Origin of the sequence: Paenibacillus algorifonticola, assembly GCF_050481745.1 — a bacterium.
Taxonomy (GTDB): Bacteria; Bacillota; Bacilli; order Paenibacillales; family Paenibacillaceae; genus Pristimantibacillus; species Pristimantibacillus algorifonticola_A.
In genome coordinates, this window is the sequence record NZ_JBCNGR010000011.1 from 1 (window position 1) to 57,671 (window position 57,671).

Below are 57,671 nucleotides of genomic sequence, written 5' to 3' on the forward strand. Positions count from 1 at the left end.
TCGCATTCCATATGGAATGCAAAGGCTTGTTTTTTTCTAGCTTGCTATAAATCTATTACGCTGCTACTGCTTCAAAATTCCCGGCAGCACTTCAATCAGCTTTTCTTTTGTTCACTTGCAATCCTATTGGACCTTAGAGCTTATGCCAGCATCTTACCATTAGGCTCTATGCAGCTTAGTTAGCCTGCTCATGAAGCCTGCTTGGCAGCGGATTGTGCATTAGGAATGCTTTGCCTGCCTGGCCCTGCAACGAATGCCGCCACTATGCCAAGAACAGCGAAGACAATGCTTAGCTTAAATCCATGATTAATCGCGGTTCCCAAAGAATCACGCACGAAAGCCACAATATCTTGCGGAACATTGCCAGCCCCTCGCACGAGCTGTTCTGGATTCGCCAGCGTTGCGATCTGATCCTGCGGAATATGGTGCTCAGCTGCTCCATCCGACAGCAGCGTCTTCAAGTTGTTGTTGACTATAGTCGCCATGATCGATGCGCCGAGAACGCCGCCAATGCTGCGCCAGAAACCAACGATGGACGAGCTAATACCGATGTATTTGCGTTCCACGCTTGCCGCCATAGCTGTCTGCGACATGCTCATTAAAGGGCCGATAGCTCCGAGTCCAAGCAGTATCATCAGACCAATCATATACCACTTGGAAGCATCATGGCTAACCGTACTGAGCAAGTAACTGACGATAACTCCGGCTGCCATTGTGAAAGCAATAAGCGTCCGATAAGCAAATTTGGATTGCAAAAAGCCAAACAAAACCGCTCCGGATATTAACGAAACCATCATCGGAGTCAACAAAGCGTTGGAATTTTCCTGCCCTAATACGGCAGTTGAGAAAATCGGCAAATAAGCAATGGCCGAAAACATAATCGCTCCCTGACAGAGACAGGCGAGACATAGCCCGACGACCATTCGATTTTTGAACAAAACTAAGGGCAATATCGGCTCCTCTGCACGCAGCTCAACGGATATGAACAGCAAGCCCACGATAACCGACACCGCGAACAGCGATAAAATCTGCCAAGACGTCCACGCGTAGTCCTTGCCACCCCACTCCAAAGCGAGCATCAAGGAGATGGTGCAAATGATGAGGAATGCCGTTCCTAAATAATCGATTTTTGGCTTCCGCTCCGAACGGGATTCCTTGAGGGCAAAGAGCAACACAAGAAAGGATACGATGCCAATCGGAACATTGACGTAAAAGCACCATCTCCAGCCCCAAGCCTCTGATAACAGCGTCCCGATTTGCGGTCCTGCAACGGAAGACAAGCCGAAGATCCCGGCAAAAACGCCAGCCATTTTAGAGGCTTGCTTTGGATCAGCGAACACCGTATATATGATCGTAAAGCTGATCGGCAGCAGCGCTCCCGCACCAATTCCTTGAATAGCCCGGAACACGATTAATTGTGTGATATCCTGCGCCATGCCGCATAAGGCTGAACCAAGGAGGAAAATCGATATGCCAATGAGATAAAATAGCTTGCGGCCGAATAAATCGGACATTTTGCCAAAAACGAGCATCATGCTCGTTGACGCGAGCATATAAGCGGTAAAAACCCAACTGACCTGCTCAAATCCGCCAATATCTTTAATAATATGGCTCAGTGCCGCAGAGGTGATCGTGTTGTCGAGAGACGACATTAGCAGGCCGAGTGCCATTGCCAATACGATCAGCCCTGTTTTTTCCTTGGTCATGTTGAACCCCTTCTCCTTATAATTGAGCTTTCAGCTTCTGCAATCCTTCTACCAAAATGCGATGGGAGCTCTCCTGATTGGCAATACCGATTGTGATACACAGCTCTTGGGTAGCATTCATGTTCGGTTTCCAATTTGCATAATCAGCCGTTAATTGGGCAATCTCCTCCTCCTGCTTGGCAATCGTTTTCTCCAGCCATTGAATCACTTGCTCCTGATCTGCCCATTTTCCAAAAACGAGCCTCACCATAAAATCGGATTTCGTTTCCACAGCCTGGATATCGCTCTTTAAATAAAGCATAAACTGTTCCCGGCCTGCTTCCGTAATCGTATATACATTTTTATTTGGCTTGCCATCCTGCAAAATGCTCTCCTTCGTAATTAATCCCTGCTTCTCCATCTTGCCGAGCGTCGGATAAATCGTTCCATAGCTGGCATTGTAAAAATACGAAAACAGCGTTTCAAATTTGTGTTTGATTTCGTAACCCGAACAATTTTCATCCATTAAAATTCCTAAAATCACATCTTGGCTGTTCAAAAAATTCCCCACCTTCTTTGTAAATATCATTGCGCAAAATTATATTAACACAAAGCATATATCAGTTCAATATATAAATATTAAGCATATCCAGGTAAACGATATGAACAGTAGTCAACCAGCTTCATGGCTAAATTCGTTATGCATTCAGCAGCCAGCCTTAAAGTACAAAGCAGGAATCAGAGAGCCCATTCAGGATCGCTCATCCTTCCATTTGTTTCTTTTGCGCTAACCCCCTATAATCGAAAGAACGATATGGAAGAGGAAAGGAGGAAGAAACAGATGAATCTGTCATCATTGCTCCCGGCTATCGAGCCGCTGGACTTAAGGAGCTGCCTTGTGTCTTATAATGGCAAGCTTATCATCGAGCATTACCGAAATGATCGTACGAGAGAAGAAGTTGCAAAAGTGAATTCCTGTACAAAAAGCGTCGTTTCTGCGCTAATTTGTATTGCGATGGACAAGCAGCTTCTGCCAGAGGCATCGACGCCAGCCGCTTTATTTTTCCCCCAGCTTGCTGAAGATTCCGATCCGCGAAAACAAGCGATTACGCTGGAGCATCTATTGACGATGTCTGCCGGCTTCAGCTGGACGGAGTTCGGCGGACAAAACTCCTTCCCCCGCATGACGCAAACGTCAAACTGGTTACAATTTGCCTTGGAACAGCCGTTATCGGATGAGCCTGGCTCGCGTATGGAATACAACTCCGGCATCTCACAAATGCTGTCTGCCATGCTCGTACAAGCAAGCGGCATGACCACTGCAGCATTTGCCGAACGATACCTGTTCCAGCCACTAGGCATTTCCCAATATGAATGGGAGCATGATCCACAGGGCATTCATACAGGCGGCTTTGGACTGCGGCTGCTTCCAGCCGATATGCTGAAGCTGGGCCAGCTGTATTTGCAGCAGGGTGTATGGAAGGGGCAGCAGCTTATCCCCCAAGCTTTAATACAGCGCTCCGTCTATCCTGCGATAGCCGCTGAGTCTCCACGCCCTGGCCAGTACGGCTGGCATTGGTGGGTCGATTCTTTTTCATCAGGCTCGGAATCCGCATCATCTTCTGCTTTCGATTTTTATTATGCTTTAGGGTTTGGCGGACAGACAATTACCGTTGTTCCCAGCCTCAATATCGTCGCAGTCGTCACCAATGACAGGCTAAAAAGAGGCAAGCCTCCCGCAGATGTTTTCCGTCACCATATTGCCCCGCTGCTCGCGCAGCAATAATTTTAAAACCAAGACAACTCCCCTGCGGACGTTGTCTTTTTATGTCGTATAGTTTTCCAGGCGGCAAGCCATACTGGTAAATGTAAGAAACCAGGACATGGAAACTAGGTGAACGCACATGACAACCGAGAATGGCCATACGGGGACAAGCACCCAGGAAACGATGCCGACCGTACCACAAAGTGGTCAATCAGGCAGTGGCGATGGGAAGCATCCGCTCACCTCCATACTGGAGGATAATCTTCGTTATCTGGAATCTGTCTTTGAGCGCAGCTCCGACATCATCTTTATGCATTGGCATTACGGCCCCGATATGTTGCATAAAGCATGCTCGATTTATTACAGCTCGCTCATTCAAGACGATACCATTAACTATATGAAAATATCGCTGCAGGATCTTGTAACGCATGAGGTCGGACCTGGGATGGAAGCCGGCATTGAGGACGTCCGCTTTTTTTTCGAGAACCATGGCCCTTCCGGTAAAAAAGTACAGCTCGTAAACGATTTAGATGCTGTCGTAGGCGGCATTTCCAGCGGTCAGCTGCTGATTTTATTCGACGGCTGGAATCAGGCACTCAGCTTTAAAGCCCAGTCCGTAGAGACGAGACAGGTCAATGAGCCCGTCAATGAATCGGTCGTGCAGGGCCCCCGTGAAAGCACCGTTGAAAATTTACAGAAAAACTTGGGGCTGCTGCGGCTGCGACTGAAAACGCCGAAATTCAAAATTGAGCTGATGAGCGGTGGCGGCGATACCAACACAACCGTCGCCTTCGGTTATTTGGAAGGCAAAGTGGATACCGAGATGCTTGCCGAGTTTAAGAAGCGAATGGAGCTCATTAAGACGGTAGATGTTTTGGAAACGTCCTATATCGAGCAGCTTATTGAAGATTCCAGCTACTCCCCCTTTCCTCAGCATCGTTATACAGAAAGAACCGATATGGCTGTAGCCGGTTTGCTGAAGGGAAAAATCGTCGTGCTGGTGCAAGGAACAGGCGGCATGCTGCTTTGTCCCGGGTTGTTCACCGAGTTTTTCCAATCGAGCGAGGATTATTACCAACGGACGATCATCTCTACGATGATTCGCTGGCTGCGCATTCTTGCTTTTATTATCGCCTTATCGCTGCCAAGCATCTATATTGCGCTATCTACCTTTCATCCTGAGCTGATTCCTACCGTGCTTCTATTAGCAGTATTGAATGCACGCGAGGGTCTGCCGCTGCCAGCTTTTTTCGAAGCGCTGCTGATGGAGTTCTTTTTTGAGCTTATGCGTGAGGCAGGCGTTCGCTTGCCCCGGACTGTCGGCTCCGCTGTGAGCATCGTTGGAGCCCTTGTCATTGGTGACGCGGCGATTAGTGCAGGTATCGCATCGCCGATTATGGTTATCGTGGTGGCGCTGACGGGTATCGCCTCCTTCTCTATTCCGCAGTACGGAATCGCGATTGCGCTCCGTATTTTGCGGTTTCCGCTCATGCTTTGCGCTGCGCTGCTCGGAGGCTTCGGCATGATGATCTGCTTCTTGTTTATTTTGCTGCATCTGTGCAAGCTTAGATCGCTTGGTCAGCCTTATATGGCTCCGCTCGCTCCTTTTCGGCTGGTCGAGCTTCGAGATGTCATTATGAGAATCTCGCTCAAAAAACTGCTGCGCAAGCCGCAAAATTTGCATAAGCATTAAGAAGCTCACAAAATCAAAGAGATGGGATCTACATGAAAAAACAAACCGGCATTTTACTGATTGCCTCTCTATTCATGATTTTCATGCTGCTAACGGGCTGCTGGAGCAAATACGAGCTGACCGAGCGCGGTTTTGTGATGGGCGTTGCCCTCGACGAAACGAAGGACGGAAAAATCGAAATGCTCACCCAAATTTATCGTCCCGCCTCCGTAGAAACTGGCAAATCCGCAACTACGCAATCGTCCAGCGTAAACATTCATACCCAAGATGATACCGTAATGGAGGCGGTGCGCGATATTCCGATCCATTTGGGCCGCAAAGCCCAGTGGAGCCATACGCGAGTCATTATTGTCGGAGAGAAGCTGGCGAGAAATCAGGATCTCGGAAAAATACTCGATATTTTTTATCGTGACCATGAGCCGCGCAGCAGCGTCAAGCTGCTCATATCCAAAGGTCCTGCTCACAAAATGCTGGAGAAGCAGCCGCTCATTGAGCAAACTACAGCGCAGCAAATTCTTCGCACAGAAGAATTCTCCTATCTCAATGCGGCGAAAACAATGGACACCTCCCTACTCGATTTGCTTCTTCAACAGGAAAGCGCGCATCCGGATACGGTACTATCCTATGTGTACAGAAATTCTAATCCTGAACAGACGTTATCCACTGCCGGGCTAGCCTTAATCAAGAATGGAAAAATGAAGACAGTGCTGCCTCCCGATAAAGTTGAGGGGCTGCTTGCTTTACGAAATGAATACCAATCAGGTGTGCTGGAAATTCCTTGCGCGGGCATGAAAGGCGACAAAGAAACAGCGGAAGTGCTGTCTCTGCGTACAGCAAGAAAAGTAACGATGAAGGATGGAAATCCGATAGTCAGCTACCGTATTAAAGGGGAGCTAGCCATTACAGAGCTAAAATGCACAGCTATAGCTTCCATAAAGGATGAGCAAGCCTTCCTTGAAAAGTTTAGCGCGGCTCTATTGAGACAAACTTCAGCGACGATAAAATTTTTGCAAAAAAATAAGCTGGAGGTTATCGGCATCGGCAACCAGATTTACCGCCAGAGCCCGGGGGCGTGGCATAAGCTGCAGCCAGACTGGGATGAGCGCTTTGCGGATCTGCCGATTGATGTGTTGGTAGAGTTTAAACTCGTTACGGGCGGGACGATGAACAGCAAGCCTGCATCTTAGCAAGACGGGAAGGAAGATGCTGATGTGGGAGCGGGTACTGATTGCTACGGTTTTATTCGGGGGCATGCTGCTGTATGACAGCCTCACGCTGCGCGGGAAGATGAAAGGCCCTGCAGTTTGGCTCTATTCATTTATAACAGCGGCATGCTTGTATATGAGTATAGATTATGTTTTGAACAAAGACTGGTTCGATTATTTCGACGTCGTTGAGCAAATATTGGGCGGGCCTGCCAAACAGATTAGCAGCATGCTGGGGGTGAAAGGCTAGGTTGGGCGAAGAAAGGAGCAGAAGCAGCTTGAATAAACAAAAGGTCAGTTCTTTTCAAATGGGCGTGCTTTTATTCGTATTCTTGACCGGCTCCTCGATTATTTTTGTGCCTGGCCCGCTGATTGGAAAAGCAGGTGCCGCTGCTTGGCTATCTCTGCTGCTGTCTGGAGCAATCGGGTTTGGCATCCTAATGATGCTGCTGTATTTAAATCGCCGATTTCCCGGACAAGATTACATTGATTACAGCCGCAAGATGATTGGCAACGTACTGACGGTGCTGTTGGGGCTGCTGACTATCTCGTATTTATTGCAAATGCAGGCAGCTATTGTCGTAGGCGTAGGCCAGTTCATGATTGGGGCGATGATGAGGGAAACTCCGATGTACGCCTTTACTTCCCTTATTTTTATGGTTTCTGCTTTGACGGCCCGCGCTGGGATAGAAGTTATCGCACGAATGTTCACTCTGATTATGCTATTAACATCCTTTTTCATTTTCATCGTGCTGCTGTTTGCGATCCCTGAATACCGTCCTGAGCAGTTGCTTCCGCTGCTGCCCAAAGGACTGACGCCTGTAGTGGCTGGAGCCTACTATACGTTTGGCTTCCCTTTCTCCGAAGTATTTTTATTCGGCATGCTGCTTCCCTTCGCCGCAGGGCACAAGCTGAACAAGAAGCTGATGACAACCATGTCCATCTCCTTCGCAGCCAGCTTGCTTGTACTCTGCGCTGTGACGGTGTGTGCATTAATGGTATTCGGTCCGGCTGCAGGGGCTGGGCCCTATATGCTGTATTCCGTAGCCCGGCTCATTGAATTTCAGGAAATATTCCAACGCATTGAGTCCGTTATCGGCATGTCGCTCATACTCGGCTCTTATATGAAAGCTACGCTTTCCCTCTATGTGCTCAGTCTCTTTATGGCCAAGCTTTGCGGCATGAATGACAACCATGTCATCATTATGCCGCTGGCATTGGCGGGTTTTCTGATGGGTCTCGTCACCTATGACAGCAACACCCAGTGGGCTCGCATTGTCACAGAAATTCATCCGATATGGACGGGGCTGGTGCTGTTCGTTCCGCTGCTTGTGGTATTGACTGTAGCGATGCTTCGGCCAACTAAGGCGTAGAAGAATGTAAAACTTCTTTGATATAACCCGTCAGCTCACCGGCTGCTTTCGCATGGGCTAATTTGCCGGGATGCTGTCTTGCACCTAATGTGTTTTCAGTCGTATTGGGAAGCTGAAAAACGGATACCTGCTTATCCCCTGTTTGCATCCGATAAGCATTTACAGCACGGTAGATCGCTGACATCATCGGTAGACCCAGCATGCCGTAGGCCCATATAATAGGTGCATTTGGGTTATATTTTCTAATTTTGATTAGAAAGCGCACAGCTGCCTCCTCAAATGCCGCTACATCCTCATCATCAAACGTGCCATCGGCCTTTAATCGCTGTTTGTAAGCTTTGCCAGTAGCTGTATCTACCCATTCGGGAGAATGAAAAGCGCCGTCATCATTCGTTCCCAAATTCACGACGACGATATCCGGCTGCCAGGAGTCAAAATCATTTTTTTCATGTGCGCCTAAAGCTTTATTGTTCTCCCCGGTAAGAAGACCGCAAACCTGTTCGTAATAATCAGGAAGATTGGCATGCGGGTTGTTGTCCCAGCTCGTAAGTACGCCCCATCCGCTTTGTGAAAGGACACGGTAGTCAGCATTCAGCGCTTCCGCTGTCATCGCCGTATAATTGTCAATGGCGCTAAACCACATGGGAATCCAGTCCGTCTCCGCTTTCGCTCCGATGGTCCCTTCCCCAGAAGTAATGCTGTCGCCTATAAATTCGATGCGATAGGGTTTGGCTGCAATCGGTGTAAATTCACCGTCGCACTTCACGGCGTGTATCTGCAGGAGGCAGCCAGGATCTGCGCTCATCGCCTGTACATCCTTGACGATACGGACGTTTTTAATAGCCGCCTTATTCATGCCTCTAAAAATACAAACCCAGTACCTGCCTGCCGTTAACATTTGCCTGCCGATCGGCACACCGTTGATCAGAATGCTGATCCAAGGCTCATACTGATCGTAATTCACCTCGACTTCTATCCAAAGCTCAGACCCTTGCGCATTTAATTCCACCGAGCTTCCCGTCCAAAATAACGTTAACGGATCAAGTTGGCCAGTCGTCCTGCCATGAACCTTAAGATGAGCTATTTCGGATAACGGATGTACCTTTAAGCGATCCTCTTGTGCCATCACACGCTCCTCCTCATTTTATAAATTTTTTCGTAAATATCAATTATTCCTCCGCTTAAAATGGAGCATGTTCTCACGCTAGATTTTCCCATTTCGCCCACATCTCAGGCGGGTTCAATTCGTAAATTTCGTTTTCTCTGAACATGAATTGGTGCATGATAAATTCCCTGCGTATGGTGGCGAAATCTTCATGATAACTTTTAATGAATGCATTGATTTCCTTTTCGCTGTATTTGCGCCCTGTCTCTAGTTGAGACACTAGGTGCTCCAATACGATCAGCTTTTTCTTAAGCTGCGCGGGTACATGCTTTAATTTATTGTCTAATGTGAAAAAGTTTTTAACGACAGACTGCTGAAGCCGCTTGTTTTTGTCATCCTCCAAAATACCCACACCACCTTTTGCATTTGTGTTTTTGTATATTAACTCGGTAGCTGCTGTGGCACTATTTTGGATGAAATAATGATTTAAAGTAAAGAAGATCGTATTTTTATCTCTTCTCTCATTAATCAAGCTTGCTTCGCGCAGCTTTGCCGCATGATGGGTAATCGTAGCTGGGGAGACACCTAGCTTCTCGGCTAAAACCTGGCCATTAAGCTCTCCTTCCGACAGCAAAATTAATATTTTGATCCTGGTTGGATCTGCAAGCGCTTTATGGTAAGCGACTACTTTGTCCAATTGCATCTTCTTCCACCTCCAGACCGAATGCCAGACTCGTCTTATTTAGCTCACATCTAATTTAATAAATATTTAATTAGATAATATCCTAATTAGATTCTCAAAGTCAATAGGCCAGGGAATTTATGTGGATTTGCAACAGTATAATGAAACCCCGCTATCTTAAAGAGACAGCAGGGTAAAGCCGCATATGGAGCTTTGCAGACAGCTAGTTGCGTATCCAGCTAAGCCAGCCCCCTTCGTTCAGCGGCAAAAGCGGCGACCTTCGCCTCCATCTGCTCTCTCGCATCAGCGAACTGCTTGTGTCGGTGGCCGTTAGCTCCCGAAGGATGGGGAAATCCCCATAAGCAGCGCTTATCCTCCATCGTCTCCCCCAATTCCTCGCTGCTAACAAGCTGTTTGAGCATCGTTTCTACCGTTTTGCCCAAAGGAATAATGAGCGGCTTATGCAGCAGCTTCAGCTCAGCCTTAATAAATTTCAGCGCATAAGCATGCAGAAAAGCATTGCCAGCAAGCGGGGGCTTATGCCCCGTGTAATTTTTCCCAGCTAAAAATACCGGATATTTGAGCAGTGAAGTCGTATGCAGGAGCGGATTATTTTCAGCAAACAAAGCCTCGCTGTCTGGAAGGCCAAAATACGCCGGCAGCTTCAGGCTGTCCAGCATTTGCATTAGGTTGCGGCGCATCGCACCGGAAAATCTGGCGGCGATTTTGGCCGCTTTGCACACCTCATCCGCCGATTTATTTTGCTCCAAAGCGAGCTTTGCCGTTCGGTAGGCCAGTTCCATTTGGGTCCAGCCGGGCGTGATACCAACAATTAATAAGCTCGCCGAGCTGTTCCGGTATTCGTTGTGAGGAGCGTAGAACATTTCAAGCTCTCCCTCACGATCTATAAGCAAATCCGGAACGAGCAAATCAGCAGGCTCATATCGCGGCTTCAGCGGCAGCGAGCTTATAAACGGCTCATAATGCAAATATTCAGTGGAAACCGACAATAGCTTACCTCCCCTCTCTGCTATAATTCCCTTGATTGTGCGCATAACATGTTCAAATGCTGGTCTAAAATTTCCTCCAAACGCTGCGCTGACAGCCGCCCTGGCTGCATGAACTGATGTATGGCTAGTCCATCCACCAGCGCATATAATTTTTCTGCTTCCAACTCGCTATTTAGTTCTGGCTTTGCCAGTTTATGATCAAGCAGCGACTGGATAACAAACTCAGATACCCGGTGCAAGCTTGCCTGCATCTCCTCACTTAACGGGCGTAGCTCAGGATGAATCCGTGCTTTGGCGTTAAAGGAATACCATACCTCCATTTCAACCGTTCTTTCCTCATCCATCGGCATTAGGTGCAGGAGCAGCCTCTTCAAATCGTGCAAAATGGCCCCCTCAAATCGAAAAGCCTGAACCCTCTCCTCCACCCGCTGGACAAAAATATTCATGCAAAACGCATACAGCTCCACCTGTGAATGAAAATAGTGGCGCAGAGAACCGGCAGACAATCCCGCTTCCACTGCCACGTTGCGAACGGTCGCCTGCTCAAGTCCTGCTTGCTGTATAAGCCGCAAAGCGGCTTCGGCGACGAGTTGTTTTTGCTTATCGTGATCTACTATTTTTGGCATAGTCCTATTATAGCTTGTTTTCTTTTATAATACACCGTGCTATAATCTTTTTAATACAGTGTATTAAATAAAAAAGGAGCATCCCACTTATGAATCTCACACCTCTTACGACCACAAGCAAGAAAGCAATCGGGCGGAAACGGTGGAAAAAGCTAGCCCTCCTCACATCCGCTGCCTTCCTCCTGTTAATTGGTTCGGGCTTTATCTATGAATGGATAGCTTCTGAGCAAGCTGGCAAAAAATATGCTCCGCCTGGTCAACTGGTTGATGTCGGTGGCCATAAGCTGCATATCAACATGGCCGGCAGTGGATCACCCACTATTCTTCTGGAAGCCGGGAGCGGTGAAACCAGCCTGTCTTGGCGAGATATTCCCGAGCAGCTTGCCTCTTTCGCAACTGTTGTCAGCTATGATCGGGCTGGCTATGCATGGAGTGAAACCGCAACGAAGGTACGGACCGGGGAACAGATTGTGGAGGAGCTGCATACTGCGCTTGATGAAGCAGGCATTAGCGGACCCTATCTCATGGTAGGGCATTCGTTAGGCGGCATGTATGCCCGCTTGTTCGCCGAGACCTATGCAGACGAGGTTTCTGGTCTAGTGCTTATTGATGCAAGGCCGGAAAATGATGAGCGGGAGACATTGCCTATTTTAGAACAGGAGAATTTTGGCGGCAATCCGCCCGTATGGATGCTGAAGCTGCTCAAAAGCTCGGGGGCTTTTCGGTTATTTGGCGATTTCCTGCTGGAGGGCTTGGTCGCTCCAGAGGATCGGCAGCTTTTTATTAACGTCATTGCAACTCCCCGTTATTTTGAGGCAAAGGAAGCGGAGGCCGAATTGGCCTATTTAACGGAAGATGCCATTCGTGGACAACAATTAGGAAATTTACCTGTGAAAATTATCGCCCGCGGCGTTCCGCAGGACTATGCCAGCTTCGGCATTTCAGAGGATGGCGGCAAAAAGCTGGAGGACATTTGGCAAGCGGGGCAGCGTGAAATGCTGAATATTTCTTCGGACAGCGAGCTAATTATAGCCGAAAAAAGCGGCCATATGGTCATTCACGACGAGCCAGAGCTCATCGTTCAGACCATCCGCAGCATGCTCAGCCGTTGATGGCTGGAGTTTGCTAGCTAATAGATGATGAAGCCGCCATTCGGCAAGCGCTGCGCAGCATTCCGAATGCAACATGCAACATGCAACATGCAACATGCAACATGCAACATGCAACATGCAACTTGCAACTTGCGAATCGCAAAATACGGAATGCTTGCCGAGTGGCGATACCGTTCATTTAATGGATCCTTACATCTGGAAGCCGCTTTTCATAAATGCTCCATCCACCCGCTTCGCCTTTGTAGGTATAACCGCATTGCTTATAGAAGCGGTTAAGCTTTTCATTGTTTGCGATGCAATCCAGCTTCATTCGGTCTTTACCGGCAAATTGGATACCCCGTTCTGCCCAAGCCATTATGTCGCCGCCGAGTCCTTTGCCGGAAAACTGACGATTAACGACTAACCGATGCAAAAAGACCGCGCTTCCCTTGCCAGCCTCCTCTTCGCCCCAAAGCTTACGATCCCACTCGCTTGGCTCCTGCTGCAAAATAACAGCGCCCGCAAGCTCCTCTTCCCCTGCTTTGCGAAATGCAAAAACCTCGCCACGAGCAATCGCTCCCTTAAGGTCATGGCTATCCTCACCTTGAAGCAGGCCGCCCCACTGAATGGAGCCCATGCTGTTCAGCCAACGAGCCGTTTCTAAAATCAGCTCGCTTACCGCGTCTTCGTCCTCGGGACCAGCTTGAACCGCATATATGTCGTCGTTAACGGACGGATTGATTATTTTGATATTTGCCATCATGCACCTCGTTAGCAGAAATTTTTGGATTTATACTTTTTTTATTAGGCTAGGATTTAAATATAACATAAGGGAATCGACGAATAAATTATTTATCCTTATCGCCCGGTATATCGCCTTGCTTTTCCTGTGGCTTACCTGAACGAAAATAAAACGCTAGCAAGGGAAGAAACGTTTCCGTTCCTTCTACCGGCTAGCGTTAGAGACTATATATATGATGGTATGGATTACATAAGCTATACGATCGTTCTATACTCGGTATTTACAGTAAACGTGTTCACGCCGGTATATTTGCCTGAAGCCGTTTCGGTTATTTTCCCAGTCGGGTATTCCACTTCAAACGTCACCGTATAGGGCACATCGATAACGCCCTGCAATAAAATAGCGGAAACCTCGATAGATGCACCTGCTGGCAAAACGACTGGAACCTGCAGCGAAACCTCCTGGGACTCGTCTTGAGTCTTGGATTCCGAATAGCTGCGCGAGCCCTCTACCGAGATTTTCACACCCGTATCGCCTACAAGCGGCAGCCCTGCTTTAAACTCAAGCGTTTCCGATACCTTGAGCCCTCTCTCCCATTTGAAATTGTACGTTTGGCTTTTGGAAAATTTCAATGTAACTTGCTGCGTTTGCTGGATATTCGAATGATTGGTCACAATCTGTTTGGCTGCTACAATCGGTACACTATTGATCACAATTTTGCTGTCCATTTGAAATTCCATTTTCTTGATCGTAATCTTCTTGCGATCGGGTACGAAAACCCATAGTTCATTGATCTGACCGTGGCACCATTCCCACGTCACAAGCGAGTCGCCGCTTTTAAATGGGCCGTTGCCAGGAATATTGAGCTTCTGCTCCCAATCCACATAGCTGTTAATCGCATTGTGCGTTCCGGCAACATTGTCGTCACGCCATACCATGAGACCATTGACGTCCGCTTCTGTAACGGGTGCCTGATAAATCTTTGAGCCCTGCGTGGAATCCTTTCTTCCGATGCACTTGCCCGTCGCTTTGTTAACGAGCGCATAGGCATTGTCATCTCCAGCGCGCACCTTTCTTTTTTCCCACAATTGATGTTCATTTCCGTACACCTGTGGCAAAATCGTTATGCCTTCCCCACTCTCAGCCGCTGTAATAACAAGCAGCTTATTATCCGAAGTCCTCGCCTTAGAAACAATTACCTGATATTCAATTACATCCGCCATAATCCTTCATCCACCTTCCGCTCGATTTAATAAAGAATCCTCTTCGTGCTACATCTTGGAGTAGATCACTCAGAGAATCTAACTCTTACAGAATAATGGTAGAATGTGTCAGGCGTATGGCAAAAAAATAGAAGGGATTAATTTTCACGATTGGTATAAAACTGATACCCCGTTCTCCGCAAGGTGCGAATTTCTCCTTCTTCTGTAGGCAAATGGAGCAGCGCCTGTCGCAAGCGTTTAATGGCATGATCCACAGCCCGGTCACTCCCGTCATAGCCGATTCCCCATACCTGCTCGATCATTTGCTCCCGATTAAAAATTTGATTAGGATGCTCCATTAAAAAATGCAGCAGTGCAAAGTCTTTCGGCGTTATGGATAAACATACTTCATTCAAATAAACGCTTCTGTCGTTTAAATTGATTTTCAGACTGCCGTACTGGATCTGATTTTCCGCAATTAAAGCATGTGTGCCTCTGCGCAATACAGCTTGAATCCGCGCAACGACCTCCTGCGGCTCGAAAGGCTTAGTAATGTAATCATCCGCCCCTCTGTTCAGCCCTGCCAGACGGTCAGCAATCTCCCCTTTCGCTGTGAGCATAATGACCGGACAGACGCTCCTCCTCCGCACTTCGTGAAGCACCTCCCAGCCGTCCATTTCCGGCAGCATGACATCAAGCAAAATAAGTGCGGGCTGAAGCACGGCCAGCTTCCCCACCGCCTCTTTCCCTCGGTCAAAAATAATGCTCGCAAAGCCTGCCTTTCGTATATACGCCGCCAAAACGCGGGAAATAGCCGGCTCGTCTTCGACGATCATAATCGTTTGCAAGTTCAGGCCTCCTAGGGGGAGCAAGATTTCTTTTGGAAACAATGGCAGGGTTGGCGTTAGTTGCCCATTTCGTACCCTTCAACAAATAGGGAGCAGCTGCCTGAAGCAGCTTGCCCCCTGGTATACTAAATTTTCCAATCGCTGCTTACTGGAATGTTTCAGCCCTTTGTGTTGCGTGAAAAATAGGCAGCCAATATACTAAGACTTTCCTCCCGTAATATCCCAGCTGTAATATCAGGCTTATGGTGAGAATTTTCAAATACAATTTGAGAGCAAGGACTTCCCTGCTCGCCCAATATACTGCACAACTCTATGTTGCTGGCGCTATAAACCAGTCGTCCCACATTTGTCCAAACCATCGCACCGCTGCACATATAACAAGGCTCACAGCTCGAATATAAGGTGTATTCATGTAAATCCGTTATGTGGGTTTCTTCGCAAAATCGCCGCAGCAGCCCAGCCTCTGCATGGAAAGTTGGGTCGGTTGACGAATAAATTTGATTTTCATTTGTAAAAACAATTTCGCCGTCTTTAACGAGTATTGCTCCAAAAGGTTCGTTTCCGTGCTCAACCGCAAGCTTAGAAAGCTTGATTGCTTCTCTCATAAAAAACTCGTCTTGACTCATATTCATTTTCCCCTTTGATGTAGAATTAATCTGATAATTTCATCACATATTTCTTATCATATTCTCATAGGTGAAGTTTACCATGTCTTAGCATGAGTTTATAGTATGAAGCCGCCACATGACCTGATGACGCAATTGCCAAGCTTGCTCTTTCTCAAAGATTCGAATTTCCAAATGAAATCAAAAAAATAAGGGGCCTTCTTGGCCCCCACGTCATGCTTAAGTTATATGCTAGTCCTCTTATCCAACAATTTCAAGGATTTTAATATCTTCAAACTTGCTAAGATCAATAAACTGATTATTTTCAAGCGCTATAAATGGTCGAGTCGGGTAGTTATAGTTGTTCAGCAATATAGTTCCTCGTCTATTGTCCGATAAAACAACCTCACAACCGATTTGGGTGGAGAGAAGCATATCCAGAAACGTGAGACCAATTACTGAATCAAAGCGATTTAAAATAATTTGTTGATGGATCTCTTCGATGGCTTCAAAAAATTGAAGCGCAGCCCTATAAGGTCTTTCGGAGATGATAGCCATATAAAAATCTGTCAAACCTACAATTTTGCTTAAACGATCCCGTTCATCCCCCTTCCGACCACTTGGGTAACCGCTGCCGTCCTCTCGTTCATGATGCTGAAGAGCAACCATAGCAACCCGAGGCTCAACGCCCGATTGGAGTAATAGCTCGTGTCCGAGAATGGTGTGCTGCTTTAAAATCGCGTATTCATGCGTGTCTAACCTGGACTGTTTGGAAACGATTGCAGTTGGCAGCTTGACCAGTCCAATATCGTAAAGACTCGCCGCAGTTGTAAGCAAATCCAATTCGTCTTCTTTCAATCCAAGCCGCTTGCCTAAAGATGTCGCAATAACGGCCGTTCCTATACATTGCCTGTACCTGTAATCGTCCTGTTCCTTAAGCTCGGAAAATAACTGAAATAGATTATAGCGCTTCGCTATTTCCTTTATAAAGGGAAGAACTTCTCGTTCAAGCTCCTCGACAGGAACAATACCGTTTTGACGAACGAACTGATCCATATCGTTAAAATGCTGCTTAGCCCTTTCATATGATTCTCGGATGGATGGCTTTTGTTTAGGTGTATGATCAGAAACGTCCGGATTCAGCTCAGAGGCATTCGCATCAATAGTTGTGACTTCCCCGATTTGGATCTTAAATTTAGCAAGTCTCTCGGTGTGACTTTTTAGAAGAATAGTTCCCTTTCTGATTAAAAGCGTTCCCTTTGTATCGCGGATGCTTTTTGTTAGTATTTTACCGATTAATGGTTCATAATCTTTCACTAACAATGATAGTTCCTCCCTAAGTGGATTACCTATTCTCTAATATGGATTCCTGAACACTGGATAAAAAAATATTCGGAATAATGTCTGGAATACATTAGAAAAATTATGAAAATGATCTTTAAGGATTATTTTTGTAGAATTAATCATTCGTTAGATCATGACTTTGTAATCATACCCGCGTCTATTATTTCAGGCATTAAGACCCAATTCATAAATTAGAAAGCCTCTTAGTAAGTATAATTTCCAAAGGCTCATCCTCAAGTATTAAGCACCCTGAATCTCGATAACCTAATTTTCGATAAAAATGCTGAGCCCCTTCATTAGCTAAAGTAGAGGTCATAACCAATTTAAAACCGAGCTTCTTCATTTCATCTTCCCAAAAAAGAACGGCTTTCTTACCTAATCCTTTACTTCGATAGGTATCATCGATCCAAATCATATTCATAAAAGGTGTGTTATCCCAAAAATAGCTGTGCCGCATCCACCCAACGCTGCTATATTCTTCATTCTGCAGAATGTAGATTTCATTCCCCCTAATTTTCGGTAAGATTAAGTTTTCTAAGATGTGATGGTCATGTTTTCTAATATATTCGTAGTGCGAATCATTAGCAGCAATAATCCTCATTATAATTACTCCTCTGCATTATCTAATTACATTATTATACACCTGTTCACTTCCCTAGAGGACATGCCCATGCAATTTATAGAAATAAAAAAGCACTTGCAGGCAAACGGTAGCCGCTTCTGAACTTACCCGCACCAAGAGTATGCAGACGGATGTCAGCCAGCTCAATAGGTATGTGTTTCCAAACCTTGTACTCTTCTTGCCGCCTCATCCTATGATTAATACTTCTTTCGTAATCGCTTTATTAACTTGGATGGCTTAGGCTTGCATACCTGCCATGAGTATATCAGTTTCGCCAAGTCTTTCAATGACTGTGCTCATATACTTTTATTCGACTACATTATTTAATAAAAATCTTCATTAATTTATTATAGATTGGATGAATCATATAACCGGTTGGCTTAATCGAATACCTTTTGCCTATATTCAGCTGTTTAATTTGTTCCATTTCACCACTAGTAAGCTCAAAATCAAATATCTCGCTATTTTCTTTCATTCTTTTTGGACTCGATGATTTTGGAATAACGATGATGCCTCGTTCCAAGTGCCAACGTAAAATGACCTGAGCCACTGTTTTATGGTGCTGATCAGCCATTTTTTTCAATTGCGGATGCTCCAATAACGCCTCGTTCCCTTGCCCTAGCGGCCCCCATGCCTCATGCAAAATCTGATGTTCATTGAGATAATGATGCAGGTCATTTTGTGCAAACTCGGGATGCGTCTCAATCTAATTGATCATCGGCGGGATTGTGGCATGCTTCATTAAATGCTCCAGATGCTGAATCTCAAAATTTGCAACGCCAATCACTTTGATTTTCCCTACGGAGTACAGCTCTTCCATCGCTCGCCACGCCTCCAAATAATTTGGTGCAGCAAAATGAATCAAGTACATATCCAGGTAATCTACCTTCAGCTTCTTGCAAGTTTGTTCAAAAGCCTTCTTGGTCGCCGCAAACCCAAGATCCGTATTCCACACTTTAGACGTGATAAAAAAAGCCTCGCGCGGCAGCCCGCTTTTCTGAATCTCTCTTCCTAAAGCTTGCTCATTGCCATAAATTTTAGCGGTATCAAAATGCCGATATCCGATTCGAATAGCCTCGCTGATCGCCCTCTCAAATTCTCGTTCTTTCGTTATTTTGTATACCCCAAACCCCAATTGCGGAATTTCAACGCCATTGCTCGCTTTTACTGCTCTATTTTCAAAAGTCATGTTATTGCTCCTTTCAGTTGTGTAAAATAAAAAGAGAGGAATGTAATATATTAAATATTCATTATATCTAGTTATCTCAAAAAAAGAGAAGGCAACCGTCGTTTAGTTCAAAAAGTCGGTTAACCTCACTTCTTTCAAATTTTTGTGCATAGAACCCTCAACGGTTTGTAGACTAGAGGCTATCTTCTGTTTGACTGCGTCGACTTCTTTTCCTTGCAGTGTGGTATCGGTATGGAGCTTGAACAGCGCTTTGCCAGGTTCGACTGCTAGAAAAACATCCAATAACGTAATTTCTGCCAAAGGCCTTGCCAGCAGTATGCCTCCCTTCGCTCCTTCTTTAGCAAGCGTCAGCTTAGCATTGTTCAGATTCCTGATGACCTTAACCGTTGTCGGAACCGGAATATTTAATTGCTCAGAAATCACTTTAGTCGATAGAAAATTAGAGCAATTCTCCTCCGCAATGCTGTGAATATAGAGCAATATGGCAATTCCTTGTGATAGAGCTGTTGAGTATGACATTTTTTACTCATCCTAACTATTCGGCGATCTGATCATACTATATATCATTTATATTTAGTTTTCAATAAAGCTTTTTAAGCAAATGAATTTAAAGACGCGAAAGCAGCGGGCTATCGAGAAAATATCCTTACACAGACCACGGCTTGGGCTGTCTTATATTCAGCCCCTTACTCCTCATTAATCCCTGTTATCACAATACTAGGCTGCGTCTCTATCGAGACATTGCCTGCCACTGCTCTGGAGATCATACAGGACTCTTCTGCCTTATGTGCCAGACGCTCTGCCTTTGCCCGTTCGACCTCTGATGCATCCGCTTTGAGCACAATTCGCGGCTTATGTATTATTCGTTCGTACGTAAACACATTATTCGTTACATCTACAATCGCTTCAGACTCCAGAGTCAGCACCTGCGGTGTAATAGCCGAACGCTCGAGCATCGCTGCCAGTGTAATCAAATAACAGGTCGCTGCTGCCCCCAGAAGCATTTCGTCAGGATTCGTACCTGTTCCTGGCCCACCCATCTCTTGCGGGATCGAAATGATTGTTTTTAATCCGCCGGCATCGATATGTCCTTCACTGTTACGCCCGCCATTCCATACCGCTTTCAGCTGAAAAGGGTGTTTCATCTCCCTCATTCCTTTCAATATCTTCAATTCAAGCTCGGATACATAGGTTAGATTGTTCATTCCATTCCATCCTATCATAACGCTCCCGGAGGGAGAATTTCAAAATAGCGCAAAAAAGGCCGCCTCTATGAGGGCAGCCCTGTATTCCTGTTATACCATTTAAAACACTTTCGTCGTCCAATTTTCGCAGTTCCACGTATCCGTCACGATATCGCGGTAAAATTCAGGTTCATGGGAAATCAGCAAAATGCTTCCCTTATACGCTTTAAGCGCACGCTGCAGCTCATCCTTGGCATCCACGTCGAGATGGTTCGTCGGCTCATCGAGCACGAGCAAATTCGTCTCGTGGTTGATCAGCTTGCACAAACGAACTTTGGCTTTCTCTCCGCCGCTTAGCACCACGATTTTGCTCTCAATATGCTTCGTTGTCAGACCGCATTTGGCAAGAGCCGCCCGAATTTCAAACTGCGTAAAGGATGGGAACTCGCTCCAAACCTCTTCAATACAGGTGTTGTTGTTCGTTTCCTTCATTTCCTGCTCGAAATAGCCGATTTCCAGCAGATCCCCCAGCCTTGCTGAGCCTGAAATTGCCGGTATTTGGCCGAGGATGCTGCGCAGCAGCGTTGTTTTACCGATCCCGTTCGAACCGACCAACGCTATTTTTTGTCCTCGCTCCATGCTTAAATTCAAAGGCTTCGACAGTGGTGAATCGTAGCCGATGACGAGATCCTTCGTTTCAAAAATCACCTTGCCGGAAGTTCGAGCCGGCTTGAAGTTGAACTGCGGCTTCGGCTTTTCTCTGGCGAGTTCAATAACATCCATCTTATCCAGCTTCTTCTGACGGGACATCGCCATATTACGCGTAGCCACGCTGGCCTTGTTGCGTGCAACGAAGTCCTTCAATTCCGAAATTTCCTGCTGCTGCCGCTTAAAGGCGGATTCAAGCTGCTGCTTTTTCGCCTCGTACACCTGCTGGAAATACTCATAATCCCCCACATAGCGCGACAGCGACTGATTTTCCATATGGTAGATCAGGTTAATGACGCTGTTCAAGAACGGAATATCATGCGAGATTAAAATAAAGGCATTTTCGTACTCCTGTAAATATCGGGTAAGCCATACGATATGCTGTTCATCGAGATAGTTCGTAGGCTCGTCAAGCAGAAGGATATCCGGTTTCTCAAGCAGCAATTTGGCGAGCAGCACCTTGGTACGCTGACCTCCGCTGAGATCATGAACATCCTTGTCCAAACCGATGTCCGTAAGTCCAAGCCCGCGAGCCGTTTCATCGATTTTGGCGTCAATCATATAAAAATCCTGATTCGTTAGCGTGTCCTGAATCGTTCCGACATCCTCCAGCAGCTGTTCCAGCTCCTCCGGAGAGACATCACCCATTCTGCCATACATGTCGTTCATTTCCTGCTCCATATCGAACAGATATTGGAACGCACCGCGCAAAACATCGCGCATCGACTGCCCCTTTGTCAGCACCGCATGCTGATCCAGATAGCCCGTCCGCACGCGTCTTGCCCACTCCACTTTACCATCGTCTGGCTGAAGCTTGCCTGTGATGATGTTCATGAAGGTAGACTTCCCTTCACCGTTGGCGCCTATTAGACCGATATGCTCGCCCTTTAGAAGGCGGAATGATACATCGCTGAAAATGGCCCGGTCTCCAAAACCGTGACTCAGCCGCTCTACATTTAATATGCTCATCAATAACACCTATTCCTTTATTAAAGTATTCTCGTCAAATTATAAAGGTTATAGCGCCACAACTCCATACCGATTTTAAAAATAATAAAAATTTAGACCAAGGTGAATTCATTGAAATGGACAGAGCTTTACGAAAAATTTTATCATATGCCGCTCGATTATGAGTAGTATTGTTGAAAGTGATGAAACTTATATTTTAGAAAGCGAAAAGGGTAAGAAAGGCGGAACTGCACACCGCAAATCACGAAACCGCGGTAGTTCCGTCAAAAAACGTGGCATTAGCAGTGAACAAGTGTCCATTGTCGTTGCGAATGATCGAAATGGCGTTATATCCTCTCAAATGGGAGGACGTAGACGAATAACATCTGCTCAAATCACTCAGGTCATTGGCAACCTCATTCATAAAGATGCTGTACTATGTACTGATTCTGCAACAAATTACAAAAGTAGTATCTTTTAAACACGTTAGTGGAATGATTTTTCTCTATACGGTGTAACACTAGCATAATAATTCTATTAACTCGTTTGCGTATGCAGCCCACTCCTTATTATCAGTATTTATTTCTATAGTTGGCAGGATAGATAAAGATGATTGTTTACGAAGTTCTGATTGGGTATGTAAAAAATCATCGGCTGATTTTCTGATTTCTTCTTTTGTTTTGTTCCTCCATTCGTGAGGTGTTCGGCTTTGCATTCTTTGCTCAATGTTCTCAGATGAAACGGTTAGTAATACACATTTAGCCCCAAGTAGGAGCAATTCATTTTCAATTTTTTCAATTTCATGTAAAGAGTCTACGGGGAATGCCACCCTGTGATTCAAATGGAACCTTTCCAGTATGAAAAATATTCCTCTAGATGCCTTAGATGCATCTGGACCTAAATATGTTGCCCATTCATTTAGTTGTCTTAACATGTTAACCCGTTCCTTCAATACATTAAGATGTTCATCACGATTTAAACATTTAAATTCTCCATGAACATTATTTAATATTTGGGAGTAATGTTCGCTAAGAACAATGATACTACGCTCTGATGATTCATCCTGTGCTTGAAGTAGCTTCAGAGCTTTTAAAACAGACGTCTTTCCTGCATGTGAATACCCCTCTAAGATAATGCCTCTAATGTGGCTCATAAAAACCTCCAACTAACAATATTTGAGAATAAGTATACCAAAGATTATTGCTTATAAGTTCAATATCAAATAGTAATTAAGACATACCCTTCTAGAGAAACAATATTTTAGAAAAAAGCCAGAACCGCATACTCACGGTTCTGGCTTCTACCCGTCAAACACCAATCATTTCCCAATAAAGCTCTTCACAACAAACTCGAGCTGAGCGTCCAAAGACACAGGGTCGCTGAACATAAAGCCTCTTCCTTCTTCGCGGAAAACGCGATTGTTTTTGACTGCGTCCAACTGCTCCCACAGGCTGCCTTCAAAAATAGCCTCTGGATTGTCATTGCCGGTCCACTCGCTTATAAAAATATAATCTCCTGCATATTCGGGCAGCAGCTCCAAAGAGAGCTTTGCCCAGCCAGTACCGCTGTCGATCGCTTCCTTCTGAATAATCGGCGGCGCCTTCAACTGGAATTCGCCATAAATAATCTCACCGCCTCTTCCCAGCTTATTGCCGTAAGCATAAAACTCTTTAGCGCTGCCAGAGTCAAAGATAGCAACGGTTTTGTCACCCACAGCCGCTTGCACCTTCGGTTTGTATTCCGCTATCTTTTTATCCCAAGCTGTAATCCAGGCATTAGCCTGCTCCTCACGGCCCGTCATTTTCCCGAATTCCAACAGCTGCTGCCTTACAGGCATGCCATAATCGACAACTACCGTCGGAGCAATCTGGTTCAGCTTGTCCAGAACAGCTGGGTCGTTCCATACGATAATGAGATCCGGCTGCAGCTCCAATATCCTTTCATACGCAATCCCATCGCCTATACTTTCGACCCCATCCAGCTTTCCTTCCGTATAGCTGTTGAAAGCTTCTTCCGCTTCCGTTGGAAAAATATCCAGACAGGTTCCTTTTCCACCATGCCATAGATGGAAGCGGTTCGCGGTATGCTCGATCCCGTCCAGCAGCACCTGAGCCTCGCCGCGAATGGCATATAGGAAGACACTTGACGGAAAGAGGTACGAACGCAACTCCTCGCCATGCATCATGCTGAAGTGCCTTACGTCAATCACCTTGATGGCAGCAGCATTCCATAGCTGGATATGCTCTTCCGCATTGATCATGACAGTCAAGTGATAAGCCCCTTTTTATGTAAAATCTTATGTCGCATTTATAATTATTGAGAATTATTATCAATAACAAAAATTATAATACATTTACTTGCAAACCTCAATGGGTTTGGCTGGGTGCAAACGAAAAAAGACCTCCTATCGCAGCCGCAATGGCCCAATCAGGCCTTGTCATTTCGTTATCTTGCTGTTACATTCCAGATTGCACACAAATACCCCCGCTCACGGTTATACTAATCATAGAGGTGAACGAGCATGTCCGATGAATGGAAAGCGAATCTGAATCAGATTCCTCGCAGTCTGCGTGATAAGGACGAGCCAATCCTTCCTGCACCTGTGTCTGATGAACAATGGCGAGCCATTGTAGGCAATGACCCTTCATATGACGGTCAATTTTATTACGCGGTCAAAACGACGGGCATCTTTTGCCGTCCATCCTGCAAATCTAGACCGCCCAATCGAGAGAATATTGGATTTTTCCGAACCGCTGAGCAAGCGTTGGCTGCCCAATTTCGTCCCTGCAAACGTTGTAAACCAACTGGGCAACGATTGCCTGATGAAGAATGGATTGCGATGGTGACCCAATATATAGATCGAAACTACAAGGAGAAGCTAACGCTGGCAACCCTAGCAGCCATTTGTCATGGCACGCCGTATCATCTGCACCGAACATTCAAAAAAGTAATGGGCAAAACACCCGTCGACTATATCCAGCAAATCAGAATCGAAAAGGCTAAGGCGATGCTTCTATCTTCTCCTGTATCCATTGCAGAAGTAGGCGAATGTGTCGGCTTGTCCAATACGCCATATTTTATTACCCTGTTCAAGCGGAAAACCGGATATACACCAGAGAGCTATCGACAGCAGCATAGCAAAGATGGCATAACAAAAATAAAGGAGATCATCCAAAATGACGAATTCAATTAGCGGAGCCATATACTGGTCGCTGTTTAGTTATGAAGATTGGAATATGCACGTCGCTGCTACCGACGAAGGGCTTTGCTTTGTCGGTTCACAAAACCAGCCATTTGAAGAGCTGGCGAAATGGGCTGCATCGCGTTTTCCGCGTAGCCCTTTGATCCATGATGATGAAAAGCTGCTTTCGTATAAGGCTGAACTAGTCCAATATTTGCAAGGAACGCTTGAAAACTTTACGGTCCCTACCGTATTTCAAGGAACGCCTTTTCAAGAGGCCGTATGGCAGGCTCTTTGCAGCATTCCGTATGGGCATACCTGGTCCTATTCGGATATTGCCAACCATATTCAGAAGCCTGCAGCGGTTCGAGCAGTTGGTGCGGCCATTGGCGCAAATCCAGTGCTCATTACCATTCCATGCCATCGCGTAATCGGCAAAAACGGGTCACTCACTGGCTACCGAGGTGGATTAGATATGAAAACAAAGTTACTGCAGCTGGAGGGTCTCCGCACCGGTATGAGAGGGAACATTCAACATGTCTAATGAAATTGTATCATCCATCGGCGAACTGGACTGGGAAGCACTGCAACAATCGCTTGATGAGCTGGGATATGCCAAGCTCCCGCGTTTGCTAAGCTCCGCAGCCTGCACGAGCTTCATCAGCAGCTATGGGGATGAAGCTCTCTTCCGCAAAACAATCGACATGGCACGATACCGTTTCGGTATGGGTCAATACAAATATTTTGCTGCCCCATTCCCAAATCAGATTAAGCAACTGCGTGAAGGGCTGTACCCTGAACTGGCCAAAGCTGCTAATCGTTGGTCAAAGCTATTAAACAAAGCTCCTGCATATCCTGCTTCGCTCGAAGAATTTCTTGAGCAATGCCACCAAGCAGGACAATCCCGTCCTACTCCATTGATCCTGAAATACGAGGCGAACGGCTACAACTGCTTGCATCAGGATTTATATGGAGACAAGTTCTTCCCTTTCCAGGTTGTATTTGCTTTGGGACAGCGAAATGAAGACTATACCGGCGGTGAATTTCTGCTTGTTGAGCAGCGTCCACGCGCACAAAGCAGGGGACATGTCCTTACATTAGAGCAAGGTGAGGGACTGATTTTCCCAACTCAGCATCGTCCCGTTTCAGGAACGCGCGGCTATTATCGTATTACACTTCGTCACGGTGTAGGCACCATTACATCGGGAACCAGATATAGTCTAGGGATCATATTCCATGACGCGAAATAAAGGCAGTCACTCACTCCATCCCCAGTCAAAACGAAAAAAAACGGGTCCCCTGACACCAGGAGGACCCGTTTCAACTATTCTAGCGATGCTGCAGCAATTGCTCTGAATGCCCAATGTGAAGCCGGGACATCCTTCCATAGAAGCTGTACCGAAGCGGTCACATTTGGCTTGCCCAGCACCTTATTAATAATTGTAGCTGCTTCCGCGCGTGTCAGCGCCTGATTCGGCTTGAACGTGCCATCGTTGTAGCCGTTAATAAAGCCATAGGACTGAACCTTCATAATATCGCTTTGTGCCCAATGCCCAGCTATATCGCTAAAACCTTTGCTGGATTGCGAGTCCGAATCGCTCACAAGCAATTGCGACACAAGCCGTGCCATCTCCGCACGTGTGACCGAATGGCCAGCTCTAAATTCCCCATTGCCATATCCCTTCATTAAACCCATTTGGGTCATGTCGGCTATATACTCCTTAGCCCAATACCCTGCAGCTACATCCGTGTAATCTATATTCGCCGTATCCGACTTATGGCGCGTCAGTAAACGGGACAGGATGGCGGCCATCTCCGCCCTTGTAATCCGATTGTCCGGCTTGAACGTGTCATCCTCGTAGCCTTTCATATAAGCGATGCCTAGACTAGACTGGTCCAGCCCCGATATATGAAGCAGCGTGAACAAGCTGAATTTTGTTACGGTAAATGCAAGTCCTTTGTCGCCCTGATCGTTGTAAGGTACGACAGTCCCCCTGAGCAGCTCCTTCGTTCCGTCGCTATGCTCGATATACACGGCTAGATTTTTCCACTCTGCTTCATCAAGCTTAATGCCCTTTAACGGTAAAATAATCGTAACTTCCGCATTTTGCAAATTGGTTTCAATGTTCATCGGGCGCCCAACAACCGTCGCCTCACCATCACCCGTGACAATGCTGACGGCTGCCTGGTGATTCGCCTGACCAGCAAGCTTCTGCTGCTTAACGGCATCTTTCATTGGAGCCAGCTTAAAATACAGCTCATCCTGCAAACTTGATAACGGACCATTGCCGACTGAAATAACAGCATTTGCAGTGGTTAACTGCAGCCCAACCTCTGCTGTCGTCAAGCTTTTGACCGCATCCTTGGGCAGCTTAAACACCGTTTCCTCCACTTCATCCAGCGTGTCTGGAATGATAATGTTCACAGCCTTCGCACCTGATGCAGCAGCGCTTGCCGCCGCTTTGCTGGCCTCCTCTGCTGTCAGCGCAAGCTCATCTTTCTTGCTGCCGCCCACCTGCTTCGTTCTGTTGATGATCTTTTTGATTCCATTCCCTACGTCAACTGTAATCAGCTCCGATGATGGAGCCGTACCGTTTCCTCCAGATGGGGGAGGAGCAGTGGTTGCCCCTCCCCCTCCGGCTGGTGCTGGTGTTGGCGTCGCAGGTTCTATAGTTGGTGCTGGTGTTGGCGTCACTGTTGGCTCTGTTGACGGTACTGTTGTCGGCGCACTGGTTGGCGTCGCTGTAGGCTCCGTCGACGGCGCTGTTGACGGCGTACTGGTTGGCGTCGCCGATGGCTGCGGCTGACCGCTCGCAGCAAACTTAACGCCGTCCAGCAGCATGTAATTTCCTGATTTTTTCACTGCTTTAATCGTATGAACGGTGTCAGCCAGGCCGGTCACGGCGTAAATCTCCTGCTGTGTTAATCGGCTTGCGTTGACTGCGCTAACCGTTTGTTGGAAGATGTTGTCGATGTAAATATCGATATCTCCCTGAACATCCGATTTTGGCGCAATCAGGGAAACACTTGTGCCCGCAAATGAAAATTCGGCATAATCCCCATTGGTCATTGTACGGTGTAGATCGTTGTAATAATCGCCACGGTAAGAGATGGCTAAGCTAACAGCGCCATCAGGCTGAGCTGCCAAATATTCCTTCTTGATCGTAATATCACTGCCCTGCACCGTATAATCCACACCAGCTGTGAGCGTTGTATGGCCATTTTTCACGCCAAGCAGATTGCTTCCGTCAACCTGAAGCGTTGTTGTTATATCTGCCTGCGCGGTTTTGTCGAAGCTGCCTGTATCCGGGCTGACCATATCGGCCATTCGGAATTTCAATTGGTCGAGCAGCATGTAATAACCGGATTTTTTGACCGCTTTGAGCGTATGCTCGCCCAGTGTCAGGCCTTCTGCGACAAATACGGTCTGATTAACCTGGCGGCTAGGATAATACGTGCTGACCGTCTGCTGGAATACGCCATCGATATAGATGTCCATATCGCCTTGGGACGAGTCTTTTTCGGTTATGAACGTAATGCCTGTGCCCTCGAACGTATATTCCAAATAATCGCCCGTCGTTTCCGTGTAATGGACATCGTCCTTATAATCACCGAGCCCTCTATTGCGTCCATGCTGCCAGGCGCCCTTATACGATATCTCGCTGTCATCGTTGTTGACTGCCACATAGCGGCCTCTCGACGTATCGCTAATGGCAACGGCCAGCGTTTGCTCAGCACCTCCGCTGAAGGACAACCTCAAATTCGTCATGCCATTTGGCATTTGTGCAAGATAGCCCTTGCGGATCGTAAGCTGGTCGCCAAAAAGTTGGTAGTCCGTTCCCTCTTGCAGCGCTGCCATGCCATTAGCAATTTCAGTTAGCATATTGCCGTTTAAACTAAGGGTCGTCGCAATATCTGCTTGTGCCGCCGCTTTATGATCAAAGCTTAGTGTGCTTGGGCTAATCGTACTGTTCTGCCCAGTGGTGTCGGTGATCTCGACGGCCAGCGTCTGCGGAGCCCCCGCACTAAAATCAAAGCGCAGGCTTGTTGTGCCTAACGGCTGGCTGGCAAGGTAAGCCTTGTGAATGATTACATCGTTGCCGGATAAGGTGTAGTCCGTACCCGCTGTCAGAGCGACTGCGCTGCTGCTGATGCCCGATAGCGTGTTTCCGTTCAGCGTCAATGCCACAGTGACGTCTGCTTGGGCGGACGCTTTTTTATCAAAGCTCGCCTCAAAAGGGCTAATCGTGCTGCTTGCCGCCGCCGAATCGCTAACAGCTACAGCGAGCGTCTGCACAGCCCCTCCTACGAACGAGAACGTCAAGCTTGTTGTACCAATTGGCTGTCCCGCCATAAATTCCTTCTTTACCGTAATGTCATTGCCGGACACCGTATAATCCGTGCCTTCTGTCAGAGCTGCTGCGCCGTTCGAGATGCCGCCGAAGCCGCTGCGGGCTCCTGTCGTCGTAAAGACCAAATCTGCCTGCTGCCCCGCTGCCTTGTCGAATCCGCCGCTCGGTGCGTTTACAAGATCAGGCAACAGTATTCGCAGCTTATCGAGCAGAAGGAAATAGCCTGATTTTTTCACCGCTTTAAGGGTATGCGTACCGTCAGCCAGGCCAGTGATGTTAAACACAGGCTTCTGCGCCAGTCTTCCAATATGGTACGTGCTGATTGTACGTTGAAATTGATCGTCGATATAAATGTCGACTGCGCCCTGAGACGGGTCAAGCTCCGTAATGAACTCAATTCCCGTGCCTGTGAACGTATACGAAAAATAATCGTTGTCATTCGCTTCGGCATAATGCACATCATCCATATAATCGCCAAGTCCACGATTCCAGCTGCGATTCCAACCGCCTGTGTAGACGATGGATGGATCATCATCGTTCAGTGTAATCGATCCGCCCGCTGCTGTATCCTGCACTACAAGCGATACCGTCTGCTCCGCACCCGCACTAAAGGAGAAGGTAAGTGACTCCGTTCCCGTTGCCTGCGCAGCAAGCCACGATTTCTTGAGCTTTAATGTATTGCCGCTTACAGTATAATCGGTTCCCCCTGCGAGCATATTTCCATCATATTTGACGTCTGTCAGCGTATTGCCATTCAGCTCCATTGTTAGCTCCACATCCGTTTGCGCAGACGGCAACAAATCGAAGCTGACCGTTGACGGAGTTACCCTGCTGTCTCTGATCGTCGAATCATTTATCGCAACAGATAGCGTCTGCGGCAATCCGCCGCTAAATGTAAAGGAGAGATTCAGCGTACCAACTGCCTGGCTCGCCAAATATTCTTTTTTAATCGTCACCTCGTTCGCATTCACCACATAATCCGTCCCTGCTGTTAACGCTGTCCCGCCCGCCGAAATATCGGCAAGTGTATTGCCGTTCAGCGTCAATGTAGTGGCGACATCAGCCTGCTCGGATTGCTTTTTATTGAAGCTGGCCGTTGAAGGAGCGATGGTGCTGCTCTGCGCTGCCGCATTGCCTACATCAATAATGAGGTTCTGTGCGCCGCCAGCAAGCTCCTGCCCCCCATTGCGCGTCCATTCCCCTGTATACTTAAAGCCGGTATCGTCATCGTTAGCGAATGAAGTTCCGCCAAGCGAAGTAACCTTCAGCAATCTCGAACCATGCGAGGCCAAATTTGCCGAACTGTAGCCGGAGTTGAACGTACCAAGATCCTGATGCGACCATAGGTCGCGCACCTTGGCTGGCCCCTCCAGTCCAATCTCGCTCCAGTCCACGCTCACCGTCGCCGCCGAGCTGCCCAGATTGAAAAGCCCAACTGTATAGGTGCCATCACCGTTGTTGGCGTACCATGCCTGCTGCTCGGAAGCTGTAGAGACAGGATGTCCCGGCCGCCCCGCCTGATTGACGGCAATGACCTCTTCGTTGGTCAATAGCTCCAGTCCAAAAGCATCGAGGTTGGTCATATCATTGCCAATGTACAATTGCGCGGATGAAAGCGCCCAGAAAGACATGGCCGTTCTGCGCTCATCCTGCGTCAGGCCATCCATCGAGCCATTTCCAACATTCAAGGAATCGAAGTCGTTCCAGCCGCCTGGCCCGGCATGCCGCCAAAACTGTTCGGCTTTCGGGAAGAGACGGGCTATGCTTGACCATACCGTCAAACCGCCAGTGCCGCAATAACACTCTACATCCCAATCTACACGCCAGCCGTTGGCGTATTTTTTCCAGTAGTCGATGTATTTGATGTCCAGGGCCCATGAAAGCTCAAGCCAAATATCGTGCGGCTCAAGCGCCTGCGACCATGCTTTGACGTCATCTCGCGCATCAAGCGACAGATCCGATATGCCAGAGCCCGGCGTCACACTGTCGAACTTGAGGAAGTCGATCCCCCATTCGCCATACAAATTGGCAATCGAATCAATATATTTCTGTGCGCAAGGCTGATTGAAATCGATTTTGTAGCCGAGCCCCCAGTAATCTGACTCTTGCAGCGGCTGTGCTGCTATATCCTGCATGGAGCAGCCCGGCGCAGCGTAAATCGGCAAATCCTGATCATACGCCTGCGGCGACATGCCCGGAATACCGTACAGCCCTACCTTTTGGCCGTTATTATGAATATGGTCGATCACTTCCTGCAGGCCGTTTGGATAAAGGGTCGTGCTTGGAATCGGCCGGCCGTAGCCATCCATGTCGCCATTCCAGGCCGCGTCGATATTAATGTATTCATAGCCATAAGCCTGCAGCTTCTCGTGCATCGCATCGGACTGCGCCTTGATTTGATCAGCGGTAATCCAGTGGCCGTTGTTCGTATACACCTGCATGCTGTAGCTGCTCCAGCCCATATAAGGCTTCTGGGCAAGTCCATTGTCCGCAGCTTTCGCTACGTTTCCGTAAGGCGCTACTAGTCCAAGCTGCATCGTGAGCAGAACGACAACGAGCAGCCAAGGCCGTATTTTTTTCATGAATGGGATCATAATTAAGCTCCTTTTTCAGAAAATAGGATCAGGCCATTATCTCGCAATAATAACCTGATCCTGTGAGTTCGACGTTGCAGCTTCTAATTCATCCGCAACATTTGCTATTTCCGCAGTATTACTTGAACGACGTGTCATACGCTTTCTGCAAAATTTCCAAATACCGATCGATTTTCAGATCCTTCAAGCCTTTCACATAAGCGTCCCAGTCCTTCTCCAAGCTTTTGTTGCCAGTAATAAATTGCAATGCGTTCTGCTCGACGTACGATTTAATGTTCGTTTGCAAAATGCTCACTTCATCCACCTCGCTGGGATCAACCCAGATCGACCACAGCGGGAACAGCTCCTTCGGCTCATGACCCTGGTACAGCAGGGTGGCCTGATACAATCTGCGCTCATAGCTGGCGGAATCATAAATATCCGTCCCTTGAACGAAGCTGTCCCGATATTCCTTCGGCATGTAGAAATGAGCGGTTCCGCTCCAGCCCGCATTGCGAGGGGCTTCGCCTTCAGCGGCAGGGATCGTAGCAATTTGCGGCGTTACGCCTTCGCCAAGCGCAACCTCGCCATCCTTTGGCTTTCTCCAGTCAATGCCTTCCATGCCGGAGGCTCCATTCGTCTGGCCTTCTTGCGTGAACATATAATCGACCAGCTTAATCAAGGCGATTTGCTGCTCTTCGGATGCTTTATTCGTAATCACAAACTTGGCGCCAGGAGCTACGCCGCCCCCATCATGCGTGGCGTAGGAGCCATGCGGCCCAGTAAGCGGCGGTACAGGGTTGTAATCGGCCGAGTTTTTGTTGCCCGTGTCGATATTAATGAAAATAGCAGGGTGCATGCCCGCTCCCGCTCCCAAAATTTGCGAATCGCCGTTTTCGCCGATCTTTTTGAACGCCTCCGCGTTTTGCGCGAATGCGCCCGGATCAATCAGCCCTTCATCATACAGGGATTTGATATAGCTCAGCCCTTCTTTCCATTCCGGCTTCACCGCCGCCGATTCCACCTTGCCGCCCGTCAGGTTCAAATAGTTGCGATCATCATCGTAGACGAAGCCGTTCATCAGGAAGGGAATCACACGTACGCCAAAATCCTCGATCGAGCCGCTGAGCGGCACCTCGTCGGCAATACCGTTGCCGTTCGGATCTTCGGTTTTGAACGCCTTCAGCACCGCCTTGAATTCCTCCGGCGTCTTCGGCATTTCAAGCTGGAGTTTATCCAGCCATTTCGTGTTGATCCACATTTTGTTCGGATACGAGCAGTGGAAGCACTGGCTGTATGCGACAAGGCCGTAAATATTGCCGTCAGGTGCCGTGTTAAACGCTTTCAAATCTGCGTCTTTTTCCATGGCAGCTTTAATATTCGGCGCATATTGCTCAATCAGGTCGTTCAAAGGCACAATTACGCCCTGCTTGCCGTACTTCAATACATCAGCCTGCGAAAATTGATCGATGTAGCCTGGAAGCATATAAGCATCTGGATAATCGCCGCTCGCGAGTGAAATCTGGCGTTTTTCCTTTGCCCCGTCCGGTGGTGTCGCATCGAACTTAAACTTAATATTGAACTTCTCTTCCACGAATTTGGTGAACTTGTTAGTTGTCAGATCGATGCCCGACTCCTGCACGGCAAACATCGTAATTTCAACCGGTGCGGTGCTTCCCGTCTCTTCCGATTGCGAAGCAGGCGCATTGGTCGCGCTGCTGGCGGGCTTATTGTTCTGCGAGCACGAAGCAAGCAGCATGCTAACGACCACTGCGATGGCGAGCAGGCCTAACAGTCTCTTCTTCATTGTTGTTCGCTCCCTTTTCATCTCATAATAATAGCTGTCTTTTTTACACTTGCGCTTTCAATACTAAACCTCACCTCCCTTCATTCTCCCGTTTATCATCAGCCCTTGACCGAGCCGACAAGCATGCCTTGCACAAAATACCTCTGTACGAACGGATAAATAATAAGCACTGGCAGCGTCGCTACAACGATCAGCGAGTATTTCAACAGCTCAGATAGCTGCTGACGCTCCACTTGCTTCAGGGCGTCCGTCACGCCTGCGGTATTGTTCATAATGATGATGCTACGCAGCACAAGCTGGAGCGGAAATAGATTGGCTGATTTCAAGTAGATAAGGGCATCGAAATAAGCGTTCCACTGGCCCACCCCATACATCAGGAACAGCACGGCAAGTATCGGCTTGGACAGTGGGAGAACGACGCTGCGCATAAACCGGAGATCGCTGCAGCCGTCTATTTCGGCCGCCTCCATCAGCTCATCGGGAATTGACGACTGGAAGAAAGAACGGGCGATGATCACCTGCCATACCCAGATCGCATTTGGAATGAGCAGCGCCCAGCGCGAGTCGATCATGCCGAATTCTTTAACGACCATATAAGTTGGAATGAGACCGCCACTGAATAGCATCGTGAACGTAATCAGCATCATAATAACGCCACGGCCAAAAAAGCTTTTGCGTGACATCGGATAAGCGATCATCACCGTCAGCGTCACGCTGATCAGCGTTCCCGCCGTCGTATAGAACAATGAATTGCCGTACCCCGTCATAATTTGCGGGGTGTTGAACAGCACCGCGAAGCCGCGGAAGGAAATATCGACGGGCCAAAGCCAGACACGGCCGGAAGTCACCGCTGCCGGACTGCTGATGGAGCTGCTCAAAATATAAATAAGCGGATAAATGACGGCAAGCAGCACAAGTGAGAGTACCGTGTAGATGATAAATAGAAATAGCCTGTCACCGGCCGATTCTCTGATTTTCAGCCTGAACGGCTTTTGCTGCCTTGCTGATTTAGTCGCTGCCATAGGCGTACTCCCCTCCTTCTACCAGATACTCGATTTCGTGAAGCGTTTGGCAAGTCCATTCACCGTAACCAATAACACCAAATTAATAAGCGAGTTAAACAAGCCAACTGCGGTTGCAAAGCTGTAATTGGCATTTAGCAGCCCAATTCGATACACATAAGTGGCAATAATTTCTGAATTGACCATATTCAGCGGATTTTGCAGCAGGTATATTTTCTCGAAGCCAATCGCCATCACGCTGCCCACATTAAGAATGAGAATAATCGTAATCGTCGGCAGCAGGCCAGGAATGTCTACATGCACAATCTTTTGAAAGCGCGAAGCGCCATCCACTTTGGCTGCCTCATACAACGTTGGATCAATGCCCGCAAGCGCCGCCAAATAAATGACCGCCGAATAGCCTGCTGTCTGCCAAATATCAGACCAGACATAGATCGAGCGGAACATGCTCGCCTCGCCGAGAAAATTGACGGAGTCCAAGCCAAAAAAATTCAGGGCCACATTGGCAAAGCCCAGACGCGGAGCCAGAAACAGCATAATGATTGATACCATTACGACCGTCGAAATAAAATACGGCGCGAAGGTAACGAGCTGGACGAGCCGCTTGAATCTGCCGCTGCCAACCTCATTTAGCATGAGCGCCAGCAGGATCGGCACCGGGAAACCGGCGAGCAGCAGGTAGCCGCTGACGTAAATCGTGTTTTTGACGAGCGGCCAGAACATCGGATTGTCAAAAAACAACTGAAAGTTTTTGAACCCTACCCACGGACTGCCCCAAATCCCTTTAATGACGTTATAGTCCTTGAACGCCAGCACCGCATTAAGCATCGGATAGTATTTGAAAATAAGGAAAAACAACACCGGAGGTATGACAATCAAATAAAGCTGCCAATGCTTCCTTAAGCTTCTGCGTGCTTCCTCTGACACTCCTCGCTTGACACTACCGTTTAACATTCGATGCTTCCATACAACCTCTTTCTCCAGAACAATCCCCCCTAAGTCGCTGTCTGACGATGAATGATAGCGCTTTCTATAGGTTTGATGATAGGGGATTCAGCCCCGCTTGCGACAGGTACACTTGCGTCGTTTAGCGTACAATAACGCCGTTTTCCAGGGGACAATTGCTCGTGGGGACGTACATTTGGCGAGGAGCCTGGGGAGAGTGCGTGGAGCTGGGTACGACAACGAGCGCTTGGTCTGCATTAACCTTTTATCCCAGCCCATTTGGCAATAATGGACATAAGAAAAAAACCGGCTCTGCTACCAGCCGATTTTCACGTTTTATTTTTTATAAAGATCATAAGCCCTTTGCATGATCTCTACGTATCGCTGAACCCTCATATCATACAAACCTGCTGTGTAGCTGTCCCAATCCTTGTCTAAGTCCCAATCGCCAGTGATGAAGCGCAATGTGCTTTGCTCGATATAATTGGTTAAATTCGTGTGCAATATGCCAGCCTCGTCCGCCTCCGCCGGGTCCAGCCATAACATCCAGATCGGAAAAATATCTGTAGGCTCATGTCCTTCATACAGCCTTGTGGCTTCATAGAGCCTGCGTTCATAGCCATTAGGCGTATACATATCGCTGCCCACCACCCAGCTATCGCGATACTCCCTAGGCATATATAGATGCGCCATCCCGCTCCAGCCGGAATTGGTCGACTCCGCTTCATTGATCAGAATAAGGCTTGTGAACAACGGCTTGACGCCTGCACCAAGCGCCTGCTCTCCGGCTTGCGGCTTGCGCCAGCCAATACCTTCCAAACCATTTTGGGACGTCGTTTGTCCTTCTGGCGTATACATATAGTTGATAATTTCGATTAATTTGCGCTGCGCCTCCTTGCTCGCCCGGTTTGTAATGACAAACTTGGCTCCCGGCTGCATACCGCCTCCTTGATAGGTTGCATAGGAAGCATAGGGTCCCGCAAGGGGAGGAATCGGTACATAATCGTTCATTCTCTCACCTGCGAAAATAGCGGGATGCATCCCTGCCGATGCCCCTAGCATAGGTGCTCCACTATTGTCGCCAATTCTTTTTAAAGCTTCCGCATTTTGAATAAAAGCTCCCGGATCAATCAGACCCTCCTCGGAGAGCGACCTGATATATGTTAGCCCATCCTTCCAACGCGGTTTATCCGCAACCGTCTCAACCTTACCGTCTTCCAGCAGCAAATAATAGCGATCATCATCATAAATAAAACCGTTCATCAAATACGGAATCATTCGGACGCCAAAATCCTCGGTCGAGCCGCTGAGCGGGACCTCATCAGCCATTCCATTGCCATTGGGATCTGAGCTTTTGAACGCCTCCAGCATTTCCTTAAATTCCTCGGTTGTCTTCGGTACGTCGAGCCCCAGCTTCGCGAGCCATTTTTCATTCACCCACATTTTGTTCGGATAGGAGCAGTGGAAGCATTCGCTGTAGGCTGGCAGGCCGTAAATGTTTCCATCCGGAGCTGTGCTGAGCGCTTTGAGATCCGAATGCTCCGTCATAGCAGCTTGTACATGGGGAGCATATTTCGCGATTAACTCATTTAAGGGCAGGATAATGCCTTGCTTACCGTACTTAAGCAGGTCGGATTGCGAGAATTGATCGATATACGCCGTCAGAAAATAAGCATCCGGATAGTCGCCGCCTGCGAGCGATATTTGCCGTTTTTCCCTTGCTCCGTCTGGTGAAATAACTTCCCAATTGAAATGCACGTTAAATTTTTGCTCCAGATAACGAGTGAAATCATTTGTTTGAAGCTCAATTCCCGGCTCCTGCAAGGCAAAAATATGCAGTTCTGTCGGCGCTTCCTCCTGCTTGCCTCCATCTCCGCTCACAGATTTACTTTCTTTAGTGGTGCATGAGGAGAGGAGCAACAGCCCTACAAGCACAAGCACAAGCTTAAGCACAGGGACAGCCCTGCCGGTTCGGCCCATCTTCATTTCTCCTTCACTCCCTCCACGCCTGATGGGCGCCTAGATATGGATGGACTGCCTGTAGGAGCTTGGCGCAACGCCCATTACTCGCTTGAAAGCTCTGCGGAAGGAATGCGAGCTGTTATAGCCGACGCGCGAGGCAATTTCATCAACTGTACAGCCTTCTGTCCTTAGCAGAGAAGCAGCGCGCTCGATTCGGACCATCTCCAGGTAATCGGACACATTCATATCCGTCACCTCCTTGAATAGCTGAGAAATATACTTCTCAGGACGTTCAACCTTCTCGGCGATTCGGTATAAGGTGAGCTCGGAGTCGCTATAACTTTCGGCAATAAATCGTTTGATGTCACCCGCGGTCTGAATATGGGCACTATTTTTCTTGCTGTTAATAATACCGCACAACGCTTCGATAATGCCGTTGATCTCTTGCTGAATATCCGGCAGCATATCTGCTGCCTGGATGCCAATGATTTGATTTTTCAATGTATGAAGCAGCTCCGATTGGACGAGCGCCTTCTGATCCAGCAGCTTGAGCAGCGTTCCCTTCAGCTCGCCGACAAGCTGCTGCTTCATTTCCGGAGACAGCTGGTGCTGATCCGAATTTTTGTCCATCACCGTCGATACGATCCGCTTAGCTTCCTCCGGCTCTCCTGCACGAATCGTACTAATCAGCCGCTGCTCCATGTCTAGCGGATAATAATAGGTCGCCGTTTCTCGGCTGGAATCACTGAACCACAGTATGCTTTGCTTGCCTGATAGCTCTGTATACTCCAGCGTTTGTCCGGCCTGCTCGTACGAATGACTAACATCCATCAGCGTTTGGAAGCATTCTCCAAATGCGGCCGACAAAGAAACCTTGTATTCAGAGTAGGCTGTCTGTGCGAGCTCTGTCAGCGCTTCATTTATCCTTTTACGGAAATCCGCGCCGCTCGTCTGCTCCCCGTGCTCCAACCAGATCATAACCAAACGATCTGATCCAAGCTCGGTCATCAGTAAATTCCTCTCGGTTTCGGACAATGCCTGCTTCATAATCAGCCTTGCCGCGGAAAGCTCCTTTAATATATCGATGCTATCCATGCCAGAATAACCGTTAATTCGCAAAACGCCTACGTAACCTTCACCACCTACAAGGCTAACATCCGCTTGCGCCGCCGCAGCCGCAATTTCCTCCAGCGTATGAAATTCGCCTGCCAGCAGGCGCTTGAGAAAGCCGTCTCGAACGAGCGGCAGTTGACGCTCAAGCTCCAGCTCCAATCGCCGATTGCTCGTAATCATTTTCGAAATATTGCCCTGCAAAAAATCATATTCATTGCGCTCCGCCAAACCGTCCTTGCCGAAATGCTCCTTCATCACGCTCAGGAGCCGGTTAATTGGCACACTGTTGCGATAGGCGAGCAATAGCCCCGCCAGCAGCCCAAGCACTAATGCAATGCCAGTTACCATCCAGGTCATATGCTTAATCTGATTTGCATTCTCCATTAGCACCTGACGCGGCACTCCTGCGCGATAAGTCCAGCCGCTCGTATCGGATTGAATCGTTATGACAAGATCGTCATGGTAAAATTGGCTGCGCTTCGTCTGATCAAGTTCGGTGGACGTGGACAGCTGTCTTGCCGCTGCTTCCGTAATTCCCCGCACCCCTATCGTATTTCCCTGCGCATCACTAATGTGCGCCCAGCCGCCGTAGCGGTCTTCCAGTCCAGCAAGCAGATTGGAAATATGCTCCTCATCGATCATAACAACGACTGTAGCTGGCGAAGAGCCGCTGAAGCTGTCGAGCGGCAGAGACTGCATGTAGGTGACGACTGAGCTTTGCTTCTTATTGCTCATAAACGAACGGAGCGGCATCATCTCGCTGCTATGCGTTTTTCCGAGCACCTCATCCTTCCATTCATCGAGCGAAAGATCCGTGTAGTGAAAATTTTGGTAATAATGCTCCGGACGGAAGTAAGCTGAGCCTTGCGTGAATATAACGTCATAATTTTTTAAATATATAAAATAATTTTGCAGAAAATCATTCGTCTGGCTAAATGGCGTAACCTGCTTCACCATGCTCCAGATACCATAGACGTTAATTTCATCTCCCTTTTTCTGCTCATTCATGAGCTTGTTCAGGTCGGGATTCAAGGCAAGCTGGCGAGTGAAGCCTTCCACCTCTACCATTCTTCGCTCCAATATTTCCTGGCTGCGCTGCAGCTGGGTCACGCTATTCTCAATGGAAATGGATTGCGTTACCGAAATCGAAGTGCGATACGACACATAACCCGCTATGCTTGGAATGATCAGTATAATTAAATAAGACACCAGAAACTTGCGAAAAATGGTCGTATATTTGGGCACAGCCAACCCACCCCTCTATATAATAGCGCTTTCATAAAAGGCGAAAGCATGGCCATTCCACTCTGAAACGGCCGCACCTACATCATAACCTAACGAAGCGAAAAGACAACTACTTTATACTAAAGTGTAGTTGTCTTTTCTTTTATAGGATGGACTACCCAGGCTGCTGCTTTATCGCTCTACAGCCATACGCTCCAATATTTGCAGCTCGGCATCAAGCCTGTAAGCCTGATCGGCCTTAAGCTCAACCTTCACGGCAAGCTCACCGAACCGAACGACTACCTGTGCCGGGGCGTGTGCGTATAGTGTAGCTTCTGTAAGCCGATTGTTGTCCCATACGGCATCCACCTCGATGCTGCCTTTCGCACGCAGGCCCTTGAAGGAGCCTGATCGCCACGCCGAAGGCAAGGCCGGGAGCAGATGAATGATTCCTGCATGGCTATGCAGCAGCGTATCTGCCACCGCCGCCGTACCGCCGTAATTGCCGTCAGCAATAAAAATATTCGTATCTGCCCCGGCAACACCAGCCTTGGAATAGGTTAGCAGGTTATCAAAGCATAGCTCGCTAATCAGATGGGCAATATGCCACAATGCACGGTCTCCATCATACAGGCGGGAAAAGCCGGTTGCAAACAATACCGCCGTAAATTCAATATCCTCCAGCTCATCAGTCATACGACCGAGCAGCGTCTGCCTCGCGGCTGCGCTTAGCTCAGGAGTAACACGCGGATTGATACGGCTGCTTGGATAAAGGGCATACAGATGAGCAAGATGGCGATGCTCGGGCTGCGCCTCCTCATAATCCTCCAGCCATTCCTGCAGCTGCCCTCTGCTGCCAATCTTCAGTGGAGGCAGTAGGGAAATCGCATGCTCCAGCTTTGCTTGAAGCTCAATATCCGTTCCGAGCAATTTCGCCGCAGCCAGACAAAAGTCGAATAAATCCCGCACCAGCACCTGATCCATCGTCGAGCCCATCGACAACTGCTGCGGTCCCTGCTCCCGATCCGCGGGATAAAAGCTGTTCTCAGGCGAGTTGGATGGCCCGGTCACAAGCCAGCCCTTGACTGGGTGGATGGCCATATAATCAAGGAAAAAGGCGGCTGCCTCCTTCATCACCGGATAAGCCTGTTCTGTCAAGAAGGTGCGATCCAGCCCATATTCATAATGCTCCTTGAGGTGCATGGCAATCCATAATCCGCCTGTGACATTAAGCCCCCAGCCCGTCTCCCAGCCAGGTGCTGTGAAGCCCCAAGCATTGGAGAATACATGTGCCACCCAGCCCTCGCATCCATAGAAATCCTGTGCAGCCAGTCTCCCCGCTTCCGCCAGCCGCTCAATGTATTGCATGAGCGGAACATGGCATTCTGCCAAATTGGCGATTTCCGTCGGATAATAGTTCATCTGCGTATTAATGTCCAAATGGTAATCGCAGCTCCAGGCCATCCGGTTCGCCTCTCCGTCATTCCATATGCCTTGCAAATGCAGCGGCAGCGGCGAATTTGCGCGTGATCCGGCTATCGTCAAATAACGGCCATATTGGAAAAACAAAGAGATAAGCTCCGGATCGTCATGTCCCTCCTGCCGCAGCCGCCGCATGCGCTCATCCGTCGGAAGTGCAACAGCCTCGGATGCTCCGAGGTCCAGAGATACACGGGCATACAGCAAGCGGTAATCCGCCACATGCTCGGCTTTCAATTGATCATAGCCTTTGGCGATAGCGGCTGCGAGCTGTTCCCCGCTTCGTACTTTCCAGTTCTCATCCGCTTGGCCGTAATCCGTATGCATGGCAAAATAAAGATAGGCTTCGTCTGCGCCTGTCACAACAAGCTTATCCGCCCTTGTCTGGACGCTGCCGCCCTGCACGACCAGCTTCACCAGCCCGTCGCACCATACACCGCATGTGCCGTCGCTATGCATATCCTCCGTTGCTTGCCCACGAAAGGCGATCGAATCATCACCTGCTGCGACTGCCGAAAACTGTCCTGAGCGGCCCGTAATTCTGAGCGAGAAATTGACGCTGCCTGCCTGCTCGCCCGCAAACCGCGCTGCAACGATGCCTTCTACATTAGTTGCAAAAGCTTCGCGGGTGAACGTCTGGCCTTCGCTTGAATAAGACATCGCTGCCGTAGCTTGCTCCAAGTCGAGCTCGCGAATGATATCTTCACTCTGATGTCCGAACCGCAGCACCATATCGCAAACGGAAAGGTTGGTGCCGAAATTTTGCTTCTTCGGCTGCAGCTGCTCCTTGGCGAGCCGGTCTCCTTCCTTATAATCGCCTTTGTAGAAGGCTTCCCGCATACGCTGAAGCCCTGCTTTCCCTCCTCCGTTTCCGACTATTCGCTCTTTCTTTCCAGACCAATACGTCAGCTCCGTCATACACCAGGTCTCCTGTTCGCTGCCGCCATAAATAACGGCGCCAATCCGGCCGTTGCCGATCGGCAAACCCTGCTTCCAGTCCTCGCCCGGACCGTTGTACCAAAGCTTCGCTTGACTCACTATGCATCATCCTTCAACAATGTCGTTATGTGTCGTTTACGAACTGACTATGCTAAATCTCGCTCACAAATCGGTTGGTCAAGCTGCCTAACCCTTCAATTTCAATCGTTACCGTATCGCCATGGCGCAAATAAACCCGCTGCTCCTCTGGCAATCCGAGCACAACACCCTCTGGCGTTCCAGTCAAAATAATATCGCCCGGCGACAGCGTCATATGCTGGGAAATATAGCTGACCATTTCGGCGCAGGAAAATATCATATCGCTCGTATGGGAATGCTGCCTGACCTCCCCATTGACAGTGCATTTTATAGCGAGCGCATTGGGGTCCGGGATTTCATCGGCTGTCACCAGATAAGGGCCAAGCGGACTGAAATCATCACAGCTTTTGCCGAGCAGCCACTGCGGCGTCCGCATTTGAAGGTCGCGTGCCGACAAATCATTGACACAGCAATAGCCAAACACATGCCGCAGCGCCTCTTCCACGCTGACATATTTCGCCGTCTTGCCTATGACGATAACAAGCTCCGCCTCATAATCAACCTGCGTAGTTACCCGCTCTGGCAACGCAATATCCCGGCCATGACCCGTAAGCGTGTTATTAAACTTGTTGAATAGAATCGGGTAGTCTGGAACCCGCGCATTTGTCTCCACTGCATGCTGTCTGTAGTTCAGACCGACGCAGATGATTTTGCCCGGGCGAGTGACACAAGGCCCCCAATTCACCTCGTCCTCAGCTAGAATAAGCTTTCCACACGCCTCACCTGCCTGCTCTGCCGCTTTCATAACGCGCACAGCGTATGCTTCTAGCAGCTCAAGCGCCTGAGCGCCGCCCGCAATTACCTCCATGACATCGAAAGGAATAGCAGGTTCAGGCAGCCATCGCTGTGCCGCCTGAATATCCAATATGCCGTCGCTCACCTTAAGACCGAGACGATACACTCCGGCCGTATCAATCGTTACCAGCTTCATTTCATCCAACCGCCTTTATCACAAAATGGTTATCGCATCGATTATGCATCCTTGCCGAAGACGACGCCTCCATCAATATACAGCGGAGAGCCCATCATGAAGGAAGACTCGTCGGAGGCAAGAAATAGCACCGCACTCGCTACATCCTCCGGCTTCCCCAATTGACCGCCAAGCTGTCTTTGCTTGATGGCTGCAATTGCCGCATCCGGGTCCTCGTACGAGCTTTTCAAATATTGCTCGACAAACGGCGTCATAATCGTTCCAGGCAGCACAGCGTTCACCCGAATATTGTATTTGGCATAATCGACCTGCATAGATTTGGCGAGCGACAGCACCGCCCCTTTGGTTGCCGAATAGGAAGCTCTTCGTGCGAGGCCCATCTCCGCAATGCAAGAGGACATATGAATGATATTGCCGCTTCGGCGTTCCATCATATAAGGAAGCACGTATTTGGAGGGCAGGAACACCCCTCGCAGATTGACCCGAACCACACGGTCCCAATCCTCAGGTTCAATTTCATGGATAGCCCCTACCCCGCTAATGCCCGCGTTATTGAACAAAATATCGATGGCGCCATACGCTGCTATCGCTTTCTCAACCATGGAGCGCACAGAGTCCGCATCCGTCACGTCAGCGTGCAGAAACAATGCCTCTCCTCCAGCAGCTTGAATGGCTTTGGCGGTCTCCAATCCCTTTGCTTCGTCAATGTCATTTACGATAACCGCAGCCCCTTCTTTCGCAAACCGCTCTGCCGTCGTTTTTCCGATGCCGGAGCCTGCTCCTGTCAGGAGCGCTATTTTGCCATGCAGTCTCATCGCTTTGCCCCTTTCCGTTATCTGATACGATATTGATCAAAATAACGAGGAATAATCTCGGTCGAAGCTCCCGGCAGCTCCGGCAGTACATAAAACCCATTTTTGACGGTAGCCGGTTCTACAAAAATCGTTCTAATCCACGGAATGTACTCCAGCATCATCGCTCCAGCTGTCGCTGCGACCAAGTGCTGATGGATTTGTCCCATATCTCCCACATGCGGACAAATCGGGATATCATAGGCTGCAGCAAGCCCCGCCACCTGCTGCCATTCCGTAATACCCGCGACACGGGTCACATCGACCTGGCAATATTCTATCGCCCCCTGATGGATATAATCGCGGAACGCATATTTGGAATAAACATGCTCGCCAAGTGCGATCGGCACATTGAGCGCATCGGCCAGCTTCCGGTGACCGATAATATCGTCGGGGTTAAGCGGCTCCTCCAGCCAAAACAGGTCGAATTGCTCCAGCTTTTTCCCCCACGTCATCGCCGTATTGATGTTCCATTGCTGGTTCACATCGATCATAAAAATAGTTTTGTCGCCAATAGCCTGACGAACCGCCTTCACCCGCTCGTAATCCTCATGCGGATCAGCCTTGCCCACTTTAATTTTCACCCCTGTGAACCCCTGCTCTACAATGTCTGTTACATCCTTCAGCAAACGCTCCAATGGCCAGTTTAGCCAGCCGCCGTTCGTGTTATAGGCTTTAATTCCCGTTGACTTATGTCCGCCAAGATACTGCCACAGCGGCTTGTTCGAGGCTTTCGCCATAATATCCCAAAGCGCAATATCTACCGCCGCAAGCGCCATATGGGCAATACCCGCGCGGCCAATCCAGTGCATTTTTCCATAACGCAGCATATCCCATATTTCCTTCACCATAAAAGGGTCCTTGCCGATCAGCTCAGGGGCGTAATAACGCTCAATCGTATCGACAATCATATCGTCTCCATGCGCACAAGTGCCCGTATAGCCATAACCAACATAACCCTCATCTGTATAAATCCGAACGCCAGCCAACCCCCAGTGCGTAGCCACGTTAATCGCATCAGTAATCGGCGGATCAATTGGAACATGCAGTACGAAGGTTTCTACTTTTGTAATTTTCATCTTCACGTCTCCTGCCCTGTAAGTTAGTAGCCTAGCGATGCGCCGCCTTCGACCGGAAGCGCTACACCCGTAATGAAAGAAGCCTGCCCCGACGCCAAATAGAGCACCGCCTGCGCAATCTCAGCAGAACTGGCCGGACGTCCAAGCGGGTGCATCTCGTCCAAAGTACGCTTCGCAGCTCCAGGATCGGCCTGCTGCTGCACCCATTCTTCCAGCAGCGGCGTCATTACGCCCGCTGGACAGACGCAGTTAATTCTGACGCCGCTTGGTGCAAAATCAAGGGCCAGCGATTTGGTCATCGCAATAACAGCCCCCTTGGAAGCGGCGTATACAGCATTGTTCCGCTGACCGACTAGGCCGTTCAACGATGCCAGATTGACAATATTCCCTTTCGTGCTGTGCAAATGTGGGATGGCGTGCTTGATCATCAGAAAGACGCCCTTCACATTAACGGCATACAGCCGGTCGAAAGCCTGTTCGTCGATGTCCTCGATGGGCTTCGGACAGATGATGGCAGCGCTATTGATGAGCACATCCAGCCGTCCAAACGCTTGCAGCGTTGCCGCCATAAGCGAAGTGGCAGACTCCTCCTGCGAGACATCGGCCTGAAGCGCCAAAATTTTTGGAAGCCCTTTCAAAAATTCATGTTTTTGGAGCAGTCCATCCGCCACTCGATGCGCCTCCGAAGCATTCAAATCCGCTATAACAACGCACGCCCCTTCGGCTGCGAACATCGCTGCGCATGCCTCGCCGATACCAGATCCAGCGCCCGTGACCAGCACGACCTTCTCATTAAATCGCAATAGCTTACCTCCTTGGACGGGATCATCTATTGAAGCTCAGAACCTAGTCGCTTCTGTTTTTTTCTGTTGTTAATAAATCCACACAACTACCAACAGAACTTGGCTTAACATTGCAGTTATTGTATCATTGATGTAGCTATTCGTATTTGATCAGGCGTCCATCAATTTGACGAATCATCCGCTAATTTTTCAGTACAAGAAAGAAAATGAGGTGCTCGCATGAAGCTTCTGAACGAGATGACCCCCTATGTCGGCGACTGCATGAACTACTTGTATGATGGCAGCTCCAATGAGAAGCTGCGCGTGTGCAGCGTATATGCCTTTCATCTATTTACCGACGGACCCGGGGAAATGGAGATTAACGGAGTACGCTACCCGATCGACAGCAGAACGCTTATTTTTCTAAAGCCAGCAGAGCCGCATGCCTTTCATATAACACCCAGCCATCCGCTGCAATCCTATAATCTCTATGCCGATCTATGGGATGACAAGGAGCCTGTTTCCGCCAATCGAACCTTTATTTATGCGCCCGAACCGTTTGAGCTGCAAGAAACCTCCCGCTCCTTTCCCTGCGCCGAGTTGGACCGTTTGCCAAGTGTCTATTCGCTGCAGCCCTATCCTGAGCTGTATGAATCGTTCGTTATGCTCGCCAAGCTTTATCATAATGCAGCGTTCTACCGAACGGAGATGATCAATAGTCTGTTCTTTGCGTGGATGCTGAACTGGTATAATACGGTTCACACCCATCAGCCAACCGATTACCGCATTGTCCGTCTGCTCAACCACTTGAATGATCATCCAGAGCAGCGAGATCCCGTCAAGACCTGGTGGACATTTTGCGGCTTGAAGAGAACCTACTTCCACGCGCTGTTTCTGCGCGAGACTGGCCTAACGCCCAAAGCCTATCACCACAAGCTGCTGATGAGACGAGCTTCCAATCTCCTGCTGGAAACCGAGCTGAGTGTAACGGCTATCGCAGAGCGGCTCGGCTATCCCTCCATCCACCCATTCACGCGCCATTTCAGCGCCTGCTATGGCGCAAGTCCAAAGCAGTATCGACTGCAGCCGCAAGCAAGAGCGTAATGACCTTAACGTCGGGGCTGCCTCTACCACGCGCATAGGCCACCGTTTGCCCGGTGGCCTATGCGTTGGTTTATTATTTTGTAAATATTGCCTCAACAACAGCTTCCGTACCGCTTCGTTTTCTTAGTTAATCTCCAGATAATCAAGGTAAGCATCCCATGTGCCATCGTCTGCTGTTACAACAAGCTCAATCACTTGATTTCCGGTTCCATGGCTGACATTGTTTAGGGTATAGACCGCTGGATTGCTCCCGCCAAAGTAGAACGTCCCCTTCGTCTGCCCACCGATTTTCAAGTCGACTCTGGCCATGCTGGAGTTGTTCGAAGCACCACGCAGTGAAAAATGATGAGTGCCGCTCGCGAAATATTGCGTGTATTTCACTAAATCATTGTTGGCGTATAAAGCAACTCCGTTGAATGGCGAGCTGATATTCCCGGTGTACTGACCGCTTTTGGTCATACTCTCAGCTTCCACTTTCGTACCTGTGCCTGGGGACGGAGTTGTACCGCCGCTGTCAGGAGCGACCGCCCGGCCCGTGGTCGGCGAGATCATGCCGGAGCATAGTCCGCGGCTCTTGAGGGTTTGAGCGATCTGCGGGATCGCTTGGCGCGTAGCCTGAAACTGGTCATGCATCAGGATTACGTCACCGTTTTGCAGCCTGCCCGTGGCGGCCACGATCTGGGCGGAGGTGGCACCGTTCCAGTCCAAGGAGTCCACGTTCCACATCACTTCTGTAAGACCGTTTTGAGCCACGACCGATTTCAAAGTCGAGTTGGTAGCACCGTACGGCGGACGGAACAGCTTCGGCGCGGTTCCGGTAATGGACTGAATCGCCTGCTGCGTCCGTGTGATTTCCGACGTCATCTGCGAGCTGCTAAGTGCAGTCATTTGCGGATGTGTATAGGAGTGGTTGCCGATCCACATGCCCGCGGCCACTTGTTCCCGCACCAGAGACGGGTTATTTTGTGCGTTTTGCCCGATGTTGAACATCGTTGCGCGCAATCCGGCCTGCTTCAGCGCATTGAGCAGATTTGTCGTGCTGCCGGTATTGGGGCCATCGTCGAATGTTAAACCTACGTAACCGTTCGGACAGTTGACATCAGCAGCACTGGCTCCTGGCACCATCGAGCTGGACATTAACGCAACGGAAAGCGCCAATGCCACTAGTCCACTTACTAGTTTTGATTTAAACATCGTGTACCTCCTAATAATTAAATACTAGTATAGCTATTCTCGTCCCTCCGAGCCGCTGCAGTCCTCTCTCTAGCGGACACTCTCAACATCCGCAGCACTCCCATAGAACACTGCGGATGCATGCTCTACAGCGATCTAATTACTGCAATCTTAAATAATCAAAATCAACAAAACCTCCTGTTGATTTAGTCGCATAATTGAACAGAGCAAAACGGTATCCCATAAAATGAGGCAAGGTATAAGACATTTGAAGGGTATTGCCTATGGACGTCCAATTGGTGCCATCCAGACTGTAGGAGAAATAGGCTTTATCCGTCTGATTTGTGAAATCACAGAAAAGCTTAAAATATACGCGGTCCTGGGCAATCGGGATACTTGCCACCTCAGTCATGGTTCCTGAGCTCGCATTTACCATCACAATGGACTTCGAGGCTCCGGACATTTTCACACCTGCAAAGCCATATTTCGCCTGAAAAGCCGCAAGACCGGCATAATCTCCGTCCTTCATGCCGCTTGTTTCCATAGCAATGATTCCTGTAGATTGGGGGCCAAATGTCCGTTGTGTAAGCGTATTTCTGGCATCAAGAATACTTGTGCTCAGCTTTCCTGTAGTCAGCCTCATAAATCCGGGCCGCTGTGCAAGGGACCATTTCGTATTATCAGGATTGTGATTCCACTGCCACACCTTTGCAAGAGCCCCCCCTGACGAAGCAGTTCCTGTAAACGAAACATCGTCTACATAGAAATTCATTAGGTCATTTGTCTGATTAGGGGTTGAACTGTAGGGTGTCTCAATAAAAATAAACGTTTGCGAGAGATCGGCACCTGCCGGAAGTGTGTAGGTTCCTTGAATCGTGCCCCATTGACCTTTGGTTAGCGTACTAGTGCCAAGAATGGATATACCCGTGTAGCTTGGACCGTTTTGGATATTGAAGTTAAATGGTTTAGTCGCGGGACCATCGGTATATTTAACTTTTGCGGAAAATTGATATACACCGCCTGCTGTCACTTTTCCCGTAATGACTTGTTTTAGGCCAGCAGCTGTTTGCTGTCTGCCGCTGACAAACAGGCTTTTTGATCCACTGAAATAGTCCGCCGTGGTTGCTGCGACAGTTGCCATGTTGTTATTCGTCCAAGGGCTTATCGTTGCATCCTCAAATCCTCCGTTGACAATCAACTGACTGGAGGCCTCAGTAGATGAAAATTCATCTGATGCATAGACCTTCTTAACCGGATAACCGTCAACCGGAAGATTCATAGTTAGAGGTGCCTTGCCGTTAACTCCGAATACCGGCCAATTATTTGTCCACGTAACCGGAACAATATACGGCATACGCCCGATTGCCCCGCTGTCTTTAAACAACATGGCATACCAAGCGCCAGAAGCCGTATCAACAATCCCTCCCTGTGCAATGCCTGAATCTTTCAATGAAACCTGACCTGTATAGGCTCCGGTCAAGCTGCTTGCACGATAGGTTAATTGTGTACGCCCGCTTCCCGATGGCCAGCATATTAGAAATACATAATACATTCCGTTGATCTTTTGTATGTGAGCGCCTTCGGCCTTGAGTATGAAGCTGGAACCTGCAATGTTACTCGAACCCGGAATGATGATTTGATTTAGTCCACCTGATTTGATAGATTTTGCATCTGCGGAAAGCTCGATGATTCTAATATCATCACTGCCATAAACCAAAAATACACGATTATCATCAAAAAGCAGCGATGCATCATGATAATAGCTGCCAAGCACCGATGATGTCCAAGGACCCGTTTCTATGTTATTGGTCTGATAGATATAGGTTTTTCCGGTAGAATTAGAACCGAAGGACACATAATAGATTCCGTTATTATATCTAAGGCTGCTTGCCCAAGAGCCTCTCCCATATTCGTTCTGTCCATTGTTAAGATTTTGCGCATCATTGTTGGCATAAGTATCGTAAACATAATTTACGATTTCCCAGTTTACAAGATCATACGATTTCATGATTGGAACGCCAGGATTCATGTGCATAGTCGTGCTCGTCATATAAAAAGTATTGCCCACCCTGATTACATCGTTGTCTGGAGCATCAGCATTTATAAACGGATTTGTAAAAGTGGCAGCTGAAGTTATCGAGATGTTTGACAGCATACCCATGAGTAAAAGGAATATCGATAAACAGAAGGAAATTCGTTTATACATATTAAAACCCTCTCCATAATAAATTTGTCATCAATTAATTTCCAAATAATCTACATAAGCATCCCAAGTCCCGTTATCAGTGGTTAAAATCAGGCTGATCTCTTGATTTCCTGTTGCATGGGTAATATTGGATATGGTTTGGACTGTTGGCGTCGTTCCGGTAAAGTAAAAGGAACCGACGGTCGTTCCACCTATTTTCAAATCGACTCTGGCAGTGCCCGAATTATTTGAAGCCCCTCTAACCGAAAAACTATGAGTAGAGTTGGCAAAATACTGCGTGTACGCACAATTGTCATTATTGCCGTACAGAGCAACGCCATTGAAAGGAGAACTTATCTGTCCGGCATAAGTTCCTCCGAGAGTCATATTCTCAGCTTCAACCCTTGTTCCAGTTCCAGTATTCGTATTAGGCGTAAACTGCCAGTAATCGATATTAAATAAGTTGCTGGTACCTGTTCCAGTAAATACTAAAAACAAATTGTGCACTCCCGTTGCATTGCTCACGGTAGTTTCGATTTCCTGCCAGTTTTGCACGCCTCCAGTAGAACCGACATTAAGAGTCCCAACAAGCGTACCCGTTGCACTATCAAGACGGATTTCTATTTTCCCCCCGACATTAGACGCCACATTCGCCTTAAACGTCTTCGCGCCACCGGTACCAAAATCAGCGTTTCCTACAGCAATCCAATCTCCATTGTGTACGTTTGTCACATTAAGATTATTATTTGTAGGTCCGCCTGTCGCTTGACTTAGCTCGGTTGTTATGCCCGCGTTCCACCCAATTGTTTCTGCTTCCGTTCTAATGTAAGGATTGAGATTGGCAATCTGGGATACGCCTGCCATATTTCCCTGTACTTCTTGTATCGTTCCATCTGCATTATGAGTTAGCTTATTGATATGGGGAGAACGATACCCTTTTCCGTCTCCCAGTAGAGCCTTGCTGACCGTTTGCGCATGGTAGACGACGTACCATTGATTATTAAAGTTAAACACAGCATGGTGGTTATTTCCGCCAACTCCGAAAAAGGTATAAGGATTTTTCAAGAAATGCCCTGTATAAGTAAAGGGACCCATAGGGCTGTTGCTCACCATATAGCCGATTTCACCTGCTGGGTAATTAGCCGGATGTGTACCAGAGAAATTGATACAGTACGAGTAATAATATTTGCCGTTATACTTATGAATACCTGAGTCTTCGAACATAAAAGGAGCATCGATCGTTACTGCACTTCCAACAATACTAGTCATATCAGCGCCTAATTTTAAAACTCTGGCTGTTTTGGGATTTGCAATAGAGGCTTGATCAGAGGTATTGGGTATGCCTCCACCAACATATAAATATCCTGTGCCGTCATCATCTACTAATACGGCAGGGTCGAATAGCCATGTAACGCCAGACACTCCAGCTGTACTATGAGTTACCAGTGCTTTTCCGAGCGGATCTGTCCACGGTCCTATGGGAGTGTTTGCAGTTAACACGCCAATACCTGATGCGCCATTCGAGAAATAAAGGAAGAATTTATCCTGACCATTTATATTTTTCTTTGCAACTGTAGGTGCCCAAGAGAGGGAGGCCCATTTGGCAATTCCATTACCATTATTTGCATTGTTGTAGCCTGCAACCGGAATTGCACCGTGATCTGTCCAATTCACCATATCCGCAGAGGATATGACGTTTATTTTATTTAGCTCACTAAAATCATTATCTTTAACCGTTCCGTTGCTGTTATATACATACGCATCGCTCGACATATAAACATACACTCTGCCATTATGGACCAACGCATAGGGATCTGCTCCCAATTTATGATCCATAAGTGGATTCGAGTTCCCAGGCAGTTTTGCAATCGCATTGTTAGCAGCATGAACAGACATCATCGGCAGACCACTCAGCAATAATGAAAATACGAGTAAAAACACAGAAAACTTTTTAATCATGTCGCAACACCTCCATTTTTTTACCATCCTTTAAAAAATACCAAATTAACACTTTTGTTCCACAGTCTCCTTGAACGTCTAATTCGCCATCCGCTAGCTGTAACATTATTTCCCCATTGCTTTAACAGCAACGCCAATCCTCCTCCTTCGTTATTTATAAAAACTCCAATTTTCCCAACATCATATAAACCCGAAACCCGAACCAACTGTCGTATTTGCCGCAAAAGCCTACATAAAGGTCCGTGCTCCGATTGTTGGTTTTGATATGAAAGCGCTTGCAGTTGTCTAAAATAAAACACTTAATAGGAGGTAATTAAGATACACAAAGAAAGATCGTGCCATCCTATTCCCAAGGATTACTATTTGATAATTTTTCTAAATATTGAAAACGTTTTCCATTCAATACTACCATATTTTCTCAGTTGTTTAGTTATACTTTTTTTGGATTTTGTTGTATTTTTTTGTTTGTTATTAGGTTTTTTACTGGAATCACGTTCGATCAAGGAGTTAAAAAAAAGCCCATAGTCGATTCATGTATAATGAAGTCACCACAGCAACTATTACACTGAAGAATCAAACTATGGGTATTATCATTCAGCAAATCCAAACTCCAGCCTCACAAGCCTAATCCTTAGCTCCTGCCATAAAGCCGCGCCCGTTCGTGCCAATATAGACTTTTCCGTATTCCTGACGGTCTGCCACCATAACCTGAGGCTCATTTCCGATTTGCATTTGCGGCGAATTGATTTGTATCCATGTGCTTCCCCTATCATCCGAACGGAATATTCCCTTCATCCCATCGACCTCTCCATATATAAAAGCTGCTGGCTGTGTCTGTCCCGGGGCCGCTTTGCCCAATGCAAACAATCTCGCTTCCTTAATCTGATCCAGCTTAGTAAAAGAGGCCCCTGAATTGGATGAGACATACAAGCCATTGGCCCCTAAGCTAACCCAGAGCACGCCTTCCATTCCGGGAGCAGCCTCAACCTTCACAGGACTTCCCCCTGGCAGTGGCGTTTGGTTAGCGATGGACCAGCTTTGTCCTGCATCCGAGCTTACATGCAGATAGCCCGATTTATAGGCATAAAACTTGCTTCCGTCCACCCGATCAGCAGCTATCGGATGATTGTATGAAAATATCATACTCCCGCCCACCGTTCCCGTCGGCGCTCCCGTCATAGCCTCCCATGTAACTCCCCTGTCTATTGTCCTCACTGGACTGCCGGATTGGGGAAACCATAGGATCGTATTGAGGTCTGTAGCCGAATAAGCAAGTCTGCCCAGCTTAGAACCCACAGGTACAGGGCGGGCTTCCAATGTTTGCCCATTGTCTGATGAAACGAACATGCGGGTAACCGTTCCATACCAGTCATCACTCCCGATAAAGGCCATATATTGTGGATTAGCTTCGTGATAGTCGACACTTACCATCTCTCGCATCGAACTCATCGCAAGCCTCGCTGCCGGTGAAGCAAACACATCTATATGACGAAAGCCAATAACATCGGCTACTCCCGTGAATAACGGTGCTCCTTCTGGCGGCGCAGCTCCTGTGAGGGCAACCACTTCTTCGTGGCCTTTGGATAAGGTCTCCCATTTTGTCCACAACGTCCCAATGTCTTTTGTTCGGTAGACGCCAAACCAGTCAGCAGAATAAACGGTTCCGGCATGATGCGGGTCAAACACGACAGTAGACGTCGCTGAAAAAAACATATTAGGCTGCCACCAGCCAGGCTTGGAGGTTTGAGCCTTGTTCACTAGCGTCCAACTCTCTCCCCTGTTGATAGAACGGTACAGCGGAAGCTGGGCTCCGCCTGTCCTGACTGCTGCCAAGAGATGGCTGTCATTATGAGGATCAATATCAATGCCGTAATAGGACGTATAGGCTGCATTAGGCGTAATATTGCTCCAGCTTCCCTCCTTATACCTATGTACTCCGTTATTGGACGTCGTTACATACAAAGACCCATCCTGTCCTGCGGCCAAACGAGCCGGATGTGTAGGGCTTCCCGGAATTAGATTCCAAGTAGAGTCCTCGCCTCGTGTCTCATAAACTCCAATTCCCATTACACCGGCATAGAGTGCCGTCTCCAGGTTAGCTGCCCCGGGAACGCTACCGAAGATCAAGCTGCGAATCCCTTTGCCACTTGTCCCAGCGGGAACTTCATTTACTTTGGACCAGGTTTGTCCTGCATTCTGGCTCCTATACAAGCCGTCATACCGGGTACCCGCATACACAATGTTAGATAGATTCGGGTGAACTGCAATACTCTCCCCCATGGCCCGCTCCACATTGCCATTAGCCTCATTGCGCTTGTTCAAATTTGTTCGGGACCACGTATTGCCGCGGTCGGTAGATTTCAGAATATCACCGGGGGATGCACTCCCTGTTTTTCCAGCTGCTGCATAGACGATATCAGGGTTTTGTGGATCAAGCGCAATCCCGTCAATTCCATACAAATTGCTCTGCTCCGGGCCCAGTCCGTCCATTAGCGGAATCCAGCTTGAATCATTCGGGTCCAGACGGTATGCCCCGCCAACGTCAGTACGGATATACACCAGATCCGGTTCAGACGGATGAATTACAATTCCTGTTACGTACCCTCCTCCCCCGATAGATACATTCTTCCACGTATAGCTTTCCGATGATACGGCATACGCTGTGTTGCCCGGCAGCAGCACAACAACAACGGCCAACAACGTACCAAGCATTTTTCTCCAGTCCAAATCTGCTCCCTCAATTCCTGCATTATTAGAACGCCATCACGTTCCCTGCCAAGCTGCTCTTCATCCATGCCAATCCCCGTATCACTCACATAAAATTTCACCGTTTCAGCGCGCAGTACAATACGAATGCCCAACGTCCCGCCCTTGCGCTGGCTCAACAGCCCATGCCTGACCGCATTTTCTACTAACGGTTGAATGGTAAGCGGAGGAATCGGCACTGTCTTACATTCGCTTCCTGACCGGTATCCATATCTCGCTTCTAAACGCTGCGGACGTGACGTCCTTGTGCTCATTCCACAAAAGCTCCGGCCCCTCCACTTGCTCATAGCTGGAAGACGGGAACCACTCCGAATAAATGCGGCCCCAAATTTCTTGAAGTGTACCTGGGAATGGCCCGACTGCTTCAAATACGGCCCAAGAGGATGCTGCAACCTCCAATTGTGAAAATGGCTCCGGACATGCGAGCGTTGAAGCCACGCCTATATAATGGTCCAGCTCGCCCTTCTCCTCCATCCGGCCTTCCGAGAAATTCGCCGAGCCGCTAATCATGCCATAAGGCTCGATATTGGATAGCTGCTTGAGCGCAGTTATCTTTTGCTCATCCAAGCTTTGCCACATTGCCGCGATTTCCGGATTTACCCCGTTAAACTGGATAGGCACCCGCTTGTGAAGGCCGACGATGCGAAAACCTGCTTTTTCCTCGATGCGATAATTCATTTCGACTCCTCCTCTAACGATTAACTGGAAGGTCATACGAGGGCAAACCTTTAACGATCGTCCGATGCTCCTTGCTTCGGTCGGCGTAACTCCATGATAAAGCTGAAACGCCTTCGTAAATGCGTCCGGTGATTGATAGCCATATTTCATCGCAACGTCGATGACTTTAACCTGGCTTTGCTGCAGCTCAAAGGCAGCCAGCGTTAGACGCCGGCGGCGAATGTACTCCGACATCGTAAGCCCAGCAAGGAATGAGAACATTCGCTTAAAATGATATTCCGAGCATAACGCACGCCTTGCCGCCTCTTTAAAATCAATCTCCTCCGTTAAATGTTCTTCCATATAGGCCAATGCCCGGTTCATGTGCTCAAGCATCTTTAGTTGCCCTCCCTTCCACACTAGTAGAGTATCAAATTCGCTCCGAAGGAGTCCGACAGTTCATGCACCAAATTGACGGGTTCGTTTAAGGTTTTTTAACAATCAAACGTAATAATCAGACGTAGCTCTGATGTTTCTTGCCTTCCAACCAAACGTTTGACGACATCCAAAAAAGCACGGCTACATTCCATATAATTTACGGTATCCATATAAACTTTTCCGTCCATCGTTTCGTCTTCGAACTCAAACTGAATGACGATACATTTTTTGCTCTACAAAACAATGAATATCCGTCCCCATTTATTCCCTCCATATCTAAGGCTTCAACTGTAACAAAAGATAATAATGCGCATAAGCCTTCTCGGACAGCTTGTCCTCATCCTCCCAAAACTGCTCATCCTGCTCTTCGAGCGCATCGCTCTCTTCCTCCGTCAGCACCTTCGGGATGTCCCAAAGCGCTTCCAATCGCGGATCATCCTTAGGGACCCCCAATCTCCGCCAGCCTGATTTTTCTTGTCCACGAATGGAATGGCAAATTCGAACCATACATCCGAAATGTTTTTCTCCATCGTTCCAACCTCCCTTGTCCTCCATCTCTCACCACTCCAAAAAACAATCCTCAATCAGCGTCTCAAATGAGTCTGCCAATTGCTTCATTTCTCCGTTATCGTGATAGCAGATAAGAACCTGCCCAGCCGGATTAATGAAAATAGGATCGCCTGAGCCATCCATTGCTATCACATAACTGCGCTCCAAAACCTCGGCAAATGGACTTCCTTTAAACTGCTCACGAAAATCCAGCGTCAAATCAACAACCGTTTCTTTTCCGATGCTGGAGCCATTCGAGAACGCATGAACAGCCAGACCTGCATACGCACCGCCAAATTTCTGGATAAAATGAACATAGTCAGCATGAAAGCTTACATTCAGCTGCTCCTGCGCACTTGCGATTTCTTCTTGGCTGGCAGCAATGCCGACTAAAGAAAGATTATCCTCCCGATACAGGAACGCCTTTAGTCGTCCCATAAGCTCCTCATTCATATTATCTATGTCCTCCTTGCCGAAAATAACTAGCTGCTGTTGCATTTAAGCTGCTAACATTCCTGCTTCCTGCTCACCTAACTCATGCTTCCTATTGTATCATCCTATTAGCGTATTCTACCAATTCTTCCTCCCATATTTGCATTGCCCATGCGTTGCTATTAAGCTTAGATTTGAAGGGTTTCTTCTTCATTTCTAATAGACAAGGAGTCTGCATAATGGATAAAAAACTGCTGAAAGCGCTAAAAAAGCTTTATAAGTATACCAATTCCCACTACGATTCAGTTCGCAGCATCAGCCTATATAACACGGATATTTTGGAGTCAAGTGAGCGTGAACTGCTAGAGCATTATAAGTGGGAAGCTAATAAAATCGAGCTGCT

At 48.1% G+C, this 57,671-nt stretch carries 48 protein-coding genes and 2 pseudogenes (1 of these 50 running past the window's edge); 12 read left to right on the top strand and 38 right to left on the bottom strand.

From position 1 onward, the window contains the following. Positions 1–188: 188 nt before the first annotated feature. Positions 189–1,706 carry a DHA2 family efflux MFS transporter permease subunit gene (locus ABEW34_RS12885; protein ID WP_430159195.1) on the bottom strand — a complete coding sequence of 506 codons (1,518 nt, stop codon included), beginning with the start codon at positions 1,704–1,706 and terminating at the stop codon, positions 189–191. A gap of 16 nt (positions 1,707–1,722) precedes the next feature. Beyond that, positions 1,723–2,244 (bottom strand): PadR family transcriptional regulator, encoded by a 522-nt coding sequence (locus tag ABEW34_RS12890; protein ID WP_081418542.1) that lies wholly within the window; start codon positions 2,242–2,244, stop codon positions 1,723–1,725. 282 nt (positions 2,245–2,526) lie between these two features. Between ABEW34_RS12890 and ABEW34_RS12895 the strand changes: the two genes are divergently transcribed. From ABEW34_RS12895 to ABEW34_RS12915, 5 genes are all read left to right on the top strand, one after another. After that, on the top strand, positions 2,527–3,471 hold the full coding sequence (locus tag ABEW34_RS12895) for a serine hydrolase domain-containing protein (RefSeq protein WP_430159199.1): 945 nt from the start codon (positions 2,527–2,529) through the stop codon (positions 3,469–3,471). 118 nt (positions 3,472–3,589) lie between these two features. Further along, positions 3,590–5,143 carry a spore germination protein gene (locus ABEW34_RS12900; protein WP_430159202.1) on the top strand — a complete coding sequence of 518 codons (1,554 nt, stop codon included), beginning with the start codon at positions 3,590–3,592 and terminating at the stop codon, positions 5,141–5,143. A gap of 32 nt (positions 5,144–5,175) precedes the next feature. After that, entirely contained in the window at positions 5,176–6,330 is a 1,155-nt protein-coding gene (locus ABEW34_RS12905; protein ID WP_430159205.1) for a Ger(x)C family spore germination protein, read from the top strand. 22 nt (positions 6,331–6,352) lie between these two features. Then, positions 6,353–6,598 carry a hypothetical protein gene (locus ABEW34_RS12910; RefSeq protein ID WP_430159208.1) on the top strand — a complete coding sequence of 82 codons (246 nt, stop codon included), beginning with the start codon at positions 6,353–6,355 and terminating at the stop codon, positions 6,596–6,598. Between the two features lie 28 nt (positions 6,599–6,626). Next, the gene (locus ABEW34_RS12915) at positions 6,627–7,721 is read left to right on the top strand and encodes a GerAB/ArcD/ProY family transporter (RefSeq protein ID WP_430159212.1); all 1,095 of its coding nucleotides are present in this window, start codon (positions 6,627–6,629) and stop codon (positions 7,719–7,721) included. Here ABEW34_RS12915 and ABEW34_RS12920 read toward each other — a convergent pair. The 4 genes from ABEW34_RS12920 to ABEW34_RS12935 form a co-directional block, all read right to left on the bottom strand. Next, positions 7,711–8,847 carry a GDSL-type esterase/lipase family protein gene (locus ABEW34_RS12920; protein ID WP_430159214.1) on the bottom strand — a complete coding sequence of 379 codons (1,137 nt, stop codon included), beginning with the start codon at positions 8,845–8,847 and terminating at the stop codon, positions 7,711–7,713. The two genes, ABEW34_RS12915 and ABEW34_RS12920, sit on opposite strands and share 11 nt — an antisense overlap. A gap of 73 nt (positions 8,848–8,920) precedes the next feature. After that, the gene (locus ABEW34_RS12925; RefSeq protein ID WP_430159217.1) at positions 8,921–9,529 is read right to left on the bottom strand and encodes a metalloregulator ArsR/SmtB family transcription factor; all 609 of its coding nucleotides are present in this window, start codon (positions 9,527–9,529) and stop codon (positions 8,921–8,923) included. Positions 9,530–9,747: 218 nt separating this feature from the next. Beyond that, positions 9,748–10,518, bottom strand: coding sequence for a uracil-DNA glycosylase family protein (locus ABEW34_RS12930; protein ID WP_430159218.1), 771 nt, complete (start codon positions 10,516–10,518; stop codon positions 9,748–9,750). Positions 10,519–10,538: 20 nt separating this feature from the next. After that, complete coding sequence (locus tag ABEW34_RS12935) at positions 10,539–11,144, bottom strand: TetR/AcrR family transcriptional regulator (protein ID WP_430159220.1); 606 nt, start codon at positions 11,142–11,144, stop codon at positions 10,539–10,541. Between the two features lie 89 nt (positions 11,145–11,233). Between ABEW34_RS12935 and ABEW34_RS12940 the strand changes: the two genes are divergently transcribed. Continuing rightward, positions 11,234–12,256 (top strand): alpha/beta fold hydrolase, encoded by a 1,023-nt coding sequence (locus ABEW34_RS12940; protein ID WP_430159223.1) that lies wholly within the window; start codon positions 11,234–11,236, stop codon positions 12,254–12,256. Positions 12,257–12,434: 178 nt separating this feature from the next. On the opposite strand, the gene ABEW34_RS12945 is transcribed toward ABEW34_RS12940, so the two are convergent. From ABEW34_RS12945 to ABEW34_RS12995, 11 genes are all read right to left on the bottom strand, one after another. Beyond that, positions 12,435–12,995: a GNAT family N-acetyltransferase gene (locus ABEW34_RS12945; protein WP_430159224.1), complete on the bottom strand. Its 561-nt coding sequence runs from the start codon at positions 12,993–12,995 to the stop codon at positions 12,435–12,437. 236 nt (positions 12,996–13,231) lie between these two features. Beyond that, positions 13,232–14,200: an ETX/MTX2 family pore-forming toxin gene (locus tag ABEW34_RS12950; RefSeq protein ID WP_430159226.1), complete on the bottom strand. Its 969-nt coding sequence runs from the start codon at positions 14,198–14,200 to the stop codon at positions 13,232–13,234. A 137-nt stretch (positions 14,201–14,337) separates the two neighbouring features. Beyond that, positions 14,338–15,027 (bottom strand): response regulator transcription factor, encoded by a 690-nt coding sequence (locus ABEW34_RS12955; protein ID WP_430159228.1) that lies wholly within the window; start codon positions 15,025–15,027, stop codon positions 14,338–14,340. A gap of 158 nt (positions 15,028–15,185) precedes the next feature. Next, a complete protein-coding gene (locus ABEW34_RS12960) occupies positions 15,186–15,653 on the bottom strand; it encodes a nucleoside deaminase (protein ID WP_430159230.1) in 468 nt (155 codons plus the stop codon). A gap of 240 nt (positions 15,654–15,893) precedes the next feature. After that, positions 15,894–16,949 carry an HD-GYP domain-containing protein gene (locus tag ABEW34_RS12965; protein WP_430159449.1) on the bottom strand — a complete coding sequence of 352 codons (1,056 nt, stop codon included), beginning with the start codon at positions 16,947–16,949 and terminating at the stop codon, positions 15,894–15,896. Positions 16,950–17,160: 211 nt separating this feature from the next. After that, positions 17,161–17,577, bottom strand: coding sequence for a GNAT family N-acetyltransferase (locus tag ABEW34_RS12970; protein WP_430159232.1), 417 nt, complete (start codon positions 17,575–17,577; stop codon positions 17,161–17,163). Positions 17,578–17,917: 340 nt separating this feature from the next. Next, on the bottom strand, positions 17,918–18,241 hold the full coding sequence (locus tag ABEW34_RS12975; RefSeq protein ID WP_430159235.1) for an aldo/keto reductase: 324 nt from the start codon (positions 18,239–18,241) through the stop codon (positions 17,918–17,920). Positions 18,242–18,304: 63 nt separating this feature from the next. Then, positions 18,305–18,787 carry an aldo/keto reductase gene (locus ABEW34_RS12980; protein WP_430159237.1) on the bottom strand — a complete coding sequence of 161 codons (483 nt, stop codon included), beginning with the start codon at positions 18,785–18,787 and terminating at the stop codon, positions 18,305–18,307. A gap of 102 nt (positions 18,788–18,889) precedes the next feature. Continuing rightward, the gene (locus ABEW34_RS12985) at positions 18,890–19,306 is read right to left on the bottom strand and encodes an RrF2 family transcriptional regulator (RefSeq protein ID WP_430159239.1); all 417 of its coding nucleotides are present in this window, start codon (positions 19,304–19,306) and stop codon (positions 18,890–18,892) included. 167 nt (positions 19,307–19,473) lie between these two features. Beyond that, the gene (locus tag ABEW34_RS12990; RefSeq protein ID WP_430159452.1) at positions 19,474–19,932 is read right to left on the bottom strand and encodes an OsmC family protein; all 459 of its coding nucleotides are present in this window, start codon (positions 19,930–19,932) and stop codon (positions 19,474–19,476) included. A gap of 159 nt (positions 19,933–20,091) precedes the next feature. After that, positions 20,092–21,648, bottom strand: coding sequence for an ABC-F family ATP-binding cassette domain-containing protein (locus tag ABEW34_RS12995; RefSeq protein WP_099520085.1), 1,557 nt, complete (start codon positions 21,646–21,648; stop codon positions 20,092–20,094). A 160-nt stretch (positions 21,649–21,808) separates the two neighbouring features. Here ABEW34_RS12995 and ABEW34_RS13000 point away from each other — a divergent pair. Further along, positions 21,809–22,093, top strand: a pseudogene (locus ABEW34_RS13000) (IS1595 family transposase); the annotation flags it as partial. 54 nt (positions 22,094–22,147) lie between these two features. On the opposite strand, the gene ABEW34_RS13005 reads toward ABEW34_RS13000, so the two are convergent. Together ABEW34_RS13005 and ABEW34_RS13010 are read right to left on the bottom strand one after the other, a co-directional pair. Next, complete coding sequence (locus ABEW34_RS13005; protein WP_430159243.1) at positions 22,148–22,780, bottom strand: hypothetical protein; 633 nt, start codon at positions 22,778–22,780, stop codon at positions 22,148–22,150. Between the two features lie 165 nt (positions 22,781–22,945). Continuing rightward, on the bottom strand, positions 22,946–23,887 hold the full coding sequence (locus tag ABEW34_RS13010) for an ABC transporter substrate-binding protein (RefSeq protein ID WP_430159454.1): 942 nt from the start codon (positions 23,885–23,887) through the stop codon (positions 22,946–22,948). Positions 23,888–24,148: 261 nt separating this feature from the next. Here ABEW34_RS13010 and ABEW34_RS13015 point away from each other — a divergent pair, with 261 nt between their 5' ends. From ABEW34_RS13015 to ABEW34_RS13025, 3 genes are read left to right on the top strand one after another with little or no spacing between them, the layout of a single operon-like run. Next, complete coding sequence (locus ABEW34_RS13015; RefSeq protein WP_430159246.1) at positions 24,149–24,820, top strand: bifunctional transcriptional activator/DNA repair enzyme AdaA; 672 nt, start codon at positions 24,149–24,151, stop codon at positions 24,818–24,820. Next, positions 24,804–25,352 carry a methylated-DNA--[protein]-cysteine S-methyltransferase gene (locus ABEW34_RS13020; protein ID WP_430159249.1) on the top strand — a complete coding sequence of 183 codons (549 nt, stop codon included), beginning with the start codon at positions 24,804–24,806 and terminating at the stop codon, positions 25,350–25,352. Before ABEW34_RS13015 ends, ABEW34_RS13020 begins: the two co-directional genes overlap by 17 nt. Next, positions 25,345–26,058, top strand: a complete 714-nt coding sequence (locus tag ABEW34_RS13025) for a 2OG-Fe(II) oxygenase (RefSeq protein WP_430159252.1) — start codon at positions 25,345–25,347, stop codon at positions 26,056–26,058. Before ABEW34_RS13020 ends, ABEW34_RS13025 begins: the two co-directional genes overlap by 8 nt. Before the next feature lie 74 nt (positions 26,059–26,132). Here ABEW34_RS13025 and ABEW34_RS13030 read toward each other — a convergent pair whose 3' ends face one another. The 11 genes from ABEW34_RS13030 to ABEW34_RS13080 form a co-directional block, all read right to left on the bottom strand. Continuing rightward, complete coding sequence (locus ABEW34_RS13030; RefSeq protein WP_430159254.1) at positions 26,133–31,754, bottom strand: X2-like carbohydrate binding domain-containing protein; 5,622 nt, start codon at positions 31,752–31,754, stop codon at positions 26,133–26,135. Between the two features lie 118 nt (positions 31,755–31,872). Then, positions 31,873–33,540 (bottom strand): extracellular solute-binding protein, encoded by a 1,668-nt coding sequence (locus tag ABEW34_RS13035; RefSeq protein ID WP_430159257.1) that lies wholly within the window; start codon positions 33,538–33,540, stop codon positions 31,873–31,875. 98 nt (positions 33,541–33,638) lie between these two features. Then, a complete protein-coding gene (locus tag ABEW34_RS13040) occupies positions 33,639–34,562 on the bottom strand; it encodes a carbohydrate ABC transporter permease (protein WP_430159260.1) in 924 nt (307 codons plus the stop codon). Positions 34,563–34,580: 18 nt separating this feature from the next. Beyond that, positions 34,581–35,516: an ABC transporter permease gene (locus ABEW34_RS13045; RefSeq protein WP_430159263.1), complete on the bottom strand. Its 936-nt coding sequence runs from the start codon at positions 35,514–35,516 to the stop codon at positions 34,581–34,583. Between the two features lie 327 nt (positions 35,517–35,843). Then, positions 35,844–37,493, bottom strand: coding sequence for an extracellular solute-binding protein (locus tag ABEW34_RS13050; RefSeq protein WP_430159266.1), 1,650 nt, complete (start codon positions 37,491–37,493; stop codon positions 35,844–35,846). A 33-nt stretch (positions 37,494–37,526) separates the two neighbouring features. Further along, entirely contained in the window at positions 37,527–39,827 is a 2,301-nt protein-coding gene (locus tag ABEW34_RS13055) for a helix-turn-helix domain-containing protein (protein ID WP_430159269.1), read from the bottom strand. Positions 39,828–39,998: 171 nt separating this feature from the next. Then, entirely contained in the window at positions 39,999–42,323 is a 2,325-nt protein-coding gene (locus tag ABEW34_RS13060; RefSeq protein ID WP_430159271.1) for a glycoside hydrolase family 95 protein, read from the bottom strand. Positions 42,324–42,375: 52 nt separating this feature from the next. Then, complete coding sequence (locus tag ABEW34_RS13065; RefSeq protein WP_430159273.1) at positions 42,376–43,293, bottom strand: fumarylacetoacetate hydrolase family protein; 918 nt, start codon at positions 43,291–43,293, stop codon at positions 42,376–42,378. 41 nt (positions 43,294–43,334) lie between these two features. Beyond that, entirely contained in the window at positions 43,335–44,108 is a 774-nt protein-coding gene (locus ABEW34_RS13070; RefSeq protein WP_430159276.1) for an SDR family NAD(P)-dependent oxidoreductase, read from the bottom strand. A 17-nt stretch (positions 44,109–44,125) separates the two neighbouring features. Beyond that, positions 44,126–45,223, bottom strand: coding sequence for a mandelate racemase/muconate lactonizing enzyme family protein (locus ABEW34_RS13075; protein ID WP_430159279.1), 1,098 nt, complete (start codon positions 45,221–45,223; stop codon positions 44,126–44,128). 23 nt (positions 45,224–45,246) lie between these two features. Continuing rightward, positions 45,247–46,026 carry an SDR family NAD(P)-dependent oxidoreductase gene (locus tag ABEW34_RS13080; protein ID WP_430159282.1) on the bottom strand — a complete coding sequence of 260 codons (780 nt, stop codon included), beginning with the start codon at positions 46,024–46,026 and terminating at the stop codon, positions 45,247–45,249. A gap of 219 nt (positions 46,027–46,245) precedes the next feature. Here ABEW34_RS13080 and ABEW34_RS13085 point away from each other — a divergent pair, with 219 nt between their 5' ends. After that, positions 46,246–47,109 (top strand): helix-turn-helix domain-containing protein, encoded by an 864-nt coding sequence (locus ABEW34_RS13085; RefSeq protein WP_430159285.1) that lies wholly within the window; start codon positions 46,246–46,248, stop codon positions 47,107–47,109. A gap of 123 nt (positions 47,110–47,232) precedes the next feature. Here ABEW34_RS13085 and ABEW34_RS13090 read toward each other — a convergent pair whose 3' ends face one another. The 8 genes and pseudogenes from ABEW34_RS13090 to ABEW34_RS13125 form a co-directional block, all read right to left on the bottom strand. Beyond that, on the bottom strand, positions 47,233–48,303 hold the full coding sequence (locus ABEW34_RS13090) for a polysaccharide deacetylase family protein (protein ID WP_430159288.1): 1,071 nt from the start codon (positions 48,301–48,303) through the stop codon (positions 47,233–47,235). A gap of 139 nt (positions 48,304–48,442) precedes the next feature. After that, a complete protein-coding gene (locus ABEW34_RS13095) occupies positions 48,443–50,488 on the bottom strand; it encodes a family 43 glycosylhydrolase (RefSeq protein ID WP_430159291.1) in 2,046 nt (681 codons plus the stop codon). 30 nt (positions 50,489–50,518) lie between these two features. Continuing rightward, on the bottom strand, positions 50,519–52,426 hold the full coding sequence (locus ABEW34_RS13100; RefSeq protein ID WP_430159293.1) for a carbohydrate-binding protein: 1,908 nt from the start codon (positions 52,424–52,426) through the stop codon (positions 50,519–50,521). A 624-nt stretch (positions 52,427–53,050) separates the two neighbouring features. Further along, on the bottom strand, positions 53,051–55,153 hold the full coding sequence (locus ABEW34_RS13105; protein WP_430159296.1) for a WD40/YVTN/BNR-like repeat-containing protein: 2,103 nt from the start codon (positions 55,151–55,153) through the stop codon (positions 53,051–53,053). Positions 55,154–55,212: 59 nt separating this feature from the next. After that, positions 55,213–55,479, bottom strand: a pseudogene (locus tag ABEW34_RS13110) (sensor histidine kinase); the annotation flags it as partial. Further along, positions 55,376–56,245, bottom strand: coding sequence for an AraC family transcriptional regulator (locus ABEW34_RS13115; protein WP_430159298.1), 870 nt, complete (start codon positions 56,243–56,245; stop codon positions 55,376–55,378). The pseudogene ABEW34_RS13110 and the gene ABEW34_RS13115, both read right to left, overlap by 104 nt. Positions 56,246–56,563: 318 nt before the next feature. After that, a complete protein-coding gene (locus ABEW34_RS13120; protein WP_430159301.1) occupies positions 56,564–56,842 on the bottom strand; it encodes a hypothetical protein in 279 nt (92 codons plus the stop codon). A gap of 3 nt (positions 56,843–56,845) precedes the next feature. After that, positions 56,846–57,289 (bottom strand): SMI1/KNR4 family protein, encoded by a 444-nt coding sequence (locus tag ABEW34_RS13125; RefSeq protein ID WP_430159304.1) that lies wholly within the window; start codon positions 57,287–57,289, stop codon positions 56,846–56,848. A gap of 218 nt (positions 57,290–57,507) precedes the next feature. Here ABEW34_RS13125 and ABEW34_RS13130 point away from each other — a divergent pair, with 218 nt between their 5' ends. Then, positions 57,508–57,671: the start of a hypothetical protein gene (locus tag ABEW34_RS13130; protein WP_430159306.1), read on the top strand. The gene runs 763 nt beyond the window's last position; the window shows 164 of its 927 coding nt (coding positions 1–164); it begins with the start codon at positions 57,508–57,510; its stop codon lies beyond the right edge, outside the window.

Coding starts and splice junctions, on each gene's coding strand:
- ABEW34_RS12885 (WP_430159195.1), bottom strand. CDS start 1,706: ATGACCAAGGAAAAAACAGGGCTGATCGTATTGGCAATGGCACTCGGC.
- ABEW34_RS12895 (WP_430159199.1), top strand. CDS start 2,527: ATGAATCTGTCATCATTGCTCCCGGCTATCGAGCCGCTGGACTTAAGG.
- ABEW34_RS12900 (WP_430159202.1), top strand. CDS start 3,590: ATGACAACCGAGAATGGCCATACGGGGACAAGCACCCAGGAAACGATG.
- ABEW34_RS12905 (WP_430159205.1), top strand. CDS start 5,176: ATGAAAAAACAAACCGGCATTTTACTGATTGCCTCTCTATTCATGATT.
- ABEW34_RS12910 (WP_430159208.1), top strand. CDS start 6,353: ATGTGGGAGCGGGTACTGATTGCTACGGTTTTATTCGGGGGCATGCTG.
- ABEW34_RS12920 (WP_430159214.1), bottom strand. CDS start 8,847: ATGGCACAAGAGGATCGCTTAAAGGTACATCCGTTATCCGAAATAGCT.
- ABEW34_RS12925 (WP_430159217.1), bottom strand. CDS start 9,529: ATGCAATTGGACAAAGTAGTCGCTTACCATAAAGCGCTTGCAGATCCA.
- ABEW34_RS12935 (WP_430159220.1), bottom strand. CDS start 11,144: ATGCCAAAAATAGTAGATCACGATAAGCAAAAACAACTCGTCGCCGAA.
- ABEW34_RS12940 (WP_430159223.1), top strand. CDS start 11,234: ATGAATCTCACACCTCTTACGACCACAAGCAAGAAAGCAATCGGGCGG.
- ABEW34_RS12945 (WP_430159224.1), bottom strand. CDS start 12,995: ATGGCAAATATCAAAATAATCAATCCGTCCGTTAACGACGACATATAT.
- ABEW34_RS12950 (WP_430159226.1), bottom strand. CDS start 14,200: ATGGCGGATGTAATTGAATATCAGGTAATTGTTTCTAAGGCGAGGACT.
- ABEW34_RS12960 (WP_430159230.1), bottom strand. CDS start 15,653: ATGAGTCAAGACGAGTTTTTTATGAGAGAAGCAATCAAGCTTTCTAAG.
- ABEW34_RS12970 (WP_430159232.1), bottom strand. CDS start 17,577: ATGAGGATTATTGCTGCTAATGATTCGCACTACGAATATATTAGAAAA.
- ABEW34_RS12980 (WP_430159237.1), bottom strand. CDS start 18,787: ATGACTTTTGAAAATAGAGCAGTAAAAGCGAGCAATGGCGTTGAAATT.
- ABEW34_RS12985 (WP_430159239.1), bottom strand. CDS start 19,306: ATGTCATACTCAACAGCTCTATCACAAGGAATTGCCATATTGCTCTAT.
- ABEW34_RS12990 (WP_430159452.1), bottom strand. CDS start 19,932: ATGAAACACCCTTTTCAGCTGAAAGCGGTATGGAATGGCGGGCGTAAC.
- ABEW34_RS12995 (WP_099520085.1), bottom strand. CDS start 21,648: ATGAGCATATTAAATGTAGAGCGGCTGAGTCACGGTTTTGGAGACCGG.
- ABEW34_RS13005 (WP_430159243.1), bottom strand. CDS start 22,780: ATGAGCCACATTAGAGGCATTATCTTAGAGGGGTATTCACATGCAGGA.
- ABEW34_RS13010 (WP_430159454.1), bottom strand. CDS start 23,887: ATGATCAATGCGGAAGAGCATATCCAGCTATGGAATGCTGCTGCCATC.
- ABEW34_RS13015 (WP_430159246.1), top strand. CDS start 24,149: ATGTCCGATGAATGGAAAGCGAATCTGAATCAGATTCCTCGCAGTCTG.
- ABEW34_RS13020 (WP_430159249.1), top strand. CDS start 24,804: ATGACGAATTCAATTAGCGGAGCCATATACTGGTCGCTGTTTAGTTAT.
- ABEW34_RS13025 (WP_430159252.1), top strand. CDS start 25,345: ATGTCTAATGAAATTGTATCATCCATCGGCGAACTGGACTGGGAAGCA.
- ABEW34_RS13030 (WP_430159254.1), bottom strand. CDS start 31,754: ATGATCCCATTCATGAAAAAAATACGGCCTTGGCTGCTCGTTGTCGTT.
- ABEW34_RS13035 (WP_430159257.1), bottom strand. CDS start 33,540: ATGAAGAAGAGACTGTTAGGCCTGCTCGCCATCGCAGTGGTCGTTAGC.
- ABEW34_RS13040 (WP_430159260.1), bottom strand. CDS start 34,562: ATGGCAGCGACTAAATCAGCAAGGCAGCAAAAGCCGTTCAGGCTGAAA.
- ABEW34_RS13045 (WP_430159263.1), bottom strand. CDS start 35,516: ATGTTAAACGGTAGTGTCAAGCGAGGAGTGTCAGAGGAAGCACGCAGA.
- ABEW34_RS13050 (WP_430159266.1), bottom strand. CDS start 37,493: ATGAAGATGGGCCGAACCGGCAGGGCTGTCCCTGTGCTTAAGCTTGTG.
- ABEW34_RS13065 (WP_430159273.1), bottom strand. CDS start 43,293: ATGAAGCTGGTAACGATTGATACGGCCGGAGTGTATCGTCTCGGTCTT.
- ABEW34_RS13070 (WP_430159276.1), bottom strand. CDS start 44,108: ATGAGACTGCATGGCAAAATAGCGCTCCTGACAGGAGCAGGCTCCGGC.
- ABEW34_RS13075 (WP_430159279.1), bottom strand. CDS start 45,223: ATGAAAATTACAAAAGTAGAAACCTTCGTACTGCATGTTCCAATTGAT.
- ABEW34_RS13085 (WP_430159285.1), top strand. CDS start 46,246: ATGAAGCTTCTGAACGAGATGACCCCCTATGTCGGCGACTGCATGAAC.
- ABEW34_RS13090 (WP_430159288.1), bottom strand. CDS start 48,303: ATGTTTAAATCAAAACTAGTAAGTGGACTAGTGGCATTGGCGCTTTCC.
- ABEW34_RS13095 (WP_430159291.1), bottom strand. CDS start 50,488: ATGTATAAACGAATTTCCTTCTGTTTATCGATATTCCTTTTACTCATG.
- ABEW34_RS13100 (WP_430159293.1), bottom strand. CDS start 52,426: ATGATTAAAAAGTTTTCTGTGTTTTTACTCGTATTTTCATTATTGCTG.
- ABEW34_RS13115 (WP_430159298.1), bottom strand. CDS start 56,245: ATGCTTGAGCACATGAACCGGGCATTGGCCTATATGGAAGAACATTTA.
- ABEW34_RS13120 (WP_430159301.1), bottom strand. CDS start 56,842: ATGGAGGACAAGGGAGGTTGGAACGATGGAGAAAAACATTTCGGATGT.
- ABEW34_RS13125 (WP_430159304.1), bottom strand. CDS start 57,289: ATGAATGAGGAGCTTATGGGACGACTAAAGGCGTTCCTGTATCGGGAG.